General features: G+C 71.5%; 45 protein-coding genes and 1 pseudogene (1 of these 46 running past the window's edge). 33 read left to right on the top strand and 13 right to left on the bottom strand.

Annotated features, from left to right (window positions below; genetic code table 11):
- A protein-coding gene (locus tag MED15_RS12785; RefSeq protein ID WP_112582720.1) for an ABC transporter permease crosses the window boundary here: on the bottom strand, window positions 1-689 show its 5' portion. It extends 67 nt beyond the left edge of the window; only the first 689 of its 756 coding nucleotides appear in the window; its start codon is at window positions 687-689; its stop codon lies off the left edge, out of view.
- Window positions 686-1,441: an ABC transporter ATP-binding protein gene (locus tag MED15_RS12780; RefSeq protein WP_112725208.1), complete on the bottom strand. Its 756-nt coding sequence runs from the start codon at window positions 1,439-1,441 to the stop codon at window positions 686-688. The genes MED15_RS12785 and MED15_RS12780 overlap by 4 nt, the downstream gene beginning before the upstream one ends.
- A 597-nt stretch (window positions 1,442-2,038) precedes the next feature.
- Here MED15_RS12780 and MED15_RS34200 point away from each other — a divergent pair.
- From MED15_RS34200 to MED15_RS12765, 4 genes and pseudogenes are all read left to right on the top strand, one after another.
- A pseudogene (locus MED15_RS34200) lies at window positions 2,039-2,317 on the top strand (phosphoribosyl-AMP cyclohydrolase); the annotation flags it as partial.
- Window positions 2,318-2,503: 186 nt separating this feature from the next.
- Window positions 2,504-2,935 carry a phosphoribosyl-AMP cyclohydrolase gene (gene hisI, locus MED15_RS34195; protein ID WP_112725225.1) on the top strand — a complete coding sequence of 144 codons (432 nt, stop codon included), beginning with the start codon at window positions 2,504-2,506 and terminating at the stop codon, window positions 2,933-2,935.
- Window positions 2,936-2,993: 58 nt separating this feature from the next.
- Window positions 2,994-4,547: an anthranilate synthase component I gene (locus MED15_RS12770; RefSeq protein ID WP_112700060.1), complete on the top strand. Its 1,554-nt coding sequence runs from the start codon at window positions 2,994-2,996 to the stop codon at window positions 4,545-4,547.
- A 55-nt stretch (window positions 4,548-4,602) separates the two neighbouring features.
- Complete coding sequence (locus MED15_RS12765) at window positions 4,603-5,193, top strand: Trp biosynthesis-associated membrane protein (protein WP_112735734.1); 591 nt, start codon at window positions 4,603-4,605, stop codon at window positions 5,191-5,193.
- A gap of 19 nt (window positions 5,194-5,212) precedes the next feature.
- On the opposite strand, the gene MED15_RS12760 is transcribed toward MED15_RS12765, so the two are convergent.
- Window positions 5,213-5,482, bottom strand: coding sequence for a hypothetical protein (locus MED15_RS12760; RefSeq protein ID WP_112582822.1), 270 nt, complete (start codon window positions 5,480-5,482; stop codon window positions 5,213-5,215).
- A 487-nt stretch (window positions 5,483-5,969) separates the two neighbouring features.
- Here MED15_RS12760 and trpC point away from each other — a divergent pair, with 487 nt between their 5' ends.
- From trpC to trpA, 3 genes are read left to right on the top strand one after another with little or no spacing between them, the layout of a single operon-like run.
- Window positions 5,970-6,773 carry an indole-3-glycerol phosphate synthase TrpC gene (gene trpC / locus MED15_RS12755; RefSeq protein ID WP_030334428.1) on the top strand — a complete coding sequence of 268 codons (804 nt, stop codon included), beginning with the start codon at window positions 5,970-5,972 and terminating at the stop codon, window positions 6,771-6,773.
- Between the two features lie 38 nt (window positions 6,774-6,811).
- A complete protein-coding gene (gene trpB, locus MED15_RS12750; RefSeq protein ID WP_112700314.1) occupies window positions 6,812-8,050 on the top strand; it encodes a tryptophan synthase subunit beta in 1,239 nt (412 codons plus the stop codon).
- A 1-nt stretch (window position 8,051) separates the two neighbouring features.
- Window positions 8,052-8,855, top strand: coding sequence for a tryptophan synthase subunit alpha (gene trpA / locus MED15_RS12745; RefSeq protein WP_112725210.1), 804 nt, complete (start codon window positions 8,052-8,054; stop codon window positions 8,853-8,855).
- 228 nt (window positions 8,856-9,083) lie between these two features.
- Here trpA and MED15_RS12740 read toward each other — a convergent pair whose 3' ends face one another.
- Window positions 9,084-9,758: an NUDIX hydrolase gene (locus tag MED15_RS12740; RefSeq protein WP_112725211.1), complete on the bottom strand. Its 675-nt coding sequence runs from the start codon at window positions 9,756-9,758 to the stop codon at window positions 9,084-9,086.
- Window positions 9,759-9,860: 102 nt separating this feature from the next.
- Here MED15_RS12740 and lgt point away from each other — a divergent pair, with 102 nt between their 5' ends.
- Both lgt and MED15_RS12730 read left to right on the top strand, forming a co-directional pair.
- Window positions 9,861-11,042, top strand: a complete 1,182-nt coding sequence (gene lgt / locus MED15_RS12735; RefSeq protein WP_112582715.1) for a prolipoprotein diacylglyceryl transferase — start codon at window positions 9,861-9,863, stop codon at window positions 11,040-11,042.
- Window positions 11,043-11,051: 9 nt separating this feature from the next.
- A complete protein-coding gene (locus MED15_RS12730) occupies window positions 11,052-12,239 on the top strand; it encodes an FAD-dependent oxidoreductase (RefSeq protein WP_112582714.1) in 1,188 nt (395 codons plus the stop codon).
- A 35-nt stretch (window positions 12,240-12,274) separates the two neighbouring features.
- Here the strand turns inward: MED15_RS12730 and MED15_RS12725 are convergent, their stop codons facing one another.
- On the bottom strand, window positions 12,275-13,120 hold the full coding sequence (locus MED15_RS12725) for a GNAT family N-acetyltransferase (protein ID WP_112582713.1): 846 nt from the start codon (window positions 13,118-13,120) through the stop codon (window positions 12,275-12,277).
- Window positions 13,121-13,264: 144 nt separating this feature from the next.
- Here MED15_RS12725 and gltB point away from each other — a divergent pair, with 144 nt between their 5' ends.
- The 3 genes from gltB to MED15_RS12710 all read left to right on the top strand — a co-directional run bounded on the left by gltB (window position 13,265) and on the right by MED15_RS12710 (window position 21,068).
- The gene (gene gltB, locus MED15_RS12720; RefSeq protein WP_112582712.1) at window positions 13,265-17,968 is read left to right on the top strand and encodes a glutamate synthase large subunit; all 4,704 of its coding nucleotides are present in this window, start codon (window positions 13,265-13,267) and stop codon (window positions 17,966-17,968) included.
- On the top strand, window positions 17,961-19,496 hold the full coding sequence (locus MED15_RS12715) for a glutamate synthase subunit beta (RefSeq protein ID WP_112735732.1): 1,536 nt from the start codon (window positions 17,961-17,963) through the stop codon (window positions 19,494-19,496). The genes gltB and MED15_RS12715 overlap by 8 nt, the downstream gene beginning before the upstream one ends.
- Before the next feature lie 174 nt (window positions 19,497-19,670).
- Complete coding sequence (locus tag MED15_RS12710; RefSeq protein ID WP_112582710.1) at window positions 19,671-21,068, top strand: MFS transporter; 1,398 nt, start codon at window positions 19,671-19,673, stop codon at window positions 21,066-21,068.
- A 157-nt stretch (window positions 21,069-21,225) separates the two neighbouring features.
- Here the strand turns inward: MED15_RS12710 and MED15_RS12705 are convergent, their stop codons facing one another.
- Window positions 21,226-22,758, bottom strand: coding sequence for a M1 family metallopeptidase (locus MED15_RS12705; protein ID WP_112735786.1), 1,533 nt, complete (start codon window positions 22,756-22,758; stop codon window positions 21,226-21,228).
- Between the two features lie 198 nt (window positions 22,759-22,956).
- On the opposite strand from MED15_RS12705, the gene MED15_RS12700 reads away from it, so the two are divergent.
- From MED15_RS12700 to MED15_RS12675, 6 genes are all read left to right on the top strand, one after another.
- Window positions 22,957-23,754, top strand: a complete 798-nt coding sequence (locus tag MED15_RS12700; RefSeq protein ID WP_112700319.1) for an SGNH/GDSL hydrolase family protein — start codon at window positions 22,957-22,959, stop codon at window positions 23,752-23,754.
- A gap of 134 nt (window positions 23,755-23,888) precedes the next feature.
- Window positions 23,889-26,582, top strand: a complete 2,694-nt coding sequence (locus MED15_RS12695) for a type 1 periplasmic-binding domain-containing protein (protein WP_112735730.1) — start codon at window positions 23,889-23,891, stop codon at window positions 26,580-26,582.
- Between the two features lie 97 nt (window positions 26,583-26,679).
- Window positions 26,680-29,226: an FtsK/SpoIIIE domain-containing protein gene (locus MED15_RS12690; RefSeq protein ID WP_112725216.1), complete on the top strand. Its 2,547-nt coding sequence runs from the start codon at window positions 26,680-26,682 to the stop codon at window positions 29,224-29,226.
- A gap of 2 nt (window positions 29,227-29,228) precedes the next feature.
- On the top strand, window positions 29,229-30,110 hold the full coding sequence (locus MED15_RS12685; RefSeq protein WP_112725217.1) for a hypothetical protein: 882 nt from the start codon (window positions 29,229-29,231) through the stop codon (window positions 30,108-30,110).
- Window positions 30,111-30,442: 332 nt separating this feature from the next.
- Entirely contained in the window at window positions 30,443-31,093 is a 651-nt protein-coding gene (locus MED15_RS12680) for a hypothetical protein (protein WP_146758759.1), read from the top strand.
- A gap of 360 nt (window positions 31,094-31,453) precedes the next feature.
- Window positions 31,454-31,792 (top strand): DUF6244 family protein, encoded by a 339-nt coding sequence (locus MED15_RS12675; protein ID WP_244220449.1) that lies wholly within the window; start codon window positions 31,454-31,456, stop codon window positions 31,790-31,792.
- 367 nt (window positions 31,793-32,159) lie between these two features.
- Here the strand turns inward: MED15_RS12675 and MED15_RS12670 are convergent, their stop codons facing one another.
- On the bottom strand, window positions 32,160-33,305 hold the full coding sequence (locus tag MED15_RS12670) for a hypothetical protein (RefSeq protein WP_146766712.1): 1,146 nt from the start codon (window positions 33,303-33,305) through the stop codon (window positions 32,160-32,162).
- Window positions 33,306-34,715: 1,410 nt separating this feature from the next.
- On the opposite strand from MED15_RS12670, the gene MED15_RS12665 reads away from it, so the two are divergent.
- The 5 genes from MED15_RS12665 (at window position 34,716) to MED15_RS12645 (ending at window position 39,991) form a co-directional block, all read left to right on the top strand.
- The gene (locus MED15_RS12665; RefSeq protein WP_112735726.1) at window positions 34,716-35,873 is read left to right on the top strand and encodes an FG-GAP-like repeat-containing protein; all 1,158 of its coding nucleotides are present in this window, start codon (window positions 34,716-34,718) and stop codon (window positions 35,871-35,873) included.
- A gap of 46 nt (window positions 35,874-35,919) precedes the next feature.
- Window positions 35,920-37,422 (top strand): FG-GAP-like repeat-containing protein, encoded by a 1,503-nt coding sequence (locus MED15_RS12660; protein ID WP_112735724.1) that lies wholly within the window; start codon window positions 35,920-35,922, stop codon window positions 37,420-37,422.
- 372 nt (window positions 37,423-37,794) lie between these two features.
- On the top strand, window positions 37,795-38,253 hold the full coding sequence (locus MED15_RS12655; protein WP_112726499.1) for a helix-turn-helix domain-containing protein: 459 nt from the start codon (window positions 37,795-37,797) through the stop codon (window positions 38,251-38,253).
- Window positions 38,254-38,268: 15 nt separating this feature from the next.
- A complete protein-coding gene (locus MED15_RS12650; protein WP_146763074.1) occupies window positions 38,269-38,772 on the top strand; it encodes a hypothetical protein in 504 nt (167 codons plus the stop codon).
- Window positions 38,759-39,991, top strand: coding sequence for an MAB_1171c family putative transporter (locus tag MED15_RS12645; protein WP_112735722.1), 1,233 nt, complete (start codon window positions 38,759-38,761; stop codon window positions 39,989-39,991). The genes MED15_RS12650 and MED15_RS12645 overlap by 14 nt, the downstream gene beginning before the upstream one ends.
- A gap of 92 nt (window positions 39,992-40,083) precedes the next feature.
- On the opposite strand, the gene MED15_RS12640 is transcribed toward MED15_RS12645, so the two are convergent.
- The 3 genes from MED15_RS12640 to MED15_RS12630 all read right to left on the bottom strand — a co-directional run bounded on the left by MED15_RS12640 (window position 40,084) and on the right by MED15_RS12630 (window position 43,166).
- Complete coding sequence (locus MED15_RS12640; RefSeq protein ID WP_112735720.1) at window positions 40,084-40,539, bottom strand: nitroreductase family deazaflavin-dependent oxidoreductase; 456 nt, start codon at window positions 40,537-40,539, stop codon at window positions 40,084-40,086.
- Between the two features lie 68 nt (window positions 40,540-40,607).
- Complete coding sequence (locus MED15_RS12635) at window positions 40,608-41,594, bottom strand: SEC-C domain-containing protein (protein WP_112602918.1); 987 nt, start codon at window positions 41,592-41,594, stop codon at window positions 40,608-40,610.
- Window positions 41,595-41,699: 105 nt separating this feature from the next.
- Window positions 41,700-43,166, bottom strand: coding sequence for an MFS transporter (locus tag MED15_RS12630; RefSeq protein ID WP_112582701.1), 1,467 nt, complete (start codon window positions 43,164-43,166; stop codon window positions 41,700-41,702).
- Between the two features lie 224 nt (window positions 43,167-43,390).
- On the opposite strand from MED15_RS12630, the gene MED15_RS12625 reads away from it, so the two are divergent.
- The gene (locus MED15_RS12625; RefSeq protein ID WP_181518568.1) at window positions 43,391-43,972 is read left to right on the top strand and encodes a TetR/AcrR family transcriptional regulator; all 582 of its coding nucleotides are present in this window, start codon (window positions 43,391-43,393) and stop codon (window positions 43,970-43,972) included.
- 42 nt (window positions 43,973-44,014) lie between these two features.
- On the opposite strand, the gene MED15_RS12620 is transcribed toward MED15_RS12625, so the two are convergent.
- Window positions 44,015-45,373 carry a pentapeptide repeat-containing protein gene (locus MED15_RS12620; RefSeq protein ID WP_146758758.1) on the bottom strand — a complete coding sequence of 453 codons (1,359 nt, stop codon included), beginning with the start codon at window positions 45,371-45,373 and terminating at the stop codon, window positions 44,015-44,017.
- A gap of 204 nt (window positions 45,374-45,577) precedes the next feature.
- Between MED15_RS12620 and MED15_RS12615 the strand changes: the two genes are divergently transcribed.
- The 3 genes from MED15_RS12615 (at window position 45,578) to MED15_RS12605 (ending at window position 49,155) form a co-directional block, all read left to right on the top strand.
- Window positions 45,578-46,372 carry an esterase/lipase family protein gene (locus MED15_RS12615; RefSeq protein WP_112726494.1) on the top strand — a complete coding sequence of 265 codons (795 nt, stop codon included), beginning with the start codon at window positions 45,578-45,580 and terminating at the stop codon, window positions 46,370-46,372.
- A gap of 174 nt (window positions 46,373-46,546) precedes the next feature.
- Complete coding sequence (locus MED15_RS12610) at window positions 46,547-48,748, top strand: M48 family metalloprotease (RefSeq protein ID WP_112582697.1); 2,202 nt, start codon at window positions 46,547-46,549, stop codon at window positions 48,746-48,748.
- A gap of 14 nt (window positions 48,749-48,762) precedes the next feature.
- Window positions 48,763-49,155, top strand: coding sequence for an effector-associated constant component EACC1 (locus tag MED15_RS12605; protein ID WP_112582696.1), 393 nt, complete (start codon window positions 48,763-48,765; stop codon window positions 49,153-49,155).
- A gap of 67 nt (window positions 49,156-49,222) precedes the next feature.
- Here MED15_RS12605 and MED15_RS12600 read toward each other — a convergent pair whose 3' ends face one another.
- Window positions 49,223-50,095 carry an aldo/keto reductase gene (locus MED15_RS12600; protein ID WP_112582695.1) on the bottom strand — a complete coding sequence of 291 codons (873 nt, stop codon included), beginning with the start codon at window positions 50,093-50,095 and terminating at the stop codon, window positions 49,223-49,225.
- 242 nt (window positions 50,096-50,337) lie between these two features.
- Here MED15_RS12600 and MED15_RS12595 point away from each other — a divergent pair, with 242 nt between their 5' ends.
- From MED15_RS12595 to MED15_RS12580, 4 genes are all read left to right on the top strand, one after another.
- The gene (locus MED15_RS12595) at window positions 50,338-50,700 is read left to right on the top strand and encodes a YciI family protein (protein ID WP_091407872.1); all 363 of its coding nucleotides are present in this window, start codon (window positions 50,338-50,340) and stop codon (window positions 50,698-50,700) included.
- Window positions 50,701-50,832: 132 nt separating this feature from the next.
- Window positions 50,833-52,215: an FAD-binding oxidoreductase gene (locus MED15_RS12590; RefSeq protein WP_167457646.1), complete on the top strand. Its 1,383-nt coding sequence runs from the start codon at window positions 50,833-50,835 to the stop codon at window positions 52,213-52,215.
- 234 nt (window positions 52,216-52,449) lie between these two features.
- A complete protein-coding gene (gene pyk / locus MED15_RS12585) occupies window positions 52,450-53,898 on the top strand; it encodes a pyruvate kinase (RefSeq protein ID WP_112582693.1) in 1,449 nt (482 codons plus the stop codon).
- A complete protein-coding gene (locus MED15_RS12580) occupies window positions 53,895-54,779 on the top strand; it encodes an acyl-CoA thioesterase (RefSeq protein ID WP_112582692.1) in 885 nt (294 codons plus the stop codon). The genes pyk and MED15_RS12580 overlap by 4 nt, the downstream gene beginning before the upstream one ends.
- A gap of 69 nt (window positions 54,780-54,848) precedes the next feature.
- Here the strand turns inward: MED15_RS12580 and MED15_RS12575 are convergent, their stop codons facing one another.
- A complete protein-coding gene (locus MED15_RS12575; RefSeq protein WP_112735716.1) occupies window positions 54,849-55,517 on the bottom strand; it encodes a YceI family protein in 669 nt (222 codons plus the stop codon).
- A gap of 291 nt (window positions 55,518-55,808) precedes the next feature.
- Between MED15_RS12575 and MED15_RS12570 the strand changes: the two genes are divergently transcribed.
- On the top strand, window positions 55,809-56,273 hold the full coding sequence (locus MED15_RS12570) for an RrF2 family transcriptional regulator (RefSeq protein WP_091407884.1): 465 nt from the start codon (window positions 55,809-55,811) through the stop codon (window positions 56,271-56,273).
- A gap of 98 nt (window positions 56,274-56,371) precedes the next feature.
- Window positions 56,372-57,367 (top strand): sulfite exporter TauE/SafE family protein, encoded by a 996-nt coding sequence (locus tag MED15_RS12565; protein ID WP_112735714.1) that lies wholly within the window; start codon window positions 56,372-56,374, stop codon window positions 57,365-57,367.
- Window positions 57,368-57,671 lie beyond the last annotated feature (304 nt).

Below are 57,671 nucleotides of genomic sequence, written 5' to 3'. Positions count from 1 at the left end.
ACAGCGACGTCGCGCCACATCCGGCCGGTCGGTTCGGCGTGGGCGCCGACCTCCTGCAACGCCTCGATGGCGTACGACAGGGGGAAGGCGTCACTGAGCGCCTGGAGCCAGCCGGCCATCTGGTCGCGGGCCACGAACAGCCCGCAGAGCAGCAGTTGGGGGATCACCACGACTGGCAGGAACTGTACTGCCTGGAACTCGGTGCGCGCGAAGGCACTGCACAGCAGCCCGAGGGCGACGCCGAGCACCGCGTCGAGCACGGCGATCCCGATCACCAGCCCGATGCCGCCGGCGGTCTCCAGATCGAAGATCCAGTACGCCACCGCGGCGGCGACGGCTGCCTGCACGGCGGCGGCCAGCCCGAACGCGATGCCGTACCCGAAGAGCAGATCGAGCTTGCCCAGCGGTGTGGTGAGCAGCCGCTCCAGCGTGCCCGAGGTGCGTTCGCGCAGCATGGCGATGCTGGTCACCAGAAACATGATCACAAAGGGGAAGATGCCGAGCATCACCAGCGCGACCCGGTCGAAGGTCGTCGGCTGGCCGGGCGGGGTCGGTTGGTCGGCGTACATGAAGTAGACCAGGGTGAGCAGGACGGCCGGAACCACCACGAGCAGCGCGATGGTCCGCCGGTCGTGCCGGAGCTGACGCAGGATGCGGCCGGTGGTGGCGGCGAGAATTCGCGCGTTCATGCTGTCTCCCGTGCGGCTGTCGCGTCGGTGCTGGTGGCGGCGGCCTCGCCGGCCCGGATGAGCCGCAGGAACGCCTCGTCGAGGTCGTCCACACCGGCGGCGGCGCGGATCGCGGCGGGGCTGTCGTCGGCGATCAACCGCCCCTGGCGGATCAGCAGCAGTTGGTCGCAGCGCGCCGCCTCGTCCATCACGTGGCTGGACACCAGCAGGGTGGTGCCGGCGGCGGCCATCGCGTGGAAGCGGGCCCACAGGTCGGCCCGCAGCACCGGGTCCTGGCCGACGGTCGGCTCGTCGAGGATGACCAGCTCCGGCTCCCCGACCAGGGCACACGCCAGCGAGGCTCGGCTGCGTTGACCGCCGGAGAGGGTGGCGACCAGCTGACCGGCGGCCTCGGCCAGCCCGACATCGCTGATCGCCCGGTCGGCCTCGACGCGCCCGCGCCCGTACAGGGCCGCGAAGTAGCGGGCGTTCTCCCGGACGGTCAGGTCGGCGTAGACGCTCGGGGCCTGGGTCAGGTAGCCCACCCGGTGCCGCAGCGCGGGGGTGCCCGCCGGTTGGCCGAGCACGGTGACCGTCCCGCCACTGACCAGCTGCACCCCGACCACCGCCCGCATGAACGTGGTCTTGCCACTGCCGCTGGGGCCGAGCAGCCCGGTGACCGCGCCGCGCGGGACCCGGCAGCTGATGCCGTCCAGCACCCGCCGCCCACCCCGGTCCACGACCAGGTCTCGGACGGCTATCGCATCGTCCATCACGCACCTCCACAGAAACTCATCACCTGTTGAACTCAACGCTAGATGAAATACCGCGCCGGGCGCAACGCCCGCACCGGTGTTCGGGGGGCCGACCGTCGCGCGGAGCGTGAGAACGGGCAGTAGGCTCCGGACCGGACACGAAGTCCGCCAACGGGCATTGCGCGCCGATCGGACGTACGGCACGATGGCGCGGTGGGTCACGCTCCGTTACCGGATAGCGGTTTTCTTGAGGACTGGGCCGCGCGGTTGCGGCAGGCCGCCGAGCGGCCGGTGGTCGGCATCCTGTTGCGCGGCAGCCACGCCCGCCGCGCCGCCACCGCGCACAGCGACGTCGACCTCGACGTCCTGGTCGGCGGCGCCCCCTACGCTGCCCGCCGGGCCTACCTGGACGAGTCCGCAGGCCAGGTCACCCATGTCTCGGTGGCCGCCCGGGACATCCGGTCCTGGGTGCACCGACTGGGCGAACCGGCCGACTGGGCGTTCGGGCTGCCGGTAACCGCGCCGGCGCGGCTGCTCTGGGCCGACCCGCACTGGCGGCCCCGGATCGACCTGCCGGTGCTCTGCCAGCCCGCCGAGCCACCCCGACTCGAAGAGATGATCGCCACGCTGGGTAAGGCCGCCTCCGCCCGCGCGGCCGGCGACCGCCTCGGGGTCCGGCTCGCCGTCGCCGACCTGGCGCGGCTCTGCCCCTCGGTGCTGCGACCGGCCAACCCGTCCGTGCGGGTCCACTCCCGTCGGGCGGCCTTCGCGGCGGCCCTGGAACTGCCTGTGGCACCACCCGGCTACCGGACGGACATGCTGCTCTGCCTCGGGCTGCGCCCCGGCGCCACCGGGCAACTCTGGGCCGCTGCCGTACGGCTGGTCGCCGGCACGCTGCCGTTGATCCGACCGTACGCCGAGGAGATCGCCGACACGGCCGGCCCGGACCTGGCCGCCGCCCTGGTCGACTCCCGGCTGGACCGCTACGTCGCCCAACTGGCCCGGCCGGCCGGGCCCCCGCCGCAGCCCTGCCGGGAGCGGTCGGCGGTGCCCGCGCCGCGTGCGGGAGAATTGGTGACTGTGCCCGTACCTGACCCGCCGGTGACCGGCGTCCCCAGCGATCCGAACGAGCTGGCCGCGCCCGCGCCGGCGCGCCCGTCCCGGCTCGACCCGGCCATCGCGGCCCAGCTGCGCCGCACCGCCGACGGTCTGGTCGCCGCAGTGGTGCGCGCGCACGACTCCGGTGAGGTGCTGATGGTCGCCTGGATGGACGACGAGGCGTTGCACCGCACCCTCACCACCGGCCGGGCCACCTACTGGTCGCGCAGCCGCCGCGAATACTGGGTCAAGGGCGCCACCTCCGGGCACCACCAGTACGTGCGGTCGGTCGCCCTGGACTGCGACGGGGACGCGCTGCTGGTGAGCGTGGACCAGGTCGGCGCGGCCTGCCACACCGGGCACCGGACCTGCTTCTTCACCGAGCTGCCCGTCACCGGGACGGAGGCACCGTGAGCGCGCGGAGTGCAGCGCGGCGAGGCACCGCAGACGCGACCGAAAGGCGGGTCGGCTGATGACCGACGGCACCCTCAGCCCCGACCTGGCCACCTTTACGGCGCTGGCCGCCGACTGGCGGGTCGTGCCGGTCACCCGGCGGCTGCTGGCCGACGCGGAGACCCCGGTCGGGGTTTACCGGAAGTTGGCCGGTGGACCGGGCACGTTCCTGTTGGAATCGGCCGAGCAGGGCGTCGGCTCGGCCGGCATGGCCTGGTCGCGGTACTCGTTCATCGGCGTACGCAGCAGCGCGACCCTGATCGAGCGCGACGGCGTGGCGACCTGGCTCGGCCAGCCGCCGGCCGGGCTGAGCACCGAGGGTGACCCGGTGCGGATGCTGCGGGAGACGGTGGAGGCGCTGGCCGGCCCGGTCGGGGACCCGTCCGACGGTCTGCCGCCGCTGACCGGGGGCATGGTCGGCTACCTCGGCTACGACCTGATCCGGCGCTTCGAGCGGTTGCCCGAGCTGACCGAGGACGACCTGGGCGTCCCGGAGCTGGGCATGATGCTCGCCACCGACCTGGTGGTGCTCGATCACTACGACGGCTCCGCGATCCTGGTCGCCAACGCGGTACTGCCGCCGTTGGACGCCCAGGACCGCGCCCCGCAGGTCGCCGCCGCCTACCACCACGCGGTCGGCCGGTTGGACGCGATGACCACGGCGCTGTCCCGACCCATCCCGCCGATGATCTCCACGGTCGAGCGTCCGCCGGCCGGCGAGGTGCTCTGCCGTACGCCCGACGGCGGCTACCCGAAGGCGGTGGAGGCGGCCAAGGAGGCGATCAGGGCCGGTGAGTGCTTCCAGATCGTGCTCTCCCAGCGCTTCGAGCGGACGACCCACGCCGACCCGCTGGACGTCTACCGGGTGCTGCGCACCAGCAATCCCAGCCCGTACATGTACCTGCTGCGCTTCGACGGGTTCGACATCGTCGGCTCCTCTCCGGAGGCGCACCTGAAGGTCACCGGGGCCGCGGACGGGCGGCGCCGGGCGTTGTTGCACCCGATCGCCGGCACTCGGCCGCGGGGCGGCACCCCCGCCGCCGACGCCGCGCTCGCCGCCGAGCTGCTCGCCGACCCGAAGGAACGAGCCGAGCACGTGATGCTGGTCGACCTCGGCCGCAACGACCTGGGTCGGGTCTGTCAGCCCGGCAGCGTGGAGGTGCCCGAGTTCGCCACCATCGAGCGGTACAGCCACGTCATGCACATCGTCTCCACCGTCACCGGCACGCTGCGTGACGACCAGAGCGCCTTCGACGCGCTCGCCGCGACCTTCCCGGCCGGCACGCTCTCCGGGGCGCCAAAGGTGCGCGCCATGGAGATCATCGAGGAGTTGGAGCCGGTCCGCCGTGGCCTCTACGGCGGCACCGTCGGCTACTTCGGCTTCGGCGGCGACCTGGACATGGCGATCGCCATCCGGACCGCGCTCATCCGCGACGGTCGCGCCTACGTCCAGGCCGGAGCGGGGGTGGTGGCCGACTCGGACCCGGCCGCCGAGGACCAGGAGACGCGGAACAAGGCAGCGGCCGTGCTGGCCGCGATCGCGGCCGCCGAAACCCTCCGGCCGGCACGGTGAACGCGAGGAGTGCAGCGAAGCGGAGCGCCGCAGTCGCGAACGAAGGGATGAACTCGTGAGCGGCGGGGAGCGGTCTGTCGTGGGCCGGCGCGCGTTGACGTACGCCGTGCTGCTCTGCCTGGCCGGCGCGGCCCTGGCGCTGTGGGCCGCGACGCGCAGCTGGTCGGTCGAGCTGACGGTACGTCCGGCCCCGCTGCCGCCGGTGCGTGACACCCGCAGCGGTGCGAGCCTGCTGCCCTGGCTGCCGGCGTTGGCCCTGGTGACCTTGGCCGGGGGTGGCGCGGTGCTGGCCACCCGGGGCCGCCTGCGTCGGGTGCTCGGGGCGCTGCTCGGCGTGCTCGGTCTGGCCGTGGCGGCCGGCGGCGGGTATGGGCTGGTAGCCGACATCGGTGGCGACGTGAGCCGGCAGTGGCCGGCGCTCTGCCTGGTCGGCGGCCTGCTGGCCGCCGGGGGCGGCTGGTGGACGGCGGCGCGTGGCGGTGACTGGCCGGCGATGGGCGCACGCTACGAACGTCCGGCGCGGACCGCGCCGCAGACCGCGCCGGCGCAGAGTGAGCCGGCCGGGCCGCCGACGCCGTTGGCGGGGCGGCGGACCACCGAGGCGTGGGACGCGCTGGACCGGGGCGAGGACCCGACGGCCGACTGACGCGGCGGCCGGCGGGCGGTCAGCCGACCGGCTGGCGCTCCCACTGGGCGCGGCTACTGGCGGCGCGAGCGGCGGTCAGCTCGGCGACCAGGCGGTTCAGCTCGGCGCGTTGGTCGGCGCGGGCCCGGTCGGCGCAGACCGCCTCCCAGGCGTTGCCCCGTGCCGTCCGCATCCGTCCCTCGCCCACCACGGCCCGTTCCACGGTGTGCACCACGCCGACGGCGAGCGATGCCACCGTCCGCGAGATGGTGGTCAGTCCGATGGTCTGGTTCGGCTCGGAAATGCTCATGGTCACCTCGCACGAGGAGTTGCTGCGGTCGGGGCAAGCGCGCCATCGAGTCTGCCCGAGGACGATGCTCGCCCGTCGACGTTTCGCCGCGGTGACCGCCCGGTCAACTGTCTCGCCTCGGCCGTGACCAGGCACCGTCCGTTCGGCCTTGAGCTTGCTCACAGCATCGATTGGCATCGCTGCCGTCAGGCGGCGAGCGGAAACTGGTGGCATGATCGATGGATCGGCCCGGTCTGACTGCGGCCGCCAGGCTCCATACCGCGTGACGGTGGTCGATACCGGAGGTGGCGCTGCGTGACATCCCCTTCACGGCAAGTCGGCCATTATGCCGCAGCCCTTTTCGTGAGCAGCGCCATACCCCCGGCATTCGGCGTCGGTCGGCTGCCCCTAGCATCGGCCCATGACGCCCGGAGAGGGGAGTCCGTTCGTGACTGCTGAGCATGCGCACGCGGAGGGGGACGAGGCCGGCCAGGCAGCGTCCGTAAGCGTGCTCGACGAGATTCTGGCCGGCGTGCGTGAAGACGTCGCCCGACGCCAGGAGCAGGTTCCGCTGGAGCGGATCCGTGAACTGGCAGCGGCGGCGCCGCCGCCCATGGACGCGTACGCGGCGCTGCGCAAGCCCGGCGTGGCCGTGATCGCCGAGGTGAAGCGCTCGTCGCCGTCCAAGGGCCGGCTGGCCGAGATCGCCGATCCGGCCGACCTCGCGGTCGACTACGCGGCCGGTGGGGCGCGTGCGATCAGCGTGCTGACCGAGGGGCGCTGGTTCGGCGGTTCGCTGGACGACCTGGCGGCCGTCCGTGCGGCGGTCACCGTGCCGGTGCTGCGTAAGGACTTCGTGGTCTCCAGCTATCAGATCCACGAGGCCCGCGCGCACGGCGCCGACCTGGTTCTGCTGATCGTCGCCGCACTCGAGCAGAACGTCCTGATGGGCCTGCTGGAGCGGATCGAGTCGCTGGGCATGACCGCCCTGGTCGAGGTGCACGACGAGGAAGAGGCCGACCGTGCGCTGGAGGCCGGTGCGCAGGTGATCGGGGTCAACGCCCGTGACCTGCGTACCCTGGAGGTCGACCGGTCGGTGTTCGAGCGGATCGCGCCGGGCCTGCCCAGCAGCGTCGTCAAGATCGCCGAATCCGGCGTTCGTGGCCCGCACGACCTGATCCGGTACGCCTCCGCGGGCGCCGACGCGGTCCTCGTGGGCGAGGGCCTGGTCACCCAGAAGAGCCCCCGCGAGGCGGTTGCCGAGTTGGTCAACGCCGGCAACCACCCGGCAACGCCCCGGCCGGTGCGCTGACCCCGCGCCGGTCTGACGTCCCACCGAGAGGATTCCCGATGAGCGCCGACGCGCTGGCCCCGGTGGCCGGCCCGCAGCCCGACTCCGCCGGCCACTTCGGCCGCTTCGGCGGTCGGTTCGTTCCCGAGGCCCTGGTGGCCGCGCTGGACGAGCTCGACGGGGCGTGGCGTACGGCGATGACGGACGAGTCCTTCCGGGCGGAGTTCGGTGCGCTGTTGCGCGACTACGCCGGCACGCCTTCGCTGCTCTACGAGGCCCGGCGGTTCTCCGCGAAGGTCGGCGCGCGGGTGCTGCTCAAGCGCGAGGACCTGAACCACACGGGTGCGCACAAGGTGCGCAACGTGCTGGGCCAGGCGCTGCTCACCAAGCGGATGGGCAAGACCCGGGTGATCGCGGAGACCGGTGCCGGCCAGCACGGTGTCGCCACCGCGACCGCCGCCGCCCTTTTCGACCTGGAGTGTGTGGTCTACATGGGCCAGGTCGACACCGAGCGGCAGGCGCTCAACGTTGCCCGGATGCGGATGCTCGGCGCGACCGTCATCCCGGTCACCAACGGCTCGCGCACCCTCAAGGACGCGATGAACGAGGCGATGCGCGACTGGGTGGCCAACGTCGACGAGACGCACTACCTGATCGGCACCGCCGCGGGCCCGCACCCGTTCCCGGCGATGGTGCGCGACTTCGTCCGGGGCATCGGTGACGAGGCCCGTCAGCAGTGCCTCGACCTCACCGGTGGGTTGCCGGACGCCGTCACCGCCTGTGTCGGCGGCGGCTCCAACGCGCTGGGCATCTTCCACGCGTTCGTGGGCGACGAGGCCGTGCGGCTGTACGGCTTCGAAGCCGGTGGCGACGGGGTCGCCACCGGCCGGCACGCGGCGAGCATCACCGGCGGGTCGGCCGGAGTGCTGCACGGCACCCGTACCTTCGTGCTCCAGGACGCTGACGGACAGACCCTGGAGTCGCACTCGATCTCCGCCGGCCTGGACTACCCGGGCGTCGGGCCCGAGCACGCGTGGCTGCACGACACCGGCCGGGCGAACTACCTGCCGGTCACCGACGACGAGGCGATGGCCGCGTTCGAGCTGCTCTGCCGTACCGAGGGCATCATCCCGGCGATCGAGAGCGCACATGCGCTCGCCGGCACGGTCGCGCTGGCTCCGAAGCTCGCCGCGGAGCTGGGCCGGGAGCCCACCATCGTGGTCAACCTCTCCGGGCGGGGCGACAAGGACGTGCACACCGCCGGCGACTACTTCGGCATCCTCGACAAGGAGCGGTGAGATGAGCCGGATCGGGGTGGCCTTCGACAAGGCCCGCGCCGACGGACGGGCACTGCTGGTCGGCTGCATGCCGGCCGGGTTCCCCACCGTCGAAGGCAGTATCGCCTCGATGACCGCCATGGTCGAGGCCGGCGTCGACGTGATCGAGGTGGAGATCCCCTACTCCGACCCGGTGATGGACGGGCCGGTGATCCAGCGGGCCAGCGACATCGCGCTGGCCGGGGGCGTACGCACCGCGGACACGATGCGCATCATCGAGGCGGTCGCGGCCACCGGCGCTCCGGTGGTCACCATGACCTACTGGAACCCCGTCGAGCGGTACGGCGTGGACGTCTTCGCCCGTGACCTGGCCTCCGCCGGCGGCACCGGCCTGATCACCCCGGACCTCATCCCCGACGAGGCCGACGAGTGGCTGGCCGCCTCGGACGCGCACGGGCTGGACCGCACGTTCCTGGTCTCGCCGTCGTCCACCGACGCCCGACTGGCGATGACGGTGCAGCACTGCCGCGGCTTCGTCTATGCGACCGCCGTGATGGGGGTGACCGGTGCCCGGGCGCGTACCTCCGACGCCGCCCCGACGCTGGTCTCCCGGGCCCGCGCGGTCACCGACCTGCCGATCGGTGTCGGCCTGGGTGTGGGTACCGGCGCGCAGGCCGGCACCGTCGCCGGTTACGCCGATGGGGTGATCGTGGGCAGCGCGCTGGTCCGATGTGTGCTCGACGCGCCCACCGAGGCCGACGGGCTGGCCGCCCTGCGCACGCTCAGCGCCGAACTCGCCGAGGGCGTCCGTAACCCCACCCGCTGAACCCCGGCGCTCGCTGAGCCCGGCCCCGCCGAGCCCGGCCCGGCTCAACCCTCGGCGCTCGTGCCGGCGCGTCGGTCGGCCGGTCGGAGCGCTGGGGCATGTCTGTCTGTTGAGCGGTATACCTGTGAGTCATATTTATGACTCACAGGTATACCGCTCAGTCGGAAGTGGCCCGGCGGACGAGGCTGTTCGCGACCTCGCGGATGACCTCGGGACGGTTGCGACTTGTCAGGGGTGCAGGGACCGGTCCGGGGCCTCGCCGCGTTGCTCCGGCGGCTGCCCCGCTCCCGGATGCCCGTCCTGACCGATCCCGGGCCGCTGCGTGTCCCGGCCGGTCGCGGGTCGCTGCTCGTCCCGGCCGGTCCCCGGGCGCCGCACGTCCTGGTCGGCTGGCGGCTGGCTGCCCTCGGCTGGGCGAGCTGCTGGCAGCGGCGCGGGGGCGACGGTGCCGGGCACGCAGCTGACGTCGCGGAGCACGCCGGAGCGGCCGGCGGTCGCGTCGGTGACGGCGGCCCGGGTGAGCGGGGTGACCACCTCGGGCAGCGCGTCGGCGGAGTGCCAGGACAATCGGCAGCCCGGGGGTGGGTCGGTGGCGGGTCGAATCCCGGCCGCGCGGGCCCGGAACACGTGCACGAGGACGTCCGGAAGCGGGCCGGCGCGTCCCGCCGCGGCCTCCCCCGAAGGGCCGCTCACCTGGTATATGCCGACCAGGTCGGTCAGCTCGATGTCCCAGCCGGTCTCCGCGCGAATGTCCCGTAGCGCCGCCCGCACCGGGCTCTCGGCCGGGCGCAGCCGCCCGCCGGGCAACGCGTAGCGGCGGGCACCCCGACCCTGCTGGCAGAGCAGCACCCGACCGGTGTCGTCGGTGACGACCGCGGCGACCGCCCAGGTGAGCGCGCTCATGGACAAAGAGCCTACGGCGGCGCAAACCAGAAGTCACCGGGATGCGCCCTCCAGCGGCCCGGGGTGCCGCTGCGGGGGTGTGCAGCGGTAGCGTGTGCACCCGTGACCCTCGCCTCGCTCTCCCCCCAGGCGGCCCTGCCCAGCCCCAGCACCGCTGTCTGGCAGCTCGGGCCGGTGCCGATCCGGGCCTACGCGCTCTGCATCATCGCCGGCATCGTGCTGGCCTGCTGGGTGACGGAGCGCCGGCTACGGCAGCGCGGCGTCGCGCCCGGCGCGGTGCTCGACATTGCCGTCTGGGCGGTGCCCGCCGGCATCATCGGCGCCCGGATCTACCACGTGGTCACCTCACCCGAGAAGTACTTCGGCGCCGGTGGTGACCCGATGAAGGCGTTCGCCATCTGGGAGGGCGGTCTCGGCATCTGGGGCGCGGTCGCCGGTGGCGCGCTCGGTGCCTGGATCGCGGCCCGCCAGCTCGGCATTCCGTTCGGCGTGGTGGCCGACGCGCTGGCCCCCGGGCTGCCGCTGGCCCAGGCCGTCGGCCGCATCGGCAACTGGTTCAACAACGAGCTCTTCGGTGGCCGGACGACCCTGCCGTGGGGTCTGGAGATCCACCGGATGGACCCGGACAACCCCGGGCACGCCCTCCGCGACGACGCCGGGCAGCCGATCCTCGAACCGGGTCTCTACCAGCCGACCTTCCTCTACGAGGCGCTGTGGAATCTTGGCGTCGTAGCTCTGGTCCTCATCCTTGACCGCCGGTTGAAGCTGGGCCGGGGCCGGGCGTTCGCGCTCTACGTGATGGGTTACACCGTCGGCCGGTTCTGGATCGAGCTGATGCGCACCGACGAGGCCAACCAGATCCTCGGCGTCCGGCTCAACGTCTGGACCGCCGCCCTGGTCTTCCTCGGCGCCCTGATCTACTTCGTACGGGTGCGTGGCCCTCGGGACTACCTGATCCCGCTCGGCCCGGCGGCGACGACGACCCCGCCCCCCACGTCCGACCTGTCCCAGGTCGACCTCTCCGAGCGGGAGACCCCCACGCGGGCCGCCGCGCCGGAGGGCTACCGGGTGGTGAGCGAGGAGCAGTACGCCGCCTGGCAGGACACCGGCGTCGTACCGCCGGCGAACGACGACGACTCCCGGCCGGATGATGGCCAGCCGTCCGACGACACGGCGGCCGCCGACCTCACGCCGAGCGACGACGAGCCGGTAGACGAACCGTCCGCCGCTCGCACCGACCGGGCCGACGCCACCGGCGCGCGTCCCGCCGACCGGGACAGCTGAGCGGCACCGATGCGAAGCGCGGTGGTGGTCGGCGCAGGGGTCGGTGGCCTCGCGGTGGCCGGCGCGCTGGCTCGTTCCGGCTGGCAGGTCACAGTGTTGGAACGCGCCGAACGGGTCCGACCCGAGCCGACCGCAGTGGTGCTCTGGCCCAACGGCGTCCGCGCGCTCCAGGCCCTCGGCCTCGGCGCCGGCCTGGCCGCCATCGCCACCCCGTTGCCCGACGGCGGGGTCCGTCGCCCGGACGGGCACTGGCTCGTGCAGCCCCGGCCCATCCCGGCCGACCGGATGCCGGTGGTGGTGCATCGGGAGGATCTGCACGACGCGCTGATCGCCGGCCTCGGCGAGCGGGTCGAGTTGCGGACCGGGGTGACCGTGCGCCACGTCCGCGTCGAGCCGGGCGAGCGGCCGGGAGTCAGCGACGGGCGGCACACAATCGAGGCCGATCTGGTGGTGGCCGCCGACGGTACGGACAGCGGCATCCGCCGCCAACTCGCGCCCGAGTCCCGGGTGGTCAGCTCCGGGTGTGCCGCCTGGCGGGCCGTCATCCCCTGGTACCAGGCACCTCGACTCCCCGACGATCAGCCGCTGGCCGGTGAGATTCTCGGCGCGGGTTACCGGTTCGTGGCCGCGTCGCTGGGCGAGCGGGGCTCCTCGGGCGGGTCCAGCCGGGGCGGCATCTACTGGGTGGCCACCGCCGCCGGCGCGCCCCGCCCGGAACCACCGGAGACCCAGCTCGCCCTGCTGCGCCGCTGGTACGCGGGCTGGCCCGCTCCGGTCGGCGCGCTGCTCGACGCCACCGACCCGACCGACCTGGTTCAACAGGAGGTCCGCGAGCTGCGCCCGCTGCCCAGGGCGTACGGCTTTCCGGTCGGGCCCGGTGGGGTGGTGCTGCTCGGCGACGCGGCGCACGCCATGCCGCCGCACCTCGGGCAGGGCGCCTGCCTCGCGTTCGAGGACGCCGCCACGCTCGCGTCGCTGCTGCGGGAGGCCCGGCTGCCCGACGCCGTCCAGGCGTACGACCGGGTGCGCCGCCCCCGGGCCGCGACAGTGGTCCGGCAGACCCGGCGGATGTCGGCGGTGCTCCAGACCCGCGGCCGGTTGGCGCTGCGCGCCCGGGACGCCGCACTGGGCACGATCAATTCCCGACTGCTCTCCAGCGCCGCAGCCTCCGCCGCCCAGTGGCGCCCACCGACCTGACCTCTGCCGCGAGGCAGGTCAGCGGAGCGGGGCGGTCAGGGGATGAGCGCGGCGGGTTCGGCGATGCAGGCGGTGCCGATTCGGCGGAAGCCGACCCGCAGGTAGACCCGCGCGATCTCCTCGCTGCCCGCGGAGAGGAAGACAAGCTCGGTGCCGGCCGCCAGTAGTTCCCGGGCCAGGGTGGCGGTGAGCGCGGCGCCCAGCCCGCGTCGTCGGGCGGACGGCAGGGTGGCCACCCCGGCGATCTCCGCGACGTCGTCCACCCGCATCGCCATGCCGCTGGCCAGCGCGCCCTCGGTCGGCGTGCCGGCCAGCGCGGAGATCCGTCGCCCGTCGGCGATCCGGACGCGCTCCTCGTCGAGCGCGGCCAGTTCGAGTTCGGTGACGGCGGCGTCGCGTTCGGCCGGGCCGGCCTCGCCGGGTGCGGTGCCGGCGGCGGCGAACGCCACCGCTGCCACCGCGCGGCGGGCGGCGACATCGGCGGCGAAGCCGGGGGAGTCAGCTGCCAGCACCCGCACCGCCGCGTCGGAGAGCGTCGCCGGGTCGGGCAGCGCGCTCGGGTCGAGCACCATCAGCGGCGCCTCCAGCACGCTGAGTCCCGCCGAGCGGGCCACCGCCAGCAGCTCCGGGGTCGTCTCGTGCACCCACTCGAAGGCTTCTGGCAGGCCCAGCTTCCGCTGGCGCTCGCGGACCGAGACCACATCGGCAAGCGACGGCGGCTCAGTGGCGTCGATCCGGGGGCGGGCGTAGAACGGCCAGCCGGCACCTTCGCGGACGAACAGCACCAGCCCGCCATGCTCCTCCGCACCGGCGACGTCGCGGGGCACCGCGTCGTAGAAGCGTTCCAACCGGTCGAAGACGTGCTTGTGTAGCGGATCCACCGCGCGAGACTACACGTCCCAGCCAGTGGACGGTGTGATCAATCTCGGGTGGCCGTGCGGCCCCGGCCCTAACGTAGACTCAATAGACCCACGGGCCGACGTCGTCCCCACCATGATCCAACCTGAGTGACGACAGGAGGCCCGGTGGCTCAGCCGTACGCGGACACAGAACAGCCGCACCCGCACAGCCCGCAGGCGTCCCCGACGCCCCACCCCCGTCCGTCCGCCCAGGGCCTCTACGACCCAGCGCAGGAGCACGATGCCTGCGGCGTGGCCTTCGTGGCGGACCTGCACGGCCGGCGTTCACACTCGGTCGTCGCCAATGGGCTCGGCGCGCTCTGTCGGCTGGACCACCGGGGCGCCCGTGGCGCGGAGCCGAACACCGGCGACGGCGCCGGCATCATGATCCAGGTGCCCGACGCGTTCCTGCGCGCGGTGGCCGACGTCGCGCTTCCCCCAGCGGGCGAGTACGCCACGGGGCTGGTCTTCCTTCCCGACGACGATGCCGCCGAGGCGCGTGCCCGCCGGGTGGTCGAGAAGTACGCAGTGGTCGAGGGCGCCGACCTGCTCGGCTGGCGGGACGTGCCGATCGACCCGAGTGACCTGGGCGAGACCGCCCTCGCGGCGATGCCCCGGGTGCGGCAGCTCTTCCTGGCCGCGCACCGCCTCACCGACGCGCCCGACGGGCCGGCCGGCTCCCCGCTGCGCGGCATCGAGCTGGACCGGGTGGCCTTCTGCCTGCGCAAGCAGGCCGAACGGGAGACCGCCGAGCGCGGCGTTCCGGCGTACTTCCCGTCGCTGTCCAGCCGCACCATGGTCTACAAGGGTATGCTCACGCCCGACCAGTTGCCGGCGTTCTACCCGGATCTGCGCGACGAGCGGGTGGACAGCGCCATCGCGCTGGTGCACTCCCGCTTCTCCACCAACACCTTCCCGTCCTGGCCGCTGGCGCACCCGTACCGGTTCATCGCCCACAACGGCGAGATCAACACGATCCGGGGCAACCGCAACTGGATGCAGGCCCGCGAGGCGCTCCTGCGCTCGCCGAACGTGCCGGGCAACATCCGGCGGGTCTTCCCGGTCTGCACCCCCGCCGCCTCCGACTCGGCGAACTTCGACGAGGTCCTGGAGTTGCTGCACCTGGCCGGGCGGAGCCTGCCGCACGCGGTGCTCATGATGATCCCCGAGGCCTGGGAGAACGACCCGGGGATGGACCCGGCCAAGCGCGCCTTCTACCGCTTCCACGCCAGCCTGATGGAGCCGTGGGACGGTCCGGCGTCGGTGGCCTTCACCGACGGCGAGATCGTCGGCGCGGTGCTGGACCGCAACGGGCTGCGCCCGGGGCGCTGGTGGCAGACCGACGACGGGCTCGTGGTGCTCGGTTCCGAGGCGGGCGTCCTCGACCTGGACCCGGCCCACGTGGTCGCCAAGGGGCGACTCCAGCCGGGCCGGATGTTCCTGGTCGACACAGTGGCCGGGCGGATCGTGCACGACGAGGAGATCAAGTCGGAGTTGGCCGCCGCCCAGCCGTACGGCGAGTGGCTGCACGCCGGGCTGATCGAGCTGAACGACCTGCCGGCCCGCGAGCACACCGTCTACACGCACGACTCGGTGCGCCGCCGGCAGCAGACCTTCGGTTACACAGTGGAAGAGCTGAAGATCCTGCTCGGGCCGATGGCCCGCACCGGCGCCGAGCCGCTCGGCTCGATGGGTACGGACACCCCGATCTCGCCGCTGTCGACCCGGCCGCGGCTGCTCTACGACTACTTCCACCAGCTCTTCGCCCAGGTCACCAACCCGCCGCTGGACGCCATCCGCGAGGAACTGGTGACCAGTCTGGCGTCGACCATCGGGCCGGAGGGCAATCTGCTCGACCCGGGCGCGGCGAGCTGCCGGCAGATCGTGCTTCCGCACCCGATCATCGACAACGACGAGCTGGCGAAGATCCTCTCCATCGACGAGGACGGCGACCTGCCCGGCTTCAAGGCGGTCCGGGTCTCCGGGCTGTACCGGATCCGGGAGGGCGCCGCCGGGATCAAGGCGCGGCTGACCGAGATCTGTCGGCACGTCTCCGAGGCGATCGAGGACGGCGTGCGCATCCTGGTGCTCTCCGACCGGGACTCCAACGCCGACCTGGCGCCGATTCCGTCGCTGCTGCTCACCGCCGCCGTGCACCAGCACCTGGTCCGCGAGCAGACCCGTACGCGGGCGGCGCTGATCGTCGAGTCCGGGGACTGCCGGGAGGTGCACCACGCGGCGGTGCTGATCGGCTACGGCGCGGCGGCGGTCAACCCGTACCTGGCGTTCGAGTCGGTCGAGGACATGATCCACACTGGCGCGCTGGCCGGGGTGGAGCCGGCCGCCGCGGTGCGCAACTACGCGAAGGCGCTCGGCAAGGGCGTCCTGAAGATCATGTCCAAGATGGGCATCTCGACGGTCTCCTCGTACTGCGGTGCGCAGGTCTTCGAGGCGGTCGGCCTGGACAGCCGGCTTGTCGAGCGCTACTTCCGGGGCACCCCCAGCCGCATCGGCGGGGTGGGTCTCGCCGGCGTGCACACCGAGGTGGCCGCCCGACACGCGCTGGCCTGGCCGCCGGCCGGCACCGCCACCTCCGACCGGTTGGAGGTCGGTGGCGAGTACCAGTGGCGCCGCGAGGGTGAGCTGCACCTGTTCAACCCGGAGACGGTCTTCCTGCTGCAGCACGCCACCCGCAGCCGGCAGTACGACGTCTTCCGGCAGTACACCGCCAAGGTCGACGCGCTCGCCGCGCAGGCCGGCTCGCTTCGCGGGTTGTTCACAGTGCGCACCGGGCTCCGTCCGGCGGTGCCGATCGAGGAGGTCGAGCCGGCCACCGAGATCGTCAAGCGGTTCGCCACCGGCGCCATGTCGTACGGGTCGATCTCGGCGGAGGCGCACGAGACGCTCGCCATCGCCATGAACCGGCTCGGCGGCAAGTCCAACACCGGTGAGGGCGGCGAGGACGTCGAACGGCTGCACGACCCGGCCCGGCGTTCGGCGGTCAAGCAGATCGCCAGCGGCCGCTTCGGTGTAACCAGCGAATATCTGGTCAACGCGGACGACCTCCAGATCAAGATGGCCCAGGGCGCCAAGCCGGGCGAGGGTGGTCAGCTGCCCGGCAACAAGGTCTGGCCGTGGATCGCCCGGACCCGGCACGCCACCCCCGGCGTGGGTCTGATCTCCCCGCCGCCGCACCACGACATCTACTCCATCGAGGACCTCGCCCAGTTGGTGCACGACCTGAAGTGCGTCAACCCGGCGGCCCGGGTGCACGTCAAGCTGGTCAGCGAGGTCGGCGTCGGCACCGTCGCCGCCGGGGTGGCGAAGCTCAAGGCAGACGTCATCCTGATCTCCGGCCACGACGGCGGCACGGGCGCCTCCCCGATGAACTCGCTCAAGCACGCCGGCACCCCGTGGGAGCTGGGGCTGGCCGAGGCGCAGCAGACGCTGTTGCTCAACAAGCTGCGCGACCGGGTCACCGTGCAGGTCGACGGCCAGCTCAAGACCGGCCGGGACGTGCTGATCGCGGCGCTGCTCGGCGCGGAGGAGTTCGGCTTCGCGACCGCGCCGCTGATCGTCGAGGGCTGCGTGATGATGCGGGTCTGCCACCTGGACACCTGCCCGGTCGGCATCGCCACCCAGAATCCGGTGCTGCGGGAACGCTTCACCGGCAAGCCGGAGTTCGTGGAGAACTTCTTCCTCTTCCTCGCCGAGGAGGTCCGGGGGTACCTGGCCGAGCTGGGTTTCCGGTCGATCGAGGAGGCGATCGGGCAGTCCGAGCTGCTCGACGTGGCCCCGGCGGTGACGCACTGGAAGGCGCACGGGTTGGACCTGGCGCCCGTCCTGCACCTGCCGGAGCTGCCCGCCGGCGCGGCCCGACGCGGGGTCCGCGCGCAGGATCACGGCCTGGAGCAGGCGCTCGACAACGAGCTGATCGCACTGGCCCGTCCGGCCCTGGAGGACGGGGCGCCGGTGCGGGTCGAGGTTGCGGTGCGCAACGAGCACCGCAGCGTCGGCGCGATGCTCGGCGGTGAGGTGACGCGTCGCTTCGGCGGGGCCGGCCTTCCCGAGGACACCATCGAGTTCGTGCTGCACGGCACGGCTGGGCAGTCGTTCGGCGCGTTCCTGCCGCGCGGGGTGACCCTGCGCCTGCACGGCGACGCCAACGACTACGTGGGCAAGGGCCTCTCCGGGGGTCGGCTCATCGTCCGTCCGGACGCTGCCGCCCCGTTCCTCGACCCGGATGCCGAGCCGGGCCAGCGGGCCGAGGATCAGATCATCGCCGGCAACACCATCCTGTACGGGGCCACGGCGGGCGAGGTCTTCCTGCGCGGCCGGGTGGGGGAGCGGTTCGCGGTCCGTAACTCTGGCGCGATCGCCGTGGTCGAGGGCGTGGGCGACCATGGTTGCGAGTACATGACCGGCGGCACGGTGGTGGTGCTGGGCGCGACCGGCCGGAACTTCGCGGCGGGCATGTCCGGCGGCACGGCGTACGTGCACCACCTGGACCGGGCCCGCGTCAACGTGGAGCTGGTCGACCTGTTGCCGCTGGGCGAGCAGGAGCAGTCGCTGCTACACGAGCTGGTCCAACGGCACGTCGCCGAGACCGGGTCGGCGGTCGCCGAGGAGCTGCTCAAGCGGTGGCCGGAGGCGGTGGCCGAGTTCACCGCTGTGGTACCCCGCGACTACCGCCGGGTGCTGGAGATCATGCGGGCCGCCGAAGCAGCCGGCCGCGACGTCGACGACGCGGTGATGGGCGCGCTCAGCGCGCCCGCCGCGCCGGTGCCGCCCGCTCCGCGGGTGGCTGCTCAGGAGGTGGCACGTGCCTGACCCGAACGGTTTCCTGCGCTACGACCGGCGGCTGCCGGACCGCCGCCCGGTGCCGGTGCGGATCAGCGACTGGCGGGAGGTGTACCCGCCGGCCGGCGAGGAACTGGTCCGTGAGCAGGCCACGCGATGCATGGACTGCGGCATCCCGTTCTGCCACGACGGCTGCCCGCTGGGCAATCGCATCCCGGACTGGAACGACCTGGTGCGTACCGGCAACTGGGACGCCGCTGTGGAGTCGCTGCACGCGACCAACAACTTCCCGGAGTTCACCGGCCGGCTCTGCCCGGCGCCCTGCGAGGCGGCCTGCGTGCTCGGCATCTCCGGCGGTCAACCGGTGACCATCAAGCAGGTCGAGGTGGAGATCGCCGACGCCGCCGCGGCGCGGGGGTTCACCCCCGGTCCGGTGCCGGCGCCGTCGGGCCGGTCGGTCGCCGTCGTCGGCTCCGGGCCCGCCGGTCTCGCCGCCGCACAGCAGCTGGTCCGCGCCGGTCACGCGGTGACGGTGTACGAACGCGACGACGCGATCGGTGGCCTGCTCCGGTACGGCATTCCCGACTTCAAGTTGGAGAAGCGGCACATCGATGCCCGGCTGGCCCAGCTCACCGCCGAGGGGGTGCGCTTCCGCACCGGCGTGAACGTCGGGGTGGACGTGACCGCCGAGCAGTTGCGCGCCGAACACGACGCGGTGCTGCTGGCCTGTGGGGCGTTGCAGGGCCGGGACACGCCGGAGACCCCGGGGCGGGCGCTTCGGGGCGTACACCAGGCGATGGCGCACCTGGTCGCGGCGAATCGCGCGGTCGCCACCGCGGCCACCGACCAGGCCGGCGTGGTGGCCAGCGCCGAGCGTCGCCTGGCGCCGGCGGTGTTGCCGGACGGCACGCCGATCGACGCGGCCGGCAAGCACGTGGTGATCATCGGCGGCGGTGACACGGCGGCCGACTGTCTCGGTGTCGCGCACCGCCAGGGCGCCGCGGGCGTGCACCAGCTCGACCTGTACCCGCAGCCGCCGCAGGAGCGCGACGAGGCACGGGACCCGTGGCCGACCTGGCCGTGGGTACTGCGCAGCTACCCGGCGCACGAGGAGGGTGGCGAGCGGGTCTTCGCCGTGGCGGTGCAGGAGTTCGTGGACGACGGCACCGGCCAGGTGCGGGCGGTGCGGATCGCCGAGGTGACGGTGGAGAAGCGCGACGGCCGGCGGGTCGTCACAGCGGTGCCGGGCTCGGAGCGGGAGTTGCCGGCTGATCTGGTGCTGCTGGCGATCGGTTTCGAGGGCACCGAGCAGCAGCCGTTGCTGGCCCAGTTCGGTGTCACCCGCAACCCTCGGGGCGCCATCGACGCCCGTGACGACTGGCAGACCGACGCCGACGGGGTGTTCGTGGCCGGTGACATGCACCGGGGCGCTTCGTTGATCGTCTGGGCCATCGCCGAGGGGCGGGCGGTCGCCGCCGCCATCCACGGCTATCTGGGCGGTGTCGGTGCGCTGCCGGCCCCGGTGGGCCCGGCAGCGCAGGCTCTCGCCGCTCGCTGAGGTGCGGGCGTCCGGTCGGTGCGGCAGGTCCGCTGCCGCACCGGCCGGACATTCCCGCTGGTGAAGCCGCTCACAAATGTGGGCAAAGAGGTTTAAGCCGGCAAGACTTACCGGCTGCCGAACCGCGCCGCGATCGGTGTGAATGATCATGCTGCCGATCGCTGGAGGTTCGTCGTGGCCAGAGGTGCCACCTTCGCCGCGTTGCGCCACCGCAACTACCGGATCTGGGCACTCGCCGGCTTCATCTCCGTCATCGGCACCTGGATGCAGGTCCTCGGGGTCAACTGGTACGTCCTGAAGGAAACCGGCTCGGCGACGTCCATGGGCTTCGCCGTGCTGCTCCAGGCGGCGCCCACGCTGCTGCTCAGCGTCTGGGGTGGCGTGCTGGCCGACCGGTTGCCCGCCCGACCGTTGCTGATCGCCGCCCAGGGCGCCCACGCGGTGCTCGCCGGCGGACTGGCCGCGGTCGCCCTGACCGGGGTCGGCGGCCTGCCGCTGATCTTCGCCATCTCGCTGGCCAGCGGTGCCGTCTCGGCGATCGAGGGCCCGGTGATGGGGCGCTGGGCCGCCAGCCTCGTCGACCGGGAGACGCTGGGCAACGCGCTGGCGCTCGGCTCGCTCACCAACTCCGCCGGCCGCATCCTCGGCATGAGCCTCGGCGCCGTGGTGGTGGCCGCCGTCGGACCCGCCCTGCTGTTCGGCATCAACGCGGCCAGCTTCGCCGCCGTGGTGGTGGCGCTGTTCGCCGTACGTCCGGGAGCCGTGCCCGGCCTCCCGGTCCCGGACGCCGGCCGGGCCCGGGACGGTGTCCGCGCCGGGTTCGCCTACCTGCGCGGGCAGCCGGTGCTGCTGCTCGCGCTCGCCCTGTCGTTCGTGCTCGGCAGCCTGGGCCGCAACTACCAGGTGACCATGGCCGCGATGAGCGACGGGCCGCTGGACGCCGGCGCCTCCGGTTACGGCCTGCTGTCGACAGTGTTCGCTGTCGGAACGGTGGTGGGCGCGCTCGTCGCGGCCCGACGGCGTTCCCTGGGCTACCGGACGCTCGTCGTCGCGGGCCTGTTCGCCAGCGGGTTGCAGATCGTCGCCGGCCTGGCGCCGGGCACCTGGAGTTTCGCCGCGGTGATCCTGCCGATCGCCGCCGCCGCGGTGGTCATCGACACCACCGTCGGCACCCGCGCCCAGCTCGACACCGACGGCGCGATGCGGGGCCGGGTGCTCGCCGCCCTGGCGGTCACCGGCTCGGTCTCCGCCGCGGTCGGCGCCCCGCTGCTCGGCTGGCTCGCCGAACACGCCGGGCCCCGGCAGACGCTCGTCCTCGCCGGAGCCGCGGCGGCGATCGCCACGACGGCGGCGGGCGTCGCCCTGGACCGCCAGCGCGGCCGCGCGGCAACTCTCGCGCTTGTCGTTCCGCGACCCCGCCATCCGGTACGACGAGCGGCGTTCCGGGCCGCCCGCATCGTCCGGCCCAGCGGTGCGGTCTGCGTCATCGCGCCCGCCGAAGCCGGTGCGGTGCGGTCGGGTGGGGTCCGGCTCCGGGAGTTGGTCACCGCCGGGCCGGTGGCGAACCGCTGAGACAGCGGTCACCCCGGCGGCCCGCTTTCGGGACAGGGCGACGCCTTCCTGAGGCCCAAGCCAAGATCCGCGCAACAACAGGGAAAGTGGTGCCTGGGGTGCCGCGGAGGCACCTACATCCCTGAAGTTGCGCGGATCTTCAGCCCGGTCGAGACTCCTAGTGCGACATCAGATGGTGCGACTCGCGGATCTTGGCCCAGGATTTGGGCTCGGTCGGCGGGGCCGCCTTACGGGCGGCGCTGGCCACCTCGGGTCGGCCGGCGGTGAACAGCCAGGTGGTGAACAGGTCGTCCAGGTCCAGCCCGGAGATCCGTTCGGCCAGGGCCTGGAACTGCTCGATGGTGCCGTTGCCGTAGCGGCGCTCGGCGGTCCAGGTCGGCAGGATCTCGAAGAACGCGTCGTCGCCGACGGCCAGCCGCAGCTGGTGCAGGGTCATCGCGCCCCGGTCGTAGACGGCGTTGTCGAAGACCCGAGCGGCGCCCGGGTCACCGGGCAGCACCTGCCAGAACTCGTCGTCGGCCGGGTAACTGGCGTAGGTGAAGTCGAAGACCTCCTGGGCGGTGCCCTCACCCTGCTCCTCCGACCAGAGCCACTCGGCGTACGAGGCGAAGCCCTCGTTGAGCCAGATGTTGCGCCAGTCGGCCACCGAGACCGAGTCGCCGAACCACTGGTGGGCCAACTCGTGCGTCACCACGTAGGTGTTGGCGCCGCGTCGCCAGAAGCCCGGCCCGTACACCGGTCGGGTCTGCGTCTCCAGGGCGAAGCTGATGCCGTCGACCGGCCCGGCCACGCCGCCCTGCGCCTCGAACGGGTACGGGCCGAAGATCCCGCTCTCCCAGTCGACGATCTCGGCGGTCCGCTCGATGCTGGCCCGCGCGGCCGGCCCGAGGGCACCCAGCGAGGTGCTGTACGCGTTGATCACCGGCTGGCCGCTCGGGGCGGTGTCGGTGACGATGTCGTACTGGCCGATGGCCATGAAGGCCAGGTAGGTGGCGGTGGGGGAGGTGGTCCGCCAGATCCACCGGGTGCGGTTGCCGGCCTCGGCCAGCGGCGGCCTCGGCTGCACGCCGTTGCTGATCACCTCGACGCCGGTGGGCACCGACACCGAGATGTCGTAGGTGGCCTTGTCCAGTGGGTGGTCGTTGCTCGGGAACCACCACCACGCCGACTCGGGCTCGTTGACGGCGAGGGCGCCGTCGTCGGTACGCGTCCAGCCGGTGTAGCCGTTGACCAGGGCCTCCGACGGGACACCGGAGTAGCGCACGACGATGGTGAGCTGCTGGCCCCGGGTCACCGTGCGGGCCGGGGTGACCACCAACTCGTGCGCCCCCGCGGTGCTGGTGCTCGCCGCCCAACCGTTGACCCGGACCGACTCGACGTCGAGCAGAAAGTCCAGATTGAACGTCGAGAGGTCCGCAGTGGCGGTGGCGAGGATGGTGGTGGTGCCGGTGAGCAGGTCGGTGGCCGGTTCGTAGCGCAGCCGGACGTCGTAGTGCTCGACGTCGTAGCCGCCGTTGCCGTAGTCGGGGAAGTAGCTGTCGCCCAGTCCGGGCGCGCCGGGTTGCGGCGCGGCGGAGACGACCGGACGGCCCCAGCCCGTCGGGGCGGCCTGGCCGGGGGTGCCGGCGAGCATGGTGCCGGCGGTGGTGAGGGTCAGGGCGGTGGTGGCCGCCGTGAGGACTCGTCGCACGGGGTGGACTCCCTCCATCGGGTGTTCGCCAGGCCAACCTAATCGACAACTGTGAACGTCGCCGGCCCGGCACGCGGTGCCGTCCAGCCATTCCATTGATCTGCATGTTTCGATAGCATTACCGACTAGTAACAACAGATCATCCCTGGCCACGCGCGGTCGCAGGATCCCACCACCCCTGTCCTGTGGAGGTCCCTCATGCCCCACCGCCCGCTCGCCCGCGTCCTGGCCGTGCTGGTCGCACTCCTCACCGCCGCCCTCGGCGTGGTGCTCGTGCCCGGCGCCGCCCACGCCGCCGCCGTCAACTACGTCGCGCTCGGCGACTCGTACTCCTCCGGCGTCGGCGCTGGCCCCTACGACTCGTCCGGCTGCCTGCGCAGCCAGAAGTCGTACGCACCGCTCTGGGCGGCCGCCCATGGCGTGACCAGCTTCAACTTCCAGGCCTGTGGCGGCGCGGTCACCGCCGACGTGCTCAACGACCAGGTCAGCGCGCTCAGCGCCAGCACCACGCTGGTCACCATCACCATCGGCGGCAACGACGCCGGTTTCGTCAACGTCATCACCAGTTGCCGGTTCGGCAGCACCTCGTCCTGCACCAACGCCGTCAACACCGCGAAGAACTTCGCCACCACGACGCTGCCCGCCCGGCTGGACGCCACCTACGCCGCCATCCGCAACCGGGCGCCCAACGCCCGGCTGATCGTCCTCGGCTACCCGCGACTGTTCGAGACCGGCTCCTGCGGGTGGTTGGCGATGAGCACCTACAAGCGCACCATCCTCAACGAGGCCGCCGACGTGCTCGCCTCGGTCACGGCTGGCCGGGCCAGCGCGGCAGGCGCCACCTTCGCCGACACCCGGCGCACCTTCGCCGGACACGGCGTCTGCGCCGGCGACCCGTGGATCAACGACATCTCCGGGATCATCGAGGCGTACCACCCGGACGCCGACGGCTACCGCTACGGATACCTGCCGGCGCTGAACGCCGTCACCGGCTGACCTGAGCACAGCACCGGATCCACACCGTCGTACCCGTACCGGCCGGCGGTCGAGCGTCCCTCGTGGGCACTCGGCCGCCGGCTGGCGCGCGTCTGTACATGATGCGTCACACTGAGTGGAATCGGAGGTGATGCATGCGACGGTCCGAGGTTCCCGGGCGGGAGTTGACCAGGCAGAGGCAGTCGACAGCGGGCCGGGAACGGCTACCGGCCGGCGGCTTGGAGTTGTTCGCGCTGCTCGCCCGGCTGTTGCGGCGACCCCGTCGCGGTGACCGCCGGCTGCCGCTGCTGTGGCTGGTCCGCTCCGACACAGCGGATCTGATGGTGCCGCTGCGCCGGTTCCTCGGCCAGGGCCCCCGGCGGCGGGTCCCGCACGCCGTGCTGGACGCCGACGCGCCGCCCGGCGCCGGGGACGTGCCGGCGCTGCTGCGCGAGCTGCACCGGCAACTCTCCCTGGAGGCCTTCGGCGCCGCCCGACTGCGCTTCCGGCACTATCCGCTCGCCGACTGGCTGATGCAGCAGAGCCTCAACCTGGGCATCGACGCCGACGACAGCCGCGCCGCCCTGGTCCGCCGGCTGCGCGACCGCAAGGGCCCGCGCACGCCGGAGGCGTTGCCCTCCGGCGGCGACGCGGTCAGCATCGTCTCGCAGGTGCTGCTCTGGCTGGTCCGCCGTGCCGTGCCGGGGGTGGTCTTCCGGGCCGCCGTCTCCGGTCGGGTGCCGGTGCTCGGGCGGCACTACAACTGGTTCATGCGCCAGCAGTATCTGGCGCCCCGGCAGTCGGTCACCTTCCTCGGCTTCGCCGAGCGCCTCACCGCGGGCTGGCGCGACGGGGAGCAACCCGACCAGGTCAACAAGCTGCTGCTGCACGCGTTTCTGGAGGACCTGCGGCAGGCGTACCGGCGTCGGCCGTGGCGCCCGTCGGACTGGCGGCGCACCGCGTACCCGGCTCTGCTGATCGACAACGTCGCCCCCGGCAACGTCGGCGGGGAGCTGGTCCGCCTGATCGGCGACGTCCGCACCGAGACCGGCCGCAACGACCCGCTGCTGATCGTCGCGTCCGGTGGGCAACCCCCACCGGACCTGCCGGAACCGCACCCGTTGACCGAGGCCGACGAGGCGTACGACGAGTGGGCCGGGGCGCTGCCGGAGATGCGACGGCTGCGCCGCCCGGCCACCTGGCTGGTGGCGCTGCGTCCCGACGAGACCGACACCGGCCCACCGTCACGTGGCGGGCTGCGGCCCTTCTCCGCGCCCGACCCGCCGTGGTGGTCGCGGCGCTTCCTACCGACGGCGCTCTGCCTGGTGCTGGTGGCGGTGCTCGGCCTGTGGGTGGCCAGCCGGTGGGGGCCGGGCTGTCACCCCTCGCTCACCGGCCAGGTCTCGGTCGAGGTGGTCGGCAGCGGCGAGTGTGTCGGCTACAGCGACAGCGCCGCGCAGGTGTTCAACAACGACCCCGGCCAGGACCGGCTGCGCACAGTTCAGGAGCGCATCTTCGCGCAGAACCGCGCCGCCGAGGAGGTCTGGCAGCGCAGCGACCGACGACGGCCCTTCCTCACCCTGGTCTACCTCGGCACCCTCACCGGCAATCGGACCCGTGCGGACGAGGAGTCGTACGTCTCCGAGCGCGAGGAGCTCGAAGGGATGGCCACCGCCCAGTACGCGTTGCTGAAGGAGTCGGCCGGCGCCGACGGCGCCGCGCTGCTGCGGATCGTGGTGGCCAACGGTGGCCGCCAGATGATCTACGCCGACCGGGCCGTGGCGATGCTGGCCGAGCTGGCCCGGGACGACCCCACGGTGCTCGGGGTGGTCGGGCTGGTGGAGAGCCGCACCAGCACCGCCCGCGCGCTGCGCGAGCTGAACCAGGTCGGGCTGCCGGTGCTGGCACCCACCCTCTCCGCCGACAGGATGGACGCCAACTCCCGCCTCTACCTCCAGATCTCCGCACCGAACAAGGACCAGGTGAAACTGGTCGACGCGTACGCCAGGCAGGTGCTGAAGGTCAACGAGGCGCACGTCTTCTACACCACACTGGAGGGCAGCTCACTCACCGAGGACCTCTACGTGGGCACCCTCGTCGACGGGCTCCGACAACAGTTCGGCCCCCGGGTCACCCGCCTCGACGAGTGGCGCACCGGGCAGCGGCTGACCGACGAGTGCGGCTACCCCGGGATGCTCTTCTACGCCGGTCGTTGGTCGGAGTTCGACGGTTTCCTGCGGGCGCTGCGCGAGTGCGGCGGCAACCCGCCCCGGCACCTCGTCGCCGACGACTCGGCCAACTGGTACATGGCCAACCCGGGGCTGCGCGCCGCCGCGCCCGGCAACCTGCCCGTCACGTACGTCTCCAAGGCGTCCCTGGCCACCTGCGCGGTGCTGCGGGCCGCCCAGGACCGGCGCGACGACGCCCGGGCCAGCTTTCTGTCCTGGATCCAGGCCGACGACCTGCTCGACCCGCCGCGCTGCCGGCCGGGCTCCGAGGAGCAGGTCGGCGAGCGGGTCAGCCTCGCCTACGACGCGTCGATGATGCTGGTCCGGGCGGTGGAGAGCCTCGCCGCCCGGCTGCACCACGCCGACCCCCGGCAACGCTGGGAGCCGGATTCGGTCAACCCGGTGGGCGTGCACGCGGAAGTGCTCCGGCAGAACGCCGGGCAGGGCTACCCGGGGGTGGCCGGGCTGATCCGGTTCACGCCCGACTCGGGGGAGCCGGTCGACAAGCGGCTGGCCCTGATGCGGGTCGAGCAGGTGCCCGACGTGGCGAGGGCGCCGGTGGAGGTGTTCCACTGCGGGGCGGCCGACGCGTCCGGCCCGGCGGCGTGCGGCCCCGCCTGACCGGCCCGGCGTGACACGTCCTCGCAGGACTGTCCGGGTGCCGCCGGTGTCCGTTAGGGTTCCTGGGACCAGACGGCCGTGGCGTTGGGGGCAGAGGGTGGGCAGGCTCGCGTCGGCGTACGGGCAGGCGGTCAACTCCCACCGGGCGGCTCGGGCGCATCTGGACACTGCCCGCAGCGTCCTGGGGGCGGCACCGGCCGCCGTCGCGCCGGCCGGCGCCGACGACCTGGTGACCCGCCTCGCCCGCCTCGGCGGTGCCCTGGCCACCCCCGCCCCGGGTGTCACCCCGCTGACCGACGCGCCGGCCGCGGTGCGGATCGGCGAGGCGTCCACAGCGGACGGCGCCTTTCCGGTGCTGGTCCCGCTCGGCGGCGGTCACCACCTCGCCCTGGACACCGACGCCCGGGATCCGCAGGTCGCCGGGCTGCTGCGGGCGCTGGTGCTGCGGCTGGTCGCCACCGCGCCGCCCGGTCAGGTCCGCGTCGCCGGCATCGACACCGCCGCGCTCGGCGCCACCTTCGGCCCGCTGCGACCACTGCTCGACGCCGGGGTGCTCGACCCGCCGGCCACCGGCGAGGCCGAGGTGGCCGCGCTGCTGGACGCCGCCGAGCAGCACGCCCGCGCCGCGCAGCACTGTCAGCCCGCCGCCCGTCGCCTGCTGGTGGTGGTCGCCACCGCCGCGCCGCCACCGCGCGAGCTGGCCCGGCTCGCCGCGCTCACCCACGCCGGCCCGGCCGCAGCCGTGTGCGTGCTGCTCGCCGGCCACCCGTCCCGACTGCCCGGCGAGACCGCGCCGCCGCTGGGCGGCACCACCGCGGTGCGGCTCAACCAGGGGTACGCGCACGTCGGCGACCCACCCGGCAACCCGTTCAGCGCCGACGGCAGCGGGCTCGCGGCACCCGTCCTGCTCGACGGCGACCCGCCGCCCGCCTCGGTACGCGCGCTCGCCGAGCACCTCGGCACCGCCACCCGTCGCGCCGACGCGTTGCCCTTCACCGACCTGCTGCCCGAACGGCGCTGGGCCGAGTCCGCAGGCAACGGCCTGCGTACGGTGATCGGCCGGGCCGGCGGCGGTGGCGCCTTCGGCACCGCGCTGACGCTTGCCTTCGACGATGCCACCCCGCACTGGCTGGTCGGCGGGCGCACCGGCGCCGGCAAGACCGTCTTCCTCCTCGACGTCCTCTACGGGTTGGCCGCCCGCTACCCGCCGGCCGAGTTGCAGCTGTACCTGCTCGACTTCAAGGAGGGCGTGAGCTTCACCGAGTTCGTGCCCACCGGCCGGGACCCGTCCTGGCTGCCGCACGCCCGCGCGGTCGGCATCGAGTCCGACCGCGAGTACGGTCTCGCCGTGCTGCGCGAGCTGCGCCGGGAGGCGCAACGCCGGGCCACCGCACTCAAGCGGCACGGCGTCACCAAGCTCGCCGACCTGCCCCGGGACAATCCGCTGCCGCGCATCGTGACGGTCATCGACGAGTTCCACGTGCTGCTCGCCGGCAACGACGCGCTGGCCCGCGAGTCGGTCGACCTGCTGGAGGAGTTGGCCCGCAAGGGCCGCTCGTACGGCATCCACCTGGTGCTCGCCAGCCAGAGCATGACCGGCATCGAAGCCCTCTACGGGCGGGCCGAGGCGATCTTCGGGCAGTTCGCGTTGCGGGTGGCGCTGCCCGGCGGCGGTGGGGTGCTCGACCAGCTCAACGACGCCGCCTCGGCCCTGCCGGTCGGCTCCGCCGTGGTCAACACCGCCGCCGGCGCGGTCGGCGCCGACACCGTGCTGCGCTTCCCCGACGCGCACGCCGCCGCTGCCGACCTCGCCGCGTTGCGCCACGACCTGTGGCAGGCCCGCCCGCCGGGCTCGCGGGCCCCAGCGGTCTTCAAGGGGTACGAAGCCGCGCGGATCGAGGACGACAGCACGTTCGCCGGGTTGCGCCCCGGTGGTCGACGCCCGATGGCCCTGGTCGGCCGAACCGTCGACGTGCACGGCACCACCGCACTGTTCCTGATGGACACCACCCCCGGCCGGCACCTCGCCGTGGTGGGCACCGCACCGACCGGCGCGGACGTGCTGCGCGCCGCGACGCTCAGCCTGGCCCGCCAGCACACCCCCGGCGATGCCCGCTTTCAACTGGCCTGCCTGGTCACCGTCGCCGACCCGGTCGCCGACGACACCGAAGCGCTGTTGCGGGCCGCCGGCCACCCGGTGCACCGCCTCGACGTGGCCGGGCTGCGCGACCGGATCGCCGCGCTGGCCGCCGAACCCACCGGCCGCGAATACCTTGTGGTGTTCGGCATGGACGCCGCCGCGTCCGTCCTCGGGGCCACCGACCCCGGCACGTTCCGCTCCGGCCTGGACGACCTGCGTACCGTCCTGCGCCAGGGCCCCGGGCAGGGGGTGCACCTGCTCGGCTGGTGGCGGGGGCTGCGCCGGCTCGCCGACGACCTCGGCGGCACCCAGAACCGCGACGACGTCGCCTGCCTGGTCGCGCTCAACGTGCCCGGCGCCGAGCTGGCCCTGCACCTCGGAGCGCACGACCTGGCCTACACGCCCCGCCCCGACCGGGCGCTGCTGATCGACCGGCACGACCAGCGCACCCGGCTGATCGTCCCGTTCGTCGGCGACGGGCACGACCCCGACGGGGAGCGGTGACAGTGTCCTTCGAGGAGTACGCGGCGCTGGCCCGGCAACTCTCCGCGCAGCACCGCGCCGGGGAACAGCACGCCGCCGCCGAGTCCGCGCGCCGCCGCGACCTGCACGCCGCCGTCGACTACCTCCAGCAGCGGCTGACCGCCCAGGGCCAGCGCCTCGACCAGCTCGGCCGAGCCATCGGTGTCGACCAACCACCCCCTGCCCCTGGCCCGGGGACGCCGGGTGAGACCGCCGCATGGCCCGGCCCGCCGTCCGGCTCCGGGGCGCCCACCGCTCCCAGCTCCGGCCCGCCCTTCGCTGCCGGCGCTCCTACCATGCCCGGAACCGGGGACGGGGAACCCGCCGGCGCGCCGGGGCGGGCGGGGGTCGGGGCGTACCCCCAACTGCCTGCGGGGGAGGCGCGGCTGGCGCTGCCGACGGCGGTGAGCCCGGCGGGCGGCGGGGTGCCCGCGCAGCGCGCGGCGTCGGCCGACCCGGCGGTGGAGTTGGAGCTGGCCCGGCGGATGGCCGACGAGGCCGACCGGCACGGGCAGCAGGCGGAGTTGCTGGCCCAGCGGCCGGCGCTGCTGCCGACGTGGTCACCGCTGGCGCGGGCGGTCGCCGTCTACGCCGGGTGCGGCGCGGCGGCCGGCGTGCTCGTGCTGATCCTGGTGCTCGCCTCCGGGGTGGGTCTGGTGGACGGGTTCACCCTCGGCGCGTGGATCTGCGCGGGGTTGCCGGCGGTGGCGTTCTTCGGCGGCTACCTGGTGCTGGGCCGGTGGGGGCGGCCGGCCATGGTCGCCGGCACCCCGCCGCGATATCTGCCGCTCGGGTTCCTGATCTGTTTCCTGGTGGTGCCGATGGCCTACTGCGCGTACCTGCTGATGGTCCGCGGCCTGCGCTGATGACTGACCTGGCGTCCGGTCTGCGATTCGCCGCACAGCCGACTGACTCGCGGTCGGTCTTCCCGGCTACTTCGCGCTCCGGCGTGGTCCCCGTCGCCCGACATCCCGGCTTGCCGGGCGGTCCCTCCACTGTGCTCCGCAGTTCTCGTAGCGTCACACCTCCCGGCCGTCCACCGTGCCCACTCGGGTGCCGTAGTCTCGCGCCCCGAGCGCAGTCGGTGCGCGATCCGCTTGCCGAGGATCTGGATCATCACGCCTCGACGTCTCGCGAGCGGCAGGTCGAAAGGTTGGTCAGGGAATTGCAGGGACAGACGTCCACCCAGGTTGAGCCGATGCCGCCAAGCGACGGGCTTGCTGCTTCGCCGGGCATCGCCGATGCCGCCGTAGGAACGGCGACACCTCGCTCCGAACAGGAGCCGGGGCTGTCGGTCGTCGCCGCTTCGCAGCAGGCCGGCGCGGGCGCGGTGGTGGCGGGTTTCGGGCTGATCGCCGTCGGCGCGGTCGGCGGCTGGCTGATCTGGCGCAGCGGCGCCTCCGCGGCGAAGATCCAGCCTGAGGACACCACTGGCGTCTTCCTCACCCTGCTGGTCTTCGCCGCAGCGGTCGAGCGGATCCTGGAACCGTTCTCGCGGTGGCTGCCGGGTCGCGCCGCTGAGGCCGCGTTGTCCCGAACGGTGACCGACGTGAACAGCCGGGTCGACGGCCCCACCGAGGCTGACCGCGAGGCGGTCGCCGTGGCCACCGCCAAGGTCGCACGGGCGAAGGCGAACCGCACCATCGTCGCGTGGGGCCTCGCCAGTGGGTTGGCCACCGTGGCGTCCAGCGCCGGCGGGTTCTACGTTCTGCACGCGGTCGCCGGCGCCGACTGGAACGGAGTGGCGGTCTGGGTCGACGCCGTCGTGACCGGTGTGATGGTCGGCAGCGGCACCAAGCCGTTGCACGACCTGATCACCCGGGCACAGAACGGCCCGCCGTCGCCGTAAGGCGCTGCGTGGCCCGTCTGTTCTGGCTCGCCGACGGGCATGATCCACTCGGTTTCATGGAAGTCGGGTATCCGCGCCTGCGGCATACCCCGACTTCAGCTATCCCGTGTCGATCTTCCGCGCTGTTGCGCTCACTTCCGGGTCAGCGCTGAAACTCCGCCCGCACCGACGCCTGTCGGTCCCGCGTCGCTTAAGATCTTGGACAGTTTCCGTTACGAGCTAACGGAAACTGTCCAAGATCTCGGTCGCCACGCGGACTTGGTCGGGCTCCCAGTGGGCAAACTCCGTCGGAGCCGCTCGTGTGGGGCGACCACTGCCCACGAGGTGACGCGGGAGCACGCGGCCGGTCGCGCGGGGTGCGTGGATCTCGTACGCTCCCATGTGGTCTCTGCCGGTGCGGTGGTGGAGGCGATGGTCGATCACGGGGAGGCGCGCGTGAGCGCAGCACAGATCATCGCGAGGTTGGCGGCGGCGTCGCAGAAGCTGGACGAGGCGAAGGCCAAGACCGCAGCGGCAGCACAGGACGCCGCCGAGGCACGGGCACTCGTCGCCGGCGCCCTGGAGGGTGTGGCCGGCGGTCCGCTGATCGGCATGATCGACTCGTACCGTCAGGCGCTCGCGCAGGCTTCTCAGGGTGGCGACCCCGCGAAACAGCATGTGCAGGAGACGATTGCCAAGGTTCGAGCGCTGGGAAACTGACCACGGGTGGTGGCAGCGCAACCCACCAACCACCCGCGGTGGTGAAACCGGTCGTCAGGTCTGGGGTCGCTCGATCTTGGCCAGCGTCGGTAGTGGCGTTGGGCCAAAGCTGCCTGCTATCGAGTGATCTTGAACCAGCCGCGTCACGGCGGCGGCCGTCGTTGGTCGATGCGCCCAACCGCGCCTCAAACAACGACGACTGCGCGGCTCACTGCGCTCGTTCCAAGGCCGAGAAATTCCTGCTCCTCGGCCCACAATGCGTCGCCGATCTCCTTGCGGGCGGGCGTGCTTCGCTACAGTCGGCGGATGCCGAGATGTGAGGTGGCGCGACCGAGACCTCGCTGCGGTCAGCTGACGGACAGACTCGCTACGCCGCCGTCAGTGCGGCGTCGAGCGCGTTGATGAGGATCTGTTCCACCCCGTCAGGAGAGCCCGCAGTCGGCTTTCCTCTGAAATGCCCGAGCCAGCCGTAGACCGTCATCGAGCCACCGGCGATGCCCGGAAAGTCGCTGTCGATGCCGCCGGCATACGTTGAAGGCCTGCGGAGCAGTTCATCACTGGGTAGGTAAGCGGGTACCTCGTTCGCGTACCCGGCGAAGAGCAGCCGACTCGACGTGCCGTACCGCGCACGGAGGTATACGGCGTACCCGGAAACGATCTCCCCGCCGGCCAGCAGCAGCCGCAGACTCGGGGTGCCGGCGAACGTCCAGGACTGGACGGGCAGGGGGATCGACGTCGCGAACGTGCCGGCCTCCACCTGCGAGATCATCTGTTGCGCGTGCCGTCGGTAGTAGCCTGGCAGGCCGGTGTTGGCCATCCGCGCGGCGTAGACCGCAGACAACTGCCGAAGGTTGTCCGCGGTCGGTGTCACGTCCAGCGGCAGGCTCACCTCGCGGTAGTGGGTGGTTGTCGGGCCGGTGAGCGGACTGCCAGGCCGGGCGACTGCGCTCATGACGGCCTGCGCGAGTTCACCTCCACGCATGCTTCGCTGTGCCCAGCCCCGTGCACCGGAAGGGTTCTGGTCGCCGGCCGCCCCCAGCAGGAACTGCGCGAAGGCACCGGTCGCGGCCTCGATCCGGGAGACCGCGTCCCCGGGGTAGTCCGGGTCGAACAGGGCCTGAGACCCGGCCGTCACGGGGTGGCACCCGTAGCTGAACAGCACAGCCAAGGGCGCGCCGCCGGGCGTACGGGCGGTCAGGATGGGCACCTCCGACTCCACGTACGGCAGCCCCTCCCGGTTGTACGAGAAGTGCTGGCTGACGGTCTGGTAGTCGAGGGTGCAGGGCGTCTGCGGATCGCGGAGCGTGTCGCGGACAAGTTGCACGATTCGCGTAGCCAGCCCATCGCTGTAGGTGCGCACCTGTGCCTGCTGGGCGTCGCTCATCCCGTACGCGATGAACGGGTCCAGTTTGTCGCTGAGCACTGGGCCGTTGTGCGTGTGGGTCGCGGTCAGCGCGAAGTTTGCCGACGCCACGCCAAGGTTGAGCACCTGGCTGCGGATCGATCGGTGCATGCCGCGTGCGAAGCCTAGGACGTCCGCACTGACGATGACGTGCGGCACACCCGCGTACCACCAGATGGTGCACCGGGCGAACAGTGCCGCCGCGGTTCCGGTTGACCTGCGCGGTGCGTCCACGCCGTAACCGGCCAGAAAGACGCCTGGCGCCGGGGTGATGTCAATCTTCCCGGTCGAGAGTCCGGTGCCCGCCGCCCCGCGCGCGGAGCTTCCGACGAGGCCCTGGCCCAGGAGCGAAGCGGCGACTACGGAACCGCCGGTGAGTAGTCGGCGCCGGCTGACCGGCGAGGACGCTTTCGGCTCGGAGCTGGGTGGGTTGACAGCATCCATCGCGGACGTGGTCATCTGGCAACGATCTCCCCCGTTGGACGCTGATGTACGACTAGCCGCAGGCCGGTTTACGCATAGCTGTCACGCGTAAATCTCAGTTCAGGGAATCGTGGCGTAGATCGTGGTCGCGGTCAATGCTCCACCCTGGATGCGTCTGTCGCGGGTCCGACCGGGCCGCCGGTCATCAGGGTCGTCAACGAGCTGCGCGGCCTGTGCTCGGCGTCGGTCTCCAGCCGCTGGCGCAGGGGAGGTCGGCTCGACCAGGCCCTCGTCCTCGGGGCCGAGGCGCAGCACCAGGGCATCGCGCGCCGATCGGGCGTACGCGCCCGGGGGCGCCGAAGGCATCGGAGCCACGGGTCGATGGACCCCCGACGTTCCCGGTAGGAGCTGGAACTGCCAGCGGCTGCAGCCAGAATCAGCCAGCTTGTCCGCTATGCAAGGTAGCGGCCGGTAACGCCATCCATGGCCGGGCGCAGTAGCACGAAGAGGCGATCGAAACTGTCCCGATGGCAGGGTCGGGGGCAATTTATGAGGGCGCCGTCGCAAATGTGACATGGCGTTGACTCGATGGGACCCCGCAGTGAGGATTGTGTCCGTCATAAACCTCTGCTTATGCCGATGACGCTTCCATCAGCTCGGTTTTCCGAAGCGTTTCAGAGCGGCGGGGCCGGCGTTTTGACGCAACCCTCAAGCCTATTGCCCGGATCGGGGAACCGGTAAGACCGTCCGCACGGGGGTGGACGGATCCGTTAGACGCGTGTGATGGATCAGGGCAATCCGGATAACGTGTCGTCAATAGCATTGTTTGAGTATAGGACAGTTATGAGAAGTTTAACGCTGCATCGAATCGTCTCGGTGCCGTTATCCGTGCTACTCGCGATCGGAGCCCTTCTCGCGGTCTCCGACCCCGCCTCTGCCGCCGGGACAGCGGCCTGCGATCCGGGGGGACCGACCGCGTCGGATGGGCAGATAGCCGCCGCGTTGAACGGTCGTCTGACCGGTAAGCTGGCCCACTCGATAACGGCATACCAAGTGTCGTGCGCTCGTGTCATAGTCGCCAGAGTCAAGGACCGGGGCATGGCCCGGCGTGCCGCGACGATCGCCATCACCACGACAATCGTGGAGAGCGACATTCGCAACCTCACATACGGTGATCGCGACAGCATCGGTCTCTATCAACAGCGGCCCTCAACCGGATGGGGGACCGTCGATCAGATCATGAACCCGGTGCACGCGACGAACAGTTTTCTCGACAAGATGCTCAGGGTCCGCCCTGGCACCTGGATGACCGACCCGATCGGCGAGATCTGTCAGGAAGTGCAGGTCTCGGCTACGCCCTACGCCTATCAGCCACAGGCCAGGGACGGGGACATCATCTCGGGCGTGCTGTGGAGTCAGCAGGCCCGATCGCCCGGCGGCAGCGTGGGCGATGTCAGCGGCGATGGACACGCGGACCTGGTGACGACGAAGCCGGATGGCTCGCTGTGGTACTACCCGAACAACATGGACAGCAATGCCGGCGGCGTGCCCTTCGTTCTGGGGAGCCAGGTCGGCGTCGGATGGCAGGCGTACTCCCGGATGGCTTCGGCTGACATCAGCGGTGATGGTCATGCGGATCTGGTGGCGACGAAGCCGGACGGCACGTTGTGGTACTACGCGAACAACATGGACAGCAACCCTGGTGGTGCGCCGTTCACGACGGGCTCGCAGATCGGGACGGGTTGGGCTGCGTTCGACCGGGTGGTGGCTGCTGATGTGAGCGGTGATGGTCATGCCGATCTGGTGGCGACGAAGCCGGACGGCTCGTTGTGGTACTACGCGAACAACATGGACAGCAACCCTGGTGGTGCGCCGTTCACGACGGGCTCGCAGATCGGGACGGGTTGGGCTGCGTTCGACCGGGTGGTGGCTGCTGATGTGAGCGGTGATGGTCACGCCGATCTGGTGGCGACGAAGCCGGACGGCTCGCTGTGGTACTACCCGAACAACATGGACAGCAACGCCGGTGGACGGCCGTTCACCGACGGACGACAGATTGGGGCCGGCTGGCAGGGCTTCGATCGGATGGTTGCGGCCGACGTCAGTGGTGACGGTCATGCTGATCTGGTGGCGACGAAGCCGGACGGCTCGCTGTGGTACTACCCGAACAACATGGACAGCAACGCGGGCGGAGTGCCCTTCATTAACGGTAAGCAGGTTGGGACTGGCTGGGAGATCTACGGCCGCATCGCCTAGCCGTTCGTCTCTTTATCTCCCGAGACACTTCGCGACCACATGACAAATGAACGGGCGCTGGATCATTGCGCCCAAACGACGGAAGGTCACCATGTTTTTCGCCAATAAATCCCGACGGATTTGGCTGGTAGCCGTAACATTCGGCGTCACCGCGCTCTCTCCGGTCGTGGCAACATCGGCCGCGCACGCGGCTCCCTCGCGCGACTCGATTGTTTCGGTTGCCCGATCTGAGCTCGCCAACAGCAGTCGCAACGTGGAAATCCCGATGGGGAGCGGTTGCAACTTCTACAGCGGCTACTGGGTCTCCGGCTACAACGAATGTGGGCGCGCTGGCTTTCGCAAGAACGCCTGGTGCGCTGACTTCGCGCGGTACGTCTGGAAGGTCGGCGGCGTTACCGACCTCAAGGGTCTCAGTCCCTGGGCGTACTCGTTCTGGCGGTACGGGTTGAGTCGGGGCACGTGGCACGCCGCCAACAGTGGCTACACTCCGCAGCCCGGTGACGCCGTCGTGTTCGACTGGAACCCGCCATTCAATCCGAAGGTCTACGAGGACATCGACCACGTCGGCATTGTGGAATCCTATTCGGGCGGCAAGCTGACAACGATCGAGGGCAACACCAGCGACGCGACGCATCGACGCGACCGCACCTCATCACTCCGTAACGGAGAGGTCGTCGGGTTCACCTCTCCGATCGCCGGATCTGGCGGCGGAGTGGTCGAGCCGCCACGCGAGCACGTATCGGACATCAGCGGTGATGGTCATGCGGATCTGGTGGCGACGAAGCCGGACGGCACGTTGTGGTACTACGCGAACAACATGGACAGCAACCCTGGTGGTGCGCCGTTCACGACGGGCTCGCAGATCGGGACGGGTTGGACGGACTTTGACCGGGTGGTGGCTGCTGATGTGAGCGGTGATGGTCACGCCGATCTGGTGGCGACGAAGCCGGACGGCACGTTGTGGTACTACGCGAACAACATGGACAGCAACCCTGGTGGTGCGCCGTTCACGACGGGCTCGCAGATCGGGACGGGTTGGACGGACTTTGACCGGTTGGTGGCTGCTGATGTGAGCGGTGATGGTCACGCCGATCTGGTGGCGACGAAGCCGGACGGCTCGCTGTGGTACTACCCGAACAACATGGACAGCAACGCCGGTGGACGGCCGTACATCGACGGCTGGCAGATCGGGAGGGGTTGGACGGACTTTGACCGGGTGGTGGCTGCTGATGTGAGCGGTGATGGTCACGCCGATCTGGTGGCGACGAAGCCGGACGGCACGTTGTGGTACTACGCGAACAACATGGACAGCAATCGCGGTGGCCTGCCGTTCACGACGGGCTCGCAGATCGGGAGGGGTTGGACGGACTTTGACCGGGTGGTGGCTGCTGATGTGAGCGGTGATGGTCACGCCGATCTGGTGGCGACGAAGCCGGACGGCACCCTGTGGCACTTCCCGAACAACATGGACAGCAACGCCGGCGGTGCGCCGTTCACGACCGGCGTGCACATCGGCGTCAACTGGACAATTTACGACCGGCTGTTCTGAGCAATCCCGAAGAACGGCAACGGCACCAACCAGCCCCTGAGAACGCGAGGGCCGGATCCCTGTGGATCCGGCCCTCGCCGTCGGTTGTGATCCCAGCGTTCGACCTTGGCAGTGATCAGTCCGGCGTCGGCTTCGGGATCGAGCCGCCAATGAGTAGCCGCCAGCGATGATCATGGTTGTCGTCTGGAGTAGCATGTTGCGACCGCTGGCTGAGCATGCGGTGGGTGCTTCCGGCAAGCGTCGGACGAGGCGGCAGACCAGTCGGGCGAGGCGTGGGGGCGTCTCGTCGCTCATGGAGCTTGGCTTGAGCAGCGACGCCGCGCCAAGGACGTAGGCCCCTACACCTGCCTGGTACGAGGGAGGTGGCGATCAGTGGGCAACCGCGGACCGACCATAGCTGATAAGTTGGACCGGTTATTCAAGACGGTCCGCCCAGGCGGTCGTGAGTACTCCTATGAGGAAGTCGCGACGAGGATACGTGCCACTGGTGTCATGATTTCGCATACCTACGTCTGGCAGCTCCGTAAGGGGCACCGTGACAACCCCACCATTCGACACATTGAAGCTCTAGCTCGTTTCTTTGGTGTCTCCCCGGTTTACTTTCTGGACAATGAGGCGGCCCGTCAGATCGACGAGCAGCTCGAGCTACTCGCGGCGCTCAGCGACAAGTCGGTGCGTCATGTGGCTATGCGCGTGGCTGGCCTCTCTGCCCCGAGTCTCGAAGCCATCAACGGCATGATCGAACATGCCCGCCGGATCGACCGGCTCACCGAGGCCGAGGATGACCCGTCTCGTCAGCCGGCCGCCCCAACACCTGACGACATGCAATGACCTGAGGAGCCTGACATGCGACTGCGTCGGCTTGAGCGGATGGCCGCGCGCGTCCTCGAGGAGCTGTCTCTTCCCCGGCTCATCACGATGTCAGCCCTCTGTGCGCACATCTCCGCGGCCAGGCAACGTCCGCTGCATTTGCACCCACTCACGATGGCGGGCACTCCGGGGGCTCCTGGGGGAATGTGGATCGAAACTCAGGCGGCAGATCACATCTTCTACAACGGGGACACCCGGCCACTGCATCAGCAGCACATCATTCTTCACGAGATCGGGCACATGCTCTGTCGTCATCGCAACGCGGACACGGATGCACTTGCCGCCATCATGCCCGATCTCGATGTGGAGATGGTCCGTTCCGTGCTTACGAGGTCGACCTACTCCCTGGTGGCCGAGCAGGAAGCGGAGGTGATCGCGACGCTGCTCGCGCAGCGTATGCAGTCACCGGAAATCGGCCTTCAGCCCGCCAACATTCTCGAAGAGTTCAATAGCCAGGCGTCCCGCGATGTCCACCGGTGACCTGATCGAAATCGTTGCCGTCGGCGCACTCTGGTTGGTGCTCGCCGTTCAGGCGGGCCGTAGCAGGCAATCTTCGCGGGACAGCTGGGCCTTCCTGCTGCAGGCTGGACTTGCCGTCGCGGCCACCCTCAATCTGGCAGTGGTCAGCCGAGCCGTCGATACAACGACCGGTCTCGTGGACCTGAGTGTCCTGGTGAAGAACGTCGCAGGTCTGATCGTGGCGTACCTCGCCTCGGGCCTCGCGTCCGCCATTGCTACCACCGCGCCGGGGAAGGGTTACCGGTTAAAGACCAACGTCCTGCTGCCCGGTGGTGCGGCGATTGGCATGTGTTTCCTATTCGCGGCAGCCCCGCATCATCCCGGCGGTGACGACTTCGTCACCGAGTCCGCCGAATCGCCATACACCGTCTGGTACGGACTTCTCTACCAGTCCGCAATCGTGGTCGCTGTCGCGCGGGCGCTGCTGACGATCTGGAAGCTCGCGTTGAGGCGTTTCGGCAGCAGGGGTAACTGGAGCATCGTGGTGACCGCCGTGGGCGGGTCAGTCCTGTTGGCCTACATTCTCAATCGAATCGCCTTCATTCTCAGCCACGCGGCGCACATCGAGCTTCTGGAGGGGCCGGGTTACGTACTTTTCTCCAAGTCGCTCTTCGGCGTCGGGTTGACACTGCTTGCGATCGGCGCGGCGGTGCCGGTCAGCAGGCCGACGCGGCGATATATCCGCGACACCGCGCGGCTGCACCGCCTCTATCGGTTGTGGCATACATTGCAACTTTCCGTGCCGGACGTGGTCCTGAGCGCACCGCCAAGCCGAATGGCCGACGTTGCCAACGTCCTACAGGTACGACTACGTCTCTACCGACGGGTCATCGAGATCCGGGACGCGCAATCCGAGCTGGCCACCTATGTCGATGAGTCAACAATTTCCGCCGCACAGGATCTTGTCAGGCAGATGGGGCTTACCGGAGAGGCCGCCGAGGCGGCCATCGAGGCGTGCTGGACCGCTGCTGGGCTGCGTTTCAAGTCCGAGCGCTCCGTCGAGAGAGGCGGCACCGTCGCTTTCGCCGGTAGCGCCGCAGTGCCAGATCTTGACAGTGACGTCGAATCACTTCTGCGGGTCAGGGCCGTCTATTTCTCTCCGGCGGTCCAGCAGTTCGTCGGGCCACCGTCAGCCGCTGAACGTCCGAGGACCGCGTCGGCCACCGATCAGCGCGTGTGAGCGTTGGTGTCGCGAGATCGACGCGAACTGCTGCGCCTTGCCGGAGTGGGTGCAGACCTACGTCACCCGAGCCTTCCTGACAGTGGGAGGTGTCAATCGATGGAGGGTTCACGCTCTATGACCACGACCGGGATCTCGCGGTCGGTCTCCTTCGCGTAGCGGCCGTACGTCGGGAAGACCTTCGTCATCACCGGCCACAGCCGGACGCGCTCCTCGCCGGTCGCGGTCCGGGCCCGACCCGTGATCCGCTCCGCGCCGACCTGGATCTCCACCGCAGGGTCCGCGCTGAGGTTCAGGTACCAGGCGGGGTGCTTGGCCGCGCCGCCGTTGGACGCCACCAGCAGATAGTTGTCGCCGTCGCGCCCGTACATCAGTGCCGTGCGGCGCAGCTTGCCCGATCGGCGTCCGCGGGTGGTGAGCAGCAGCGAGGGTACGCCGTGGAAGGTGCCTCCGTCCGCGCCGTCGGTGTGCACGTAGCGCCGGATGTGGCTGGCGACCCAGCCGACGGGGCTGTCCTCGACCGTCTCGTTCTGCTCGTGTGTGGTCACGCCATCGCCTTCATCGTCGAGTCGACCGGACGCATCGACCGTACGTCGGGGTCAGAGCGCTGGAGCAATCAGCTGCGCGAGCGTGGCAGGCAGCACTTCTTGTACTTGGCGCCGGACCCGCACCAGCAGGTGTCGTTGCGGCCGGGCGGCCAGGCTGTCACGCCCGACTCGTCGAGGCTGTCGGCGTACTGGTCGAGGGTTTCCTCGCTGGTGGGGTCGCTGTCGGTGCGTTCGGCGAAGGCCGCCAGGTCGGCGACCGTGCCGACGACCACGCCCAGGTCGGCGCCGCCCATGCCGGAGGCGTCGACGAGGGCGCGTTCGATCTGGGCGCGGTGCTCGTCCCAGGTGGCCGGGTAGCTGTCGACCAGAGCGGGCCAGCGCAGCAGCAGTGCGGTGAACTCCGCCTGCGGCCAGAACAGCAGTGTCGCCGGGCCGTCGTCGAGGGCGTCGAGCGCGTGGGTGCTCGCGGCGCGCAGCCGATCGGCGAGGTTGTCGTACTCGTCGTGGGGTAGGCCCTGCTCTTCGCGCAGGTCGTGCCGCCGCTGGGCCAGGCCGTAGATCATGGCCGCGGCCTCGTCCTGGGCGTCCTCGGATTCGTGCTGCTGGGTGCGGGTCCGTTCCAGGATGGCGTCCAGTGCCCCGGTGAGCCATTCCAGCGCCGTGTCGGCGTGGCCGGCCTCGGCCAGCTCGTCGATCAGGTACGTGGCCGCGGGATCGGTCTCCAACAGGGGACGCAGGGCGGTCAGTTCGGCCATGCCCTCGTCCGAGCGGTCGAGGCGCAGCAGTAGACCGCCGCGCACCGCTCGGGCGTACGCGTTGTCGTCCGGCTGCTCGGCGATGGCGCGGGTGGCCAGGGCGAGCGCGTCGGCCAGGTCACCGGCCTGTTCCAGGATGTCCGCGGCGACCAGCAGGGCGTACCCGGTGTCGTCGGGGTCCGCGACGCGCCCCTCGTCGACGGCGTTCACCAGTTCCGCGACGAACGCGGCCGGGTTCGGGCTAGCGGAACCCAGGGCGCCGATCTCTTCGATGCGGTCGGCGGTCAGCAACTCGGACATGGGCGCATCCTGAAAGACGACTGTCGGTGGGTGGGGGAGCGGCCAGCGTACTCCTGGACATGCAGCAGCCCGGGCGGCGAACCGCCCGGGCTGCGACACGTTCCCTCAGCGGGTCGCCGGCATGGTGGCGAACTCGCCGGCTAGCTCCGACTCGACGATCGTCGCGGCGGACGGCCGGCGACCGGCCGACGCCCGCCGGGCGGACGGGACGGCGAGGGCCGCGAGCGCGGCGGCAAGGGCGATCGCCGTGAGGACGAGAAACCCCATCGTGAAGCCGGCCTCCCGGGGCAGACCGTTGGCCTGCGGGTGGGCGGTGATCACGCCACTGACCACGGCCGCGCCGATCGCGCCGCCGATGGTGCGGATGTTGGCGTTCATGCCGGTCGCGACGCCGGTCTGGCTGGCGGGCACGCTGGCGACGATCAGGTTGGCCATCGACGCGAAGGCCAGGCCGATGCCGAGGCCGACCAGGCCACCGGCGATGGCGACCTCCCAGCGGGTGTCGTGCGCGGTGGCGAGCATCGCGGACGCGGCCACGTTGAACGCGGCACCGGTGGCGAGCTGCGCCTTGGCGCTGAAGACGGCCTGGAGTCGCCCGGCGATGAGGCCGGCGACGAACATCGCGACGAGCATCGGCAGCATGAGCAGACCGGCCTGGCTGATGCTGGCGCCGAAGCCGTAGCCGGCGATGGTCGGGGTCTGCACGAACTGGGGAAGGAACGCGTACACGGAGAACATCGACGCGCCGTAGAGCAGGGCGACGAGGTTGGTGGTCCAGACGCCGGGTAGGCGCATCATCCGCATGTCGATAAGCGGGTTGCTCGAGCGCACCTCGGCGACCAGCCAGCCGGCCAGCAGCACCACGGCGAGCGCCAGCAGGCCGAGCACCCGGGTGGAGGTCCAGCCCCAGGTGGCGCCCTGGCTGATCGGCAGCAGCAGCGCGACCAGCCAGCCGGAGAGCAGCACTGTGGCGCGCCAGTCGATGCGACCGGGGGTACGGACCGGCGACTCGGGCACGAACAGGTGCGCGGCCACGGCGGTCAGCCCGACCACGACCATCGGGATCCAGAACAGCCAGCGGTAGTCCAGCGTGCTGACGATCGGGCCGGCCAGCACGATGCCCAGGCCACCGCCGACGGCGACGATCGCCGAGATGGCGGCCACCGCGGTGGAGACCCGCGCGGCTGGGAACTCGTCGCGGATGATGCCGAACGAGAGGGGGAAGACCGCTCCGCCGATGCCCTGCACGACCCGGGCGAGGATGAGGATGCCGATGTTCGGCGCGATGGCGGCGAGCAGGCAGCCGAGGGCCAGTGCGGCGAGCGAGACGACGAGCATCCGCTCCTTGCCGACCATGTCGCCGACGCGTCCGAGGATCGGCGTGAAGATCGACGCGCTGAGCAGGTAGGCGGTCAGGACCCAGGTCACGGTGTTCTGGGAGGTGTGCAGGTCCTGCTGGATGGTCGGCAGCACCGGGGTGATCAGCGACTGGAGCATCGCGAAGAACCCGGCGCCGGCCGCGAGCACGGTGAAGGTGAGCCGACGCGAGCTGCGTCGGGAAGTCACTGCCACGAGAGAAAACTCCCTGATTACGTACGGGAATGAAGGCTTTGTCGCCCGTCCGTCCGGGACGGGGTGGTCTGTCGGGGTCCGGGCGATCGGGGTGGCCAGGCGGCGATCGGGCGGGTCCCGAGGTACAGTAACCGGAGGCAGGCCTCCGGGATTCCGGAGGGGTGCCTCCACTAAGCTAGCGGAGGGTTGCCTCCGGATGCAACCAGGGTGAGGTGACGCACGTCATGACCAGCGCGGGGCAGGCGCCCGAGGTCTTCGCCCAGCGGCCCAAGCGGGCCGACGCGCGGCGTAACTACGACGCCCTGATCGCGGCGGCACGCGATGCGTTCGCCGAGAACGGCGCCGCCGCCTCCCTGGAGGACGTGGCCCGTCGGGCCGGCGTGGGCATCGGCACGCTCTACCGCAACTTCCCGACCCGCCAGCACCTGTTCGAGGCCGTCTACGTCGAGGAGGTCCGGGCGCTGTGCCACACCGCCGAGGGCCTCGCCGAGCTGCCGCCCTGGGACGCGCTCGTCGCCTGGCTGCACCGCTTCGTCGCGTACGTCGCCACCAAGCGGGCGCTCGCCGAGCAGCTGCTGCACGACTCCGAGATCTTCACCAGCTGCCGGGCGGAGATCTTCTCCGCCGGTGAGCCGCTGATGCGTCGCGCACAGGCCGCCGGTGTGGTCCGTGACGACATCGGCTTCGACGACGTGGTGCGGCTGATCAGTGGCCTCACCATGGCCCAGTTCCCGTCACCCGAGCAGCGTGACCGGGTGCTCGGCGTGGCCCTGGACGGCCTGCGCCCGCCAGCCACGCCGCGCTGACGGCCCAGCCGGCCGCGCCACGCTGACGACCGTCCCGGCCGGTCAGCGGTCGACCAGCAGCAGCCACTCGTCGTCGAGGCGATCCACGGTCGTGCCCGCCGGCCAGCGGTGGCCGGGATCGGCCACCGCCCGGGCCTGCTCGACCTGCGGCGGCCGGCTGAACTGTGTGTCGCGGAAGCTGGCCATGCTGTGGAACCGGGCCCGGCCGAAGTTCGCGGCGTCGAGAAAGCGGGCCCGGTCGAACAACGCCTCCGCGCCGAACACCGTCCAGCGGAACAGCGCCATGTTCGTGAAACGGACCGAGTGGAAGTTGGCCGACCTGCCGAACTCGGTGTGCTCCATCGACAGGGCGCCGTCGAAGACGGCCTCCCGGAACGTGGCGGCGTCCTCGAAGCGGGTGGCGTCGAAGCTGGTCGGCTGACCGAAGGTCACCCGGCGAAACGAGGTTGGGCCGGCGAAGCTGGCTCGCCGGCAGGCCAGGCCGCCGGGAAGGGCGCCACCATCGAAGCTGGCCCCACCGCCGACGCGAACGTCGTCGAGGATGACCTCGCCGTCGGCCGCGAGCCCTTCGAAGACCACGTCGCCGAAGGTCGCCGCGTCGAGCAGGAGCCGCCCCCGCGCCGTCGCGCCCGCGAAGGTGGTCGTACCGGTGAACACCGCCTCGGTGAAGTTCGCGTCGACGAGCGTGCAGCCGGCGGCGTCGAAGTCGACAAGTGTGGCGCCGGCCAGGTCGAGCCTCAGCTCCGGCCAGTGCGCAGCGTCGTCCGCGCGCAGGTGCCGGGTGAGCACGCGCTGCGCGCTGCGCCGGACCTCCGTCTCGCGCGGCTCGCCGTCGGGCGCCGGCATCCGCAGGTACGCGCAGAGCACCGCCGCGATCGTCGGGCGCTGCCCCGGGTTGTCCTGACCGAGGCGCTCCAGCGCGTGCAGGCCGCCGAGGCGCACCGCCGCGCTGTCGTTGCCGAGCAGCTCGACCGCCCGGGTGTAAAGCTCGGTCAGTCGACGCTCCGCCGCGTCGTGCTCGGCGGCCCCGGACTGCCGGTCCTGGTGGCGCTGCGCGACCTCGGCCACCGCCTCGGCGTGCGCCTGCACCCGGTCCCGGTGCACCTGGTCCCGTGCGGCGACGTTCTCCTGGTGCCGTTGCGCCCGTTCGGCGATCCACTGGCGGCGGGCGGCGAGCAGCAGCGCGAGCCCTCCGCCGGTGCCCGCGACGACGGTCAGGCCGGTGCGGATCGCGTCGATGCGCAGCGTGGCGCGGGTGTCCGGTTGGCTGGCCCGGTCGGCCTCGGTGAGCAGCAGGTCCAGCACCAGCCAGCCCAGGGCGATGGCGACCAGCAGGCCGACCAGGACCAGCCACCACGGCATCACCCGCAGCTCGCGCTCGGTGGGTTCGTCGGCAGCCACGGCCACAGCATGCCAGGCAGGGTCGGTGTCCGATATGGAGCGTGACGGTATGACCGTTTACGCCTCCGTCGGAACAACGGGTTACCGGCGCGTAACAAGTCATTGACGTTTCTGAATTGTTGCGGGGATGATCGTCACACGGTCGACCGGACACCCCCACCCACCTGCCCGGTTCGCCGGGCGCCTCCCCCCGGAGGTGCAGCGATGCTGCTCCGAAAGACCGCCCTCGTCCTGGCCCTCGCCACCGCCGCGCTGCTCGCGTCCACCGCCACGGCGACCGCCGCCCCCGCCGAGCCGGCCCCGGCCACCGCCGCTCCCACGACACCCTTCGCCGCCGCGGCGGCCAACCCCGTCATTGTTGTCGGCGGGCTCAGCGGCGTCGCCGTCGCGTACGAGCCGATCGCCGCCCGCCTGCGCGCCGACGGCTACCGCACCTTCATCTACCAGCTGCCCGGGCTGGGCCTCGGTGACATCCCCACCTCGGCCCGCGCGTTCGCCAGCTACGTCAACCAGGTCCGCGCCAGCACCGGCGCGGCGAGCGTGGACGTCGTCGCCCACTCCGAAGGCGGCCTGGTCAGCCGGTACTACCTCAAGCGGCTCGGCGGCACCGCCACCGTCGGTCGCTACGTCAGCCTGGGCACACCGCAGTACGGCACGTACGTCGCCAACATCGTGGCGTTCCTGGGTCTGGGTAGCTGCGCCGGCGTGGTGGCCTGCCAACAGATGAGCATCGGCTCGGCGTTCCTCGCCGACCTCAACGCCGGCGACGACACCCCGGGCGCGGTGCGCTACACCACCATCCGCACCGTGCAGGACGAGTTGGTCCGGCCGACCGGGAACGCCGCCGTCAACGACGGTGCGACGAACGTGCTGATCCAGGCGTACTGCCCGCTGCGGGTGGTGGGGCACCTCGGTCTGGTGCTCGACGGCACGGCGTACACCATCGTGCGCGGCGCCCTGGTCGACGGCCCGGTGCGACCCAACTGCCTCGCGCTCTGATCCGGTCCGGTGCGGTGGTCCCGGAGGGGGCGGCCGCACCGGATCCGCGAGGGTGAGTGTCGGGTGCGCGACGTTCGTGGGAAAGGGGGTTTCAGGCATCAGGGGTCCTCGATAGCCTGCTGCGGCTGTCCATTCCCGACAGTGGACGCCATCCTCCGAGAGGGAGCAGCGCTCATGACCGAGCCGCCCACCGTGCCGCCGGAGAACACCCCGCCGACCGTGCCGCAGCTCGACGTCCGGGCCGCCCAACCGCTGTCGGCCCACACCCCGCCGCCCACCGGCGGGTTCGCCGACCGCCCACCGGGCTACCCCAGCGCGCTGGTCTGGCTGCGGGCCGGAATCCTGCGGGACTGGCGCGGCGTGGTCGGCGCGTTCCTCGCCACCTGGTTCTACCTGCCGATCGCGCTGCTCGTCGCGTTCTGGGGCGGTCTCGCGTTCGGCGTCGCCGGGCTCTTCGCCATCGGGGCCGGCGCCAACGACCAGGTGCCCCAGGTGCTGCGCGACGCCCCGCTGATCGGCTCGCTGATCGAGGCGTTCCTGACCCGTTCCGGCGGGGTGCTCGGCGGCGTGGCCGGCTTCGCGATCGGCTTCCTGGTCGGCTTCCTCGTCGTGCTGGCGCTGCCCTGGCTGGGCGTCGCCGACGAGCCCTTCGCGCTGCTCACCGGCCTGATCGGCACTGTCGTCGCGGCGGCGCTGATCGGCGTCCTCTACACGCTCTACCGGGTGCTGCTCGAACCCCGCCTGCTGGTCGTCTCGGGCGCCCGCCAGCCCAGCCGCCGCGAGGACGCGCGGCTGCGCCCCATCCTCGATGACTGCGCCCGACGGCTCGGCCTGCCCAGCGTGCCCCGGCTGCTCATGGAGGACGACCCGGTCCTGAGCAACGCCCGCACGTACGCCCGACACGTGGTGGTCACCACCGCCGTGCTGACCGAACCGGACGACGAGGTCGCCGCGCTGCTCAGCCACGAGCTGGTGCACTGGCGGACCGGGGACGAGATCACCAGCGCCTTCGTCCGCGGTGTCGGCCTGCCGCTGACCCTCGCGCACGCCCTGCCGACCTGGCTGATGCGGACGTTCCCGCACCCGGGCACCAACTTCGTGGTCTTCGTGTTCTTCTGGCCGGTGCTGCTCACCATGCGGTACGTGGTGCTGCCACTGCACGCCCGTGACGTGCGGGCGGCCGAGTACCGGGCCGACCTCGGCGCCGTGCTCACCGGGCACGTCGACGGACTGCGGCGCATCCTGGAACGGCGGCTGTCCTTCGAGACCGGCCGCAGCGGCTGGGACGAGGCGGTCTGCGCCACCCACCCGCCGCACGAGCTGCGGCTCGACGCGTTGGAGCGGGCGTCGCTGGCCGGTGCGCCCGGGGCGGCCCAGCCCGTCACCGCCGATGGGCTGTTCAACCCCGCCGGCCCGGTCGGCACCCGCCGCACCTGGCTGCTGGTCGGCGCCCTCACACTGGTCGCCTGCCTCGGCACCAGCGGGCTCGGCGTGGTGCAGTGGGCGTTCTTCCGCCCCCAGGCGGCGATCGACGGCTACTTCGCCGCGCTCGCCGACCGGGACAGCGACGCCGCGCTCGGTTACCTGACCGACCAGGGCAGCGGCGCCGACACCAAGCTGCTCGCGCAACTGTTGCGCGGCAAGGGCTACCAACCACCGACCGACGTCAAGATCAGCTCGTTGGAGCGCGACGGCGACAGCGCCACCGCCACTGTGGCGTACCGGCTGGGTGACGCGCGGGAGACCACCACCCTCACCCTGCGCCGCGAGGACGAGACCACCGCCGGGCTGTTCCACGGCTGGCGGTTGAGCGGCGGGCCGACCCAACTCAACGCCGCGATCGCCGACCCCGGAGTACGGCTCAACGGGGTGGAGCTGCCGGTCGCCACCGAGGGCCCGCCAGTGGTGCTGCTGCCCGGCGGTTACAGCGCGACCGGCCCGTCCAGCGCGCTCAGCGAGACGCCGAGCGCGACAGTGCTGGTGGGCCCGGGGGAGACCGCAGCCGTCCTGCAACTGGCGCCGGTGCTCAAGCCGGCGGCGATCGAGGCCGTCGAGGCCCGGGTACGCGCCTGGTTGGACGAGTGCGCCAAGCAGACCGTCGCCGCCCCGCCGGGCTGCCCGTTCCGCTACTACGGCGGCTCCATCCAGAAGATCACCTGGAAGATCCTCGAATACCCGAAGCTCGCCGTCGAACTCACCGGCCCGGCCAGCGCCCAGGTTTCCACCCCGACCGAGACCCAGGGCAGGGTGGAGGCCAGTGGCACGACCACCTACTTCGGCGGCAGCTCACCGTTCAAGGACGACAATGCGTTCACCGTCGCGGGCGTCGCCACCTCCGACGGGGACAACGTGACCTTCCGACCCGCCGCCGACTGACCGGGAGACAGACCGTGACCGACAGCGACACCGCAGCCCGGCTGCCCGTCCGGCTGACCATCAACCCCCGGCAGCGGCAGCCTCCGTCGGTCGACCTGCTGACCTGGATCCACCGCCGCCCCGAGTACCGGCCGGGAGTCCGCCCGGCCGGCGGCGGCGGTGGCCGGCCGGGTTTCAGCGACGCGGTGATCATCGCGGTGCTGGCCCAGGGGCTGCTTCCGGGGCTGTTCAACCTGTTGCAGTCCTGGGTCGACCAGCAGCGCACCGAGGCCAGCATCCGGATCCAGACCGGGGACACCGAAGTGGAGTTGCAGGTGAGCGGACGGACCGACTCCGCTCGCCTGCTGGCCCAGGCGACCGAGGCGCTACGCGCCGCCCGAGAGCCCGGTCCGGACGCCGTCGACTGACCCGACGGCGCCCGGGAGCCCGGTTTCGGACGCCGCCGGCTGAGCCGACGGCGTCCGGAGCGGTGGGTCAGCTCGCCTTGGCGAGCGCCTCGAACTCGTCGTCGGTGAGCCGCACGTCGGCCGCGCCCACGTTCTCCTCCAGGTGCGCCACCGAGGACGTGCCGGGGATCGGCAGCATCACCGGCGAGCGGCGCAGCAGCCAGGCCAACGCGAGCTGCGCGGGGGACGCGCCGTGCGCGGTGGAGATGGCGTCCAGCGGCCCGCCCGGGCGGGCCAGCTCACCTGTCGCGATCGGGTACCACGGGATGAACGCGAGGTCGTTGCGCTCGCAGTACTCCAGCACGTCCTCGGCGCTGCGGTTGGCGAGGTTGTACAGGTTCTGCACCGACGCGATCGTGGTGATCGCCCGGGACTCCTCGATCTGCGCGACGCTCACCTCGGACAGCCCGATGTGCTGGATCTTGCCTTCCTCCCGCAGCAGGGCCAGCTCACCGAGCTGATCGGCGAGCGGCACCTTCGGGTCGATCCGGTGCAGCTGGTACAGCGGGATGCTGTCCAGGCCGAGGTGGCGCAGGCTCAGCTCGCACTGCTGGCGCAGGTACTCCGGGCGGCCCAGCGCACGCCAGTCGCCGGGGCCGGAGCGGCTCAGCCCGGCCTTGGTCGCGATCACCAGGTCATCGGCGTACGGGTGCAGCGCCTCCCGGATCAGCAACTCCGAGACGAACGGCCCGTACGAGTCGGCGGTGTCGATGAACGTCACGCCCAGCTCGACCGCACGGCGCAGCACACGAACCGCCTCGGCCGGGTCCTTCGGGTCACCCCAGACACCCGGGCCGGTGATCTGCATGGCCCCGTAGCCGAGCCGGTTGACTGTGACATCGCCACCGATCCGGTACGTGCCGGACGCCTTCGCGGGCTGCTCACTGATATTTGTTGCCATTGCCCGATCCCCAATCGTCTCGTCGTGGCGGGCGTGGACAGCGCGGGCGTGAAGAGCCCACCCACCACCGAAGGATCATCCCCCGGAACCCCGCCGCCATGCCGCCGGTCGGCCGAGTGTGGGCGCGGACACGCCGGCAGCGCGCCGAGCCGAGTTGCCGGGAAGCGCCCGGTACGACCGGGGTGTCCGTGCGACGCTGGCCGGAGCCGGTGCGTTCCGGCGCGACGGCGGAGGGAGCACCCATGGGAGTGCCGCAGGTCAACTTCGCGCTCGACACGTACGAGTGCATCGTGATCTATCCCGGCGCGGCCGGGCGGGCCCTGCCCGCGGAGACCGTGCAACGGTTGCAGGCCGAGCACGCCGAACACATGCAGGCGTTGCAGCGACGCGGCATCGTCCTGGTCGCCGGCTCAGTGGACGGGCCGGCGCGCGAGCCGGACCCGCCGATCGGCTTCGGGCTGGCCCGTACCGGCAGCGTCGACGATGTCCGCAGCGTGCTGGAGGCTGACCCGGCGGTGCAGGCCGGGCTCTACCGGGTGGAGGTTCTGACCTTCCTCTGCCCGGCCGGTTCCCTGGAGTTCCCACTGGTCAAGGCGGGCAGCTGAGCCGCCAGCCCATCGGTGGCTGTCGTGATGATGACGGCGCTCGCCCGCCTGCCGGTGCTACGGTCGCGCCCTGCGCGGGCCGCCGCCGGGGCGTACCCGGTGTCGTGGGTCGGCCCCGGTCGAGGAGTCGCCATGATCTCCGCCGCCACCCCCGATGTCGCATCGGCCGCCGCCCGACTGCGTGCCCTGCTCGGCGACCGGCTGCACGAGCCGGGCGATCCCGGTTACGCCGCCACCACCCGGCTCTGGAACGGCGCGGTGGCGTGCACGCCCGCGCTGGTCGCCGAGTGCCAGGACTCCGACGAGGTGGCCGAGGCGGTCCGCATCGCCACCCGGTGCCACCTGCCCCTCTCGGTCCGCTCTGGAGGGCACGACTGGGCCGGCCGGGCGCTGCGTGACGGCGCTCTGGCGCTCGATCTGACCGGGCTGCGCTCCGTTCGCGTCGACAAGGACGCGGCCACGGTGACCATCGGCGGCGGCGCCACGGCGGCCGAGCTGCTCGCCGCCGCCCGCCCGTACGACCTGGTGGTCCCCACCGGCGTGGTCGGCGCCGTGGGGATGGCCGGGCTCACCCTCGCCGGCGGGTACGGCCCGCTGTGCGGCCGGTTCGGTCTGGCCCTGGACAGCCTGCTCGGCGCGGAGGTGGTTCTCGCCGACGGCCGCCGGGTCACCGCCGACCCCCGGCACGACGCCGAGCTGTACTGGGCGTTGCGCGGCGGCGGCGGGAACCTCGGCATCGTCACCGAGCTGCGCTTCCGCGCGCACCGGCTGCCCGGTGTGCTGGCCGGCATGATCATGTTCGCGCTCTCCGAGGCGCCGGCCGTGCTGCGCGGCTACGGCGCGCTGGTCGCCGAGGCTCCGGACGAGCTGACCGTGATGGCCGGCTTCCTGCCCGGCCCGGCCGGCGAGCCGGTGATCTTCGTGTGCCCGTTCTACAGCGGCCCCGACCTGAACGCCGGGGCGCCGTGGATGGACCGGCTGCGCGCGTTGGGCACCCCACTGGTCGACCAGATCGGCCCGATGCCGTACGCGGACGCGCTGAGGATGTTCGACGGTGGGATGGTCGACGGCAACCACTACCTGCTGCGGACCCGGTGGTTGCCCGCGCTCACCGACATCGCGGTGGACACGCTCGTCGACGCGGCCCGGCAGGTCACCTCTCCGTTCTCCGCGCTGGCCGTGCACCACTTCCACGGCGCGGCCACCCGGGTCCGACCCGGCGACACGGCGTTTGGGCTGCGCACCGATCACCTGATGGCCGAGATCATCGCGGTGTGGGCTCCCGGCGACCAGGCCGGTCCGCACCGCGAGTGGGCCGAGCGGACCTCTGCGGCGCTCGCCCCGCACGCCCTGCCCGGTGGTTACCCCAACCTGCTCGCCCCCGAGGAGACCGACCGGGTCCGGCTCGCCTACGGCGCGAACTGGGCGCGGCTGCGCCGGGCCAAGCGCCGCTACGACCCCCGCGACCTGCTGCACGCGGTGCCGACCCTGCCGCCCCCGGAGCACCCGGAGTGAGCCGCTGCCTGCCGCTCTCGGGGCACCCGGAGTGAGCCGCCGCCGGGAGCACCCCGACAGCGCACGCCGACAGAGGCGTACGATTCCCGGCGCGCGGTCGCTGATGCCCGTCGCCACAACGTTCCCGGTGCGGTTCCGCCCGCCGGCCCGACGCGCACCGCGCGTCGTTGGACACCTGTTCCGCTGCCTGCAAGGGGTCGGCCCCGAGTCCGACCTGAAGGAGAGACTAGCCTGATGGGCGTGACACGCCGCGCGAAGATCGTCTGCACTCTTGGTCCCGCCACCTCGTCCCCGGAGCGCATCCGGGGTCTCGTAGAGGCCGGCATGAACGTGGCGAGGCTCAACTTCAGCCACGGCAGCCACGCCGACCACGAGGCGGTCTACCGACTGGTCCGGGAGGCGTCGGAGGCAACAGGTAAGCCGGTCGCCGTCCTCGCCGACCTGCAAGGCCCCAAGATCCGGCTCGGTCGGTTCGCCGACGGCCCTCACGAGTGGCGCACCGGTGACTCCGTCGTGATCACCGGCGACGACGTCATCGGCACCAAGGAGCGGGTCTCCTGCACCTACCGCAAGCTGCCGCAGGAGGTGAAGCCCGGTGACCGGCTGCTGATCGACGACGGTCGGGTCGCCGTCGAGGTCACCGACGTCACCGGCAACGACATCCGCTGCCTCGTCACCGAGGGCGGCCCGGTCTCCAACAACAAGGGCGTGTCGCTGCCCAACGTGGCGGTCAGCGTGCCCGCCATGTCGGACAAGGACGCCGAGGACCTGCGCTTCTCCCTGGGTCTCGGCGTCGACCTGGTGGCGCTCTCCTTCGTCCGCTCGGCCGAGGACATCAAGCTCGTGCACGGGATCATGGCCGAGGAGGGCGTGTTCCGGCCGGTGCTCGCCAAGGTCGAGAAGCCGGAGGCGGTGGAGCACCTGGAGGCCATCGTGCTGGCCTTCGACGGCGTCATGGTCGCCCGCGGTGACCTCGGTGTCGAGATGCCGCTGGACGAGGTCCCGCTGGTGCAGAAGCGCGCCGTGCAGCTGTGCCGGGAGAACGCCAAGCCCGTCATCGTGGCCACCCAGATGCTCGACTCCATGATCGAGAACTCCCGCCCCACCCGGGCGGAGGCCTCCGACGTCGCCAACGCGGTGCTCGACGGCGCGGACGCGGTGATGCTCTCCGGCGAGACCAGCGTCGGCAAGTATCCGGTGCTCACCGTGAGCACCATGGCCAAGATCGTGACGACCACCGAGGCCGGTTCCATCGGGGTGCCGCGGTTGCAGCACGACCCGCGTACCCACGGTGGCGCTCTCACCGTCGCCGCCTCGTCGATCGCCCGGGCCATCAACGCCAAGGCGCTCGTCGCGTTCTCGCAGACCGGTGACACCGTGCGACGGCTGTCCCGCCTGCACTGTGACCTGCCGCTGCTGGCCTTCACGCCGGTCCCCGAGGTGCGTGACCAGCTCGCCCTCACCTGGGGCGTGGAGACCTTCCTGATGCCGTTCGTGCAGCACACCGACGACATGTTCCGCCAGGTCGACCAGGCGCTGCTCGGCCTCGACCGGGCCAACCCAGGTGACTACGTGGTGATCGTGGCGGGTAGCCCGCCCGGCACCCCCGGCTCGACCAACACGCTGCGCGTACACCAGCTCGGCTCGCTGGTCGACGCCGCGTCGGCGCGGGCCCTGCAGTGAGCGACGGTCGGGTCGCGGTCGGCCAGGCGGCGGTGGACCAGCTGCTGGAAGTGCTGGACCTCGACCCGACCGGGGAGATGACCTTCCGGGGGATGAGCCCCCCGGTCGGTCCACAACGGGTGTACGGCGGCCAGGTCGCCGGTCAGGCCCTGGTCGCCGCCGGCCGCACCGTCGACCCGGAGCGGTTCGTGCACTCGCTGCACGGCTACTTCGTCCGCCCCGGCGACCCGGTCGAACCGATCGCCTACGAGGTGGAGAACATCCGCGACGGCCGGTCCTTCTCGGTCCGCCGCGCGGTCGCCCTCCAGCACGGCAAGCCGATCTTCTTCATGTCGGCGTCGTTCCAGCGGGCCGAGGAGGGCCTGGACCACCAGGCCCCGGCCCCGCTGGACGTACCCCCGCCGCAGGACGTGCCGACGATGACCGACCGGCTCTCCCGATACCCGGAGCGGCTGGGCATCTGGGGTCAGATCCCACGACCGATCGACGTGCGCTACGTGGGCGAGCCCGGCTGGGTCCGCCCCGGCGACCGGCCCGCCGACCCGCACCAGCGCGTCTGGATGCGTATCGACGGCAAACTGCCCGACGACCCCCTGCTGCACGCCTGCGCGCTCACCTACGCCTCGGACCTCACCCTGCTGGACTCGGTGCTCTCCGCACACGGCGAGGTGTGGGGGCCGGGCGGGTTGGTCGGCGCGAGCCTGGACCACGCGCTGTGGTTCCACCGGCCGTTCCGGGCCGACGAGTGGTTTCTCTACGACTGCCTGAGCCCGTCGGCGTCCGGCGCGCGCGGGCTGGCCACCGGCCGGATGTTCACCACGGACGGCCAGCAGATCGCCAGCGCCGTCCAGGAAGGTCTGCTGCGCCGCGTCGGCGCCTGACCCTCTGGCTCATTCCCACCGAGCAGTCGTCGCTCGTCCCCGCCAGGCAGCTGGCGGGGATGACGTGGTTCAGGCCTGGTAGATGGCTTCGCCGGCGATCTCGATCTGCACCGTCCTGCCGACCAGCACCCCGCCGCTCTCCAGGACGACATTCCAGAGCAGGCCGTAGTCCTCACGGTTCATCTCGGCCGTCGCGCTGAATCCGAAGATGTTCTGCCCGTACGGATCCTGACGAGCACCACCAAAATTCACCTCCAGGTCGACGGCCCGGGTGATCCCCTTCACGGTCAACTCACCGGTGAGGACGAATCGTCCGGGAATACCGTCGGACTGCGGCGGAACAATGTGACTTCGGCCTCGTCCGCCCAACCGATGGTTGCGCAGACGCGCCCACTGGAATATGGGGTCCTCGTTGCCCTGCCATTTAATGCCGGTGCTTCGATATTCGAGGGTGGGAAAACGCTCCACATCGAGGAAGTCGGCACTCTTCAGATGCGTGTCCCGGTCGACACTCCCAGTGGTGATGCTGGCCGACATGATGGTGGCCGTCACCGAGGAGAGCAGCGGGTCCTCCGCCACGAAGATTTCCGCAGTGGCCTCGGCGAACTCACCACGCACCGGGCTCACCATCATGTGCCGGGACAGGAAACCGATCCGCTTGTGCGCCTGATCTAGAAGATAGGTGCCAGCCACCGGGATGGTCATGCCGTCCCAGGTGCGGGTGGCGATATCGGTCATCGTGTTGCCTTCCCCCCGAGCACACCCGGGTGTTTATCAATATGTTGCTGGCGGCCGGGTAAACGGCCAGACATTCGTACTCACGCCCAGCATAGGGACGCTCCGGAACGGCATTTCGGCCGCCACCGTGCGGTGGATCATGACCTACTTCACCGGTCCGTACCGGCGGCCGTTCATCGGTCTTGCCCGGCGGCCCGGACGGGTGCCAGCGGGGCTGCTTCCCATCGACGCGTGACCGATCGGCCGAGGGTCGCCCGCCCGCCCGGTGGACCAGCGACTAACCTTGCCGACATGCGCCTCTCCGCCCGGGTCGACTATGCCCTCCGCGCGGCCGCCGAGCTTGCCGCGACGGCCAGCGGCCCCGGGCGCGGCCGGCCGGTGACGGCCGACCAGATCGCCCGCGCCCAGGAGATCCCGCCGAAGTTCCTGGAGAGCATCCTTCTCCAGCTGCGCCGGGGCGGCATCGTGCACGCCCAGCGTGGCCCGGAGGGCGGCTACTGGCTGGCCCGCCCCGCCGAGGAGATCTCCCTCGCCGAGGTCATCCGGGTGATCGACGGGCCTCTCGCCCACGTACGCGGGCAGCGCCCCGAGCAGCTCGGTTACCACGGCCCGGCGCACGCCCTCCAGGAGGTCTGGATCGCGCTACGGGCAAGCGAGCGCGAGATCCTGGAACTGGTCAGCGTCGCCGACGTGGCCGCCGGCACCCTGCCCGCGCGGGTCACCGAGCTGGCCGCCGACCCGCGCGCCTGGATCTGAGCCGCGTCCCATCCACCGATCGGGGGCTTGACCCTGGCTGCCCCATCCCGCATTGTCGACCAAGTCGATAGGAGATGCCGAAAAGTCTGGGGGCGCTCGTGCGTAAGCTGTTGGTCCTCGCTCTGGTCGGGCTCGTCGCGCAACTGATCGATGGTTCGCTCGGCATGGCATACGGCTTGACCTCGTCCACTCTGCTGCTGGTCGCCGGAGTCGCCCCGGCCGCCGCCTCGGCCTCGGTGCACCTGGCCGAGATCGGCACCACGCTCGCTGCCGGCGTCGCGCACTGGCGGTTCGGCAACGTCGACTGGCGGGTGGTGACCCGCATCGCCCTACCCGGCGCTGTCGGCGCCTTCGTCGGCGCCACAGTGCTCAGCTCGATCTCCACCGAGTCCGCCGCACCGTGGATGGCCGGCATCCTCTTCACGCTCGGCGCGTACCTCCTGATCCGCTTCGCCCGACCACTGCGCACCGACCGGGTCGGCGGACGGCTCCGCGGTCGTTTCCTCGGCCCCCTGGGCCTGGTCGCCGGCTTCGTCGACGCGACCGGCGGCGGCGGTTGGGGCCCGGTGGCCACCCCCGCGCTGCTGGTCTCCGGTCGCATGGAACCGCGCAAGGTGATCGGCTCCGTGGACACCTCCGAGTTCGTTGTGGCCGGCGCTGCCAGCATCGGCTTCCTGATCGGGCTGGGCTCGGAGGGATTCCTGCTCCCCACCGTCGCCGCACTGCTCATCGGTGGGCTCATCGCCGCCCCGCTGGCCGCCTGGCTGGTGCGAATCGTGCCCGCCCAACTGCTCGGCGCGGCAGTCGGCGGCGTGATCGTGCTGACCAACGCCCGCACCCTGATGCGCTCCGCCGAACTGGACGGTCCGGCCCGCCCCGCCCTGTACGCCCTGCTCGCCGCCGGCTGGCTGGCCGCCCTGGTGTTGGCCGTACGCGCCCTACGCCGGACCCGCCGCGCCCGCGCCGAGGCCGCCGAAGCCGCCACCGTTGCTCCCGCCAACGCCGCCGGTGTGCCCGCCGAGGCCTCCGACACTGCATCCGTCGGCGAGGTCCCGGCCGATCTGGCCGCAACGGGTACGTCCGCCCCACGCTGACCCCACCGTTGCACCCACCCACCCACCCGCCGGTGCCGGGTCAAACGCCGTCATAGCCCAGGTTGATTGACCAAGATCGCGCAACATCCTGGATGTAGTGGGCTTCCCGGCGTCTCGTGGCCACTACATCCTGGATCGAGCGTGATCTTGACGGTGGGGTGGGCGCCCTGGACCCCACCCCGGTCGGGGCACGGTGTTCGTGGTCAAGATCCGCGCAACATCAGGGATGTTGCTGTCTCTCGCGCGTCGGAGGCAGCAACATCCGGGAAGTTGCGCAGATCTTGGCGCGGCGCGGCGCGGCGCG

Source organism: Micromonospora noduli, assembly GCF_003264475.1.
GTDB classification, from domain to species: domain Bacteria; phylum Actinomycetota; class Actinomycetes; order Mycobacteriales; family Micromonosporaceae; genus Micromonospora; species Micromonospora noduli.
The sequence above is the reverse complement of the archived record's forward strand: the minus strand, read 5'-3'. Positions and strand labels throughout refer to the sequence as shown.

What these genes read in the sequence shown, in the direction of transcription:
- MED15_RS12780 (WP_112725208.1), bottom strand. Translation starts at nt 1,441, where the DNA reads ATGGACGATGCGATAGCCGTCCGAGACCTGGTCGTGGACCGGGGTGGG.
- MED15_RS12770 (WP_112700060.1), top strand. Translation starts at nt 2,994, where the DNA reads ATGACCGACGGCACCCTCAGCCCCGACCTGGCCACCTTTACGGCGCTG.
- MED15_RS12760 (WP_112582822.1), bottom strand. Translation starts at nt 5,482, where the DNA reads ATGAGCATTTCCGAGCCGAACCAGACCATCGGACTGACCACCATCTCG.
- trpB (WP_112700314.1), top strand. Translation starts at nt 6,812, where the DNA reads ATGAGCGCCGACGCGCTGGCCCCGGTGGCCGGCCCGCAGCCCGACTCC.
- trpA (WP_112725210.1), top strand. Translation starts at nt 8,052, where the DNA reads ATGAGCCGGATCGGGGTGGCCTTCGACAAGGCCCGCGCCGACGGACGG.
- MED15_RS12740 (WP_112725211.1), bottom strand. Translation starts at nt 9,758, where the DNA reads ATGAGCGCGCTCACCTGGGCGGTCGCCGCGGTCGTCACCGACGACACC.
- MED15_RS12730 (WP_112582714.1), top strand. Translation starts at nt 11,052, where the DNA reads ATGCGAAGCGCGGTGGTGGTCGGCGCAGGGGTCGGTGGCCTCGCGGTG.
- MED15_RS12700 (WP_112700319.1), top strand. Translation starts at nt 22,957, where the DNA reads ATGCCCCACCGCCCGCTCGCCCGCGTCCTGGCCGTGCTGGTCGCACTC.
- MED15_RS12695 (WP_112735730.1), top strand. Translation starts at nt 23,889, where the DNA reads ATGCGACGGTCCGAGGTTCCCGGGCGGGAGTTGACCAGGCAGAGGCAG.
- MED15_RS12680 (WP_146758759.1), top strand. Translation starts at nt 30,443, where the DNA reads ATGCCGCCAAGCGACGGGCTTGCTGCTTCGCCGGGCATCGCCGATGCC.
- MED15_RS12670 (WP_146766712.1), bottom strand. Translation starts at nt 33,305, where the DNA reads ATGCACCGATCGATCCGCAGCCAGGTGCTCAACCTTGGCGTGGCGTCG.
- MED15_RS12665 (WP_112735726.1), top strand. Translation starts at nt 34,716, where the DNA reads ATGGCCCGGCGTGCCGCGACGATCGCCATCACCACGACAATCGTGGAG.
- MED15_RS12660 (WP_112735724.1), top strand. Translation starts at nt 35,920, where the DNA reads ATGAACGGGCGCTGGATCATTGCGCCCAAACGACGGAAGGTCACCATG.
- MED15_RS12650 (WP_146763074.1), top strand. Translation starts at nt 38,269, where the DNA reads ATGCGACTGCGTCGGCTTGAGCGGATGGCCGCGCGCGTCCTCGAGGAG.
- MED15_RS12645 (WP_112735722.1), top strand. Translation starts at nt 38,759, where the DNA reads ATGTCCACCGGTGACCTGATCGAAATCGTTGCCGTCGGCGCACTCTGG.
- MED15_RS12635 (WP_112602918.1), bottom strand. Translation starts at nt 41,594, where the DNA reads ATGTCCGAGTTGCTGACCGCCGACCGCATCGAAGAGATCGGCGCCCTG.
- MED15_RS12625 (WP_181518568.1), top strand. Translation starts at nt 43,391, where the DNA reads ATGACCAGCGCGGGGCAGGCGCCCGAGGTCTTCGCCCAGCGGCCCAAG.
- MED15_RS12615 (WP_112726494.1), top strand. Translation starts at nt 45,578, where the DNA reads ATGCTGCTCCGAAAGACCGCCCTCGTCCTGGCCCTCGCCACCGCCGCG.
- MED15_RS12610 (WP_112582697.1), top strand. Translation starts at nt 46,547, where the DNA reads ATGACCGAGCCGCCCACCGTGCCGCCGGAGAACACCCCGCCGACCGTG.
- MED15_RS12600 (WP_112582695.1), bottom strand. Translation starts at nt 50,095, where the DNA reads ATGGCAACAAATATCAGTGAGCAGCCCGCGAAGGCGTCCGGCACGTAC.
- MED15_RS12595 (WP_091407872.1), top strand. Translation starts at nt 50,338, where the DNA reads ATGGGAGTGCCGCAGGTCAACTTCGCGCTCGACACGTACGAGTGCATC.
- MED15_RS12590 (WP_167457646.1), top strand. Translation starts at nt 50,833, where the DNA reads ATGATCTCCGCCGCCACCCCCGATGTCGCATCGGCCGCCGCCCGACTG.
- pyk (WP_112582693.1), top strand. Translation starts at nt 52,450, where the DNA reads ATGGGCGTGACACGCCGCGCGAAGATCGTCTGCACTCTTGGTCCCGCC.
- MED15_RS12575 (WP_112735716.1), bottom strand. Translation starts at nt 55,517, where the DNA reads ATGACCGATATCGCCACCCGCACCTGGGACGGCATGACCATCCCGGTG.
- MED15_RS12570 (WP_091407884.1), top strand. Translation starts at nt 55,809, where the DNA reads ATGCGCCTCTCCGCCCGGGTCGACTATGCCCTCCGCGCGGCCGCCGAG.